The organism is Streptomyces sp. NPDC000594 (genome assembly GCF_040299965.1).
In the GTDB taxonomy this organism is placed as follows: Bacteria; Actinomycetota; Actinomycetes; order Streptomycetales; family Streptomycetaceae; genus Streptomyces.
In genome coordinates, this window is sequence record NZ_JBEPCY010000006.1 from 230687 (window position 1) to 285184 (window position 54498).

At 73.2% G+C, this 54498-nt stretch carries 55 protein-coding genes and 2 pseudogenes (1 of these 57 running past the window's edge); 19 read left to right on the forward strand and 38 right to left on the reverse strand.

Going from position 1 to position 54498, the window contains the following annotated elements; genetic code table 11:
• The 3 genes and pseudogenes from ABT354_RS12245 to ABT354_RS12255 form a co-directional block, all read right to left on the reverse strand.
• Positions 1-475: pseudogene (locus ABT354_RS12245) on the reverse strand (acetyl/propionyl/methylcrotonyl-CoA carboxylase subunit alpha) (its annotated part extends 1412 nt beyond the left edge of the window); the annotation flags it as partial.
• Between the two features lie 92 nt (positions 476-567).
• A complete protein-coding gene (locus ABT354_RS12250) occupies positions 568-2190 on the reverse strand; it encodes an acyl-CoA carboxylase subunit beta (protein WP_502983396.1) in 1623 nt (540 codons plus the stop codon).
• Positions 2191-2238: 48 nt separating this feature from the next.
• Positions 2239-3891 (reverse strand): acyclic terpene utilization AtuA family protein, encoded by a 1653-nt coding sequence (locus tag ABT354_RS12255; protein ID WP_502983400.1) that lies wholly within the window; start codon positions 3889-3891, stop codon positions 2239-2241.
• Between the two features lie 910 nt (positions 3892-4801).
• Between ABT354_RS12255 and ABT354_RS12260 the strand changes: the two genes are divergently transcribed.
• A complete protein-coding gene (locus tag ABT354_RS12260) occupies positions 4802-5212 on the forward strand; it encodes a hypothetical protein (RefSeq protein ID WP_351492386.1) in 411 nt (136 codons plus the stop codon).
• Positions 5213-5800: 588 nt separating this feature from the next.
• Here ABT354_RS12260 and ABT354_RS12265 read toward each other — a convergent pair.
• Both ABT354_RS12265 and ABT354_RS12270 read right to left on the reverse strand, forming a co-directional pair.
• A complete protein-coding gene (locus ABT354_RS12265) occupies positions 5801-6652 on the reverse strand; it encodes an ABC transporter permease (RefSeq protein ID WP_351492388.1) in 852 nt (283 codons plus the stop codon).
• Positions 6649-7614: an ATP-binding cassette domain-containing protein gene (locus tag ABT354_RS12270; protein ID WP_351492390.1), complete on the reverse strand. Its 966-nt coding sequence runs from the start codon at positions 7612-7614 to the stop codon at positions 6649-6651. Before ABT354_RS12270 ends, ABT354_RS12265 begins: the two co-directional genes overlap by 4 nt.
• A gap of 220 nt (positions 7615-7834) precedes the next feature.
• On the opposite strand from ABT354_RS12270, the gene ABT354_RS12275 reads away from it, so the two are divergent.
• Positions 7835-8584: a GbsR/MarR family transcriptional regulator gene (locus ABT354_RS12275; RefSeq protein WP_351492392.1), complete on the forward strand. Its 750-nt coding sequence runs from the start codon at positions 7835-7837 to the stop codon at positions 8582-8584.
• Between the two features lie 70 nt (positions 8585-8654).
• On the opposite strand, the gene ABT354_RS12280 is transcribed toward ABT354_RS12275, so the two are convergent.
• From ABT354_RS12280 to ABT354_RS12290, 3 genes are read right to left on the reverse strand one after another with little or no spacing between them, the layout of a single operon-like run.
• Positions 8655-8837: a DUF397 domain-containing protein gene (locus ABT354_RS12280; RefSeq protein WP_351492394.1), complete on the reverse strand. Its 183-nt coding sequence runs from the start codon at positions 8835-8837 to the stop codon at positions 8655-8657.
• A gap of 12 nt (positions 8838-8849) precedes the next feature.
• Positions 8850-9047 carry a DUF397 domain-containing protein gene (locus ABT354_RS12285; protein WP_351492396.1) on the reverse strand — a complete coding sequence of 66 codons (198 nt, stop codon included), beginning with the start codon at positions 9045-9047 and terminating at the stop codon, positions 8850-8852.
• On the reverse strand, positions 9037-9864 hold the full coding sequence (locus ABT354_RS12290) for a helix-turn-helix domain-containing protein (RefSeq protein WP_351492630.1): 828 nt from the start codon (positions 9862-9864) through the stop codon (positions 9037-9039). The genes ABT354_RS12285 and ABT354_RS12290 overlap by 11 nt, the downstream gene beginning before the upstream one ends.
• 195 nt (positions 9865-10059) lie before the next feature.
• On the opposite strand from ABT354_RS12290, the gene ABT354_RS12295 reads away from it, so the two are divergent.
• Positions 10060-10335, forward strand: coding sequence for a hypothetical protein (locus ABT354_RS12295; protein ID WP_351492398.1), 276 nt, complete (start codon positions 10060-10062; stop codon positions 10333-10335).
• Positions 10336-10684: 349 nt separating this feature from the next.
• On the opposite strand, the gene ABT354_RS12300 is transcribed toward ABT354_RS12295, so the two are convergent.
• The 3 genes from ABT354_RS12300 to ABT354_RS12310 all read right to left on the reverse strand — a co-directional run bounded on the left by ABT354_RS12300 (position 10685) and on the right by ABT354_RS12310 (position 13802).
• Positions 10685-11110, reverse strand: a complete 426-nt coding sequence (locus ABT354_RS12300) for a hypothetical protein (RefSeq protein ID WP_351492400.1) — start codon at positions 11108-11110, stop codon at positions 10685-10687.
• A gap of 619 nt (positions 11111-11729) precedes the next feature.
• Positions 11730-11987, reverse strand: a complete 258-nt coding sequence (locus tag ABT354_RS12305; RefSeq protein WP_351492402.1) for a hypothetical protein — start codon at positions 11985-11987, stop codon at positions 11730-11732.
• Between the two features lie 783 nt (positions 11988-12770).
• A complete protein-coding gene (locus tag ABT354_RS12310; RefSeq protein WP_351492404.1) occupies positions 12771-13802 on the reverse strand; it encodes an ArsR/SmtB family transcription factor in 1032 nt (343 codons plus the stop codon).
• A gap of 131 nt (positions 13803-13933) precedes the next feature.
• Here ABT354_RS12310 and ABT354_RS12315 point away from each other — a divergent pair, with 131 nt between their 5' ends.
• Both ABT354_RS12315 and ABT354_RS12320 read left to right on the forward strand, forming a co-directional pair.
• Positions 13934-15172 (forward strand): alpha/beta hydrolase, encoded by a 1239-nt coding sequence (locus ABT354_RS12315; protein ID WP_351492406.1) that lies wholly within the window; start codon positions 13934-13936, stop codon positions 15170-15172.
• A gap of 460 nt (positions 15173-15632) precedes the next feature.
• On the forward strand, positions 15633-16487 hold the full coding sequence (locus ABT354_RS12320) for a hypothetical protein (protein ID WP_351492408.1): 855 nt from the start codon (positions 15633-15635) through the stop codon (positions 16485-16487).
• A 308-nt stretch (positions 16488-16795) separates the two neighbouring features.
• Here the strand turns inward: ABT354_RS12320 and ABT354_RS12325 are convergent, their stop codons facing one another.
• Complete coding sequence (locus ABT354_RS12325; RefSeq protein WP_351492410.1) at positions 16796-17332, reverse strand: VOC family protein; 537 nt, start codon at positions 17330-17332, stop codon at positions 16796-16798.
• A gap of 77 nt (positions 17333-17409) precedes the next feature.
• Positions 17410-18324, reverse strand: coding sequence for an NAD(P)-dependent oxidoreductase (locus ABT354_RS12330; protein ID WP_351492412.1), 915 nt, complete (start codon positions 18322-18324; stop codon positions 17410-17412).
• A 186-nt stretch (positions 18325-18510) separates the two neighbouring features.
• Here ABT354_RS12330 and ABT354_RS12335 point away from each other — a divergent pair, with 186 nt between their 5' ends.
• The 4 genes from ABT354_RS12335 to ABT354_RS12350 all read left to right on the forward strand — a co-directional run bounded on the left by ABT354_RS12335 (position 18511) and on the right by ABT354_RS12350 (position 25488).
• Entirely contained in the window at positions 18511-21837 is a 3327-nt protein-coding gene (locus ABT354_RS12335; protein WP_351492414.1) for an AfsR/SARP family transcriptional regulator, read from the forward strand.
• Positions 21838-21930: 93 nt separating this feature from the next.
• The gene (locus tag ABT354_RS12340; protein ID WP_351492416.1) at positions 21931-22617 is read left to right on the forward strand and encodes an ALF repeat-containing protein; all 687 of its coding nucleotides are present in this window, start codon (positions 21931-21933) and stop codon (positions 22615-22617) included.
• A gap of 305 nt (positions 22618-22922) precedes the next feature.
• Entirely contained in the window at positions 22923-23930 is a 1008-nt protein-coding gene (locus tag ABT354_RS12345) for a glycosyltransferase family 2 protein (RefSeq protein ID WP_351492418.1), read from the forward strand.
• Positions 23931-23934: 4 nt separating this feature from the next.
• Entirely contained in the window at positions 23935-25488 is a 1554-nt protein-coding gene (locus ABT354_RS12350; protein ID WP_351492420.1) for a DUF6056 family protein, read from the forward strand.
• Between the two features lie 54 nt (positions 25489-25542).
• Here ABT354_RS12350 and ABT354_RS12355 read toward each other — a convergent pair whose 3' ends face one another.
• Together ABT354_RS12355 and ABT354_RS12360 are read right to left on the reverse strand one after the other, a co-directional pair.
• Positions 25543-26592: an alpha/beta fold hydrolase gene (locus tag ABT354_RS12355; RefSeq protein WP_351492422.1), complete on the reverse strand. Its 1050-nt coding sequence runs from the start codon at positions 26590-26592 to the stop codon at positions 25543-25545.
• 92 nt (positions 26593-26684) lie between these two features.
• Positions 26685-27392 (reverse strand): GDSL-type esterase/lipase family protein, encoded by a 708-nt coding sequence (locus ABT354_RS12360; RefSeq protein WP_351492424.1) that lies wholly within the window; start codon positions 27390-27392, stop codon positions 26685-26687.
• Between the two features lie 10 nt (positions 27393-27402).
• Here ABT354_RS12360 and ABT354_RS12365 point away from each other — a divergent pair.
• From ABT354_RS12365 to ABT354_RS12375, 3 genes and pseudogenes are all read left to right on the forward strand, one after another.
• A pseudogene (locus tag ABT354_RS12365) lies at positions 27403-27652 on the forward strand (hypothetical protein); the annotation flags it as partial.
• A 268-nt stretch (positions 27653-27920) separates the two neighbouring features.
• Positions 27921-28130: a hypothetical protein gene (locus ABT354_RS12370; protein WP_351492426.1), complete on the forward strand. Its 210-nt coding sequence runs from the start codon at positions 27921-27923 to the stop codon at positions 28128-28130.
• 323 nt (positions 28131-28453) lie between these two features.
• The gene (locus tag ABT354_RS12375) at positions 28454-29434 is read left to right on the forward strand and encodes a WD40 repeat domain-containing protein (RefSeq protein ID WP_351492428.1); all 981 of its coding nucleotides are present in this window, start codon (positions 28454-28456) and stop codon (positions 29432-29434) included.
• 343 nt (positions 29435-29777) lie between these two features.
• Here the strand turns inward: ABT354_RS12375 and ABT354_RS12380 are convergent, their stop codons facing one another.
• The gene (locus ABT354_RS12380; RefSeq protein ID WP_351492430.1) at positions 29778-30569 is read right to left on the reverse strand and encodes a TetR/AcrR family transcriptional regulator; all 792 of its coding nucleotides are present in this window, start codon (positions 30567-30569) and stop codon (positions 29778-29780) included.
• 156 nt (positions 30570-30725) lie between these two features.
• Between ABT354_RS12380 and ABT354_RS12385 the strand changes: the two genes are divergently transcribed.
• Both ABT354_RS12385 and ABT354_RS12390 read left to right on the forward strand, forming a co-directional pair.
• Positions 30726-31688 (forward strand): ATP-binding cassette domain-containing protein, encoded by a 963-nt coding sequence (locus ABT354_RS12385; protein ID WP_351492432.1) that lies wholly within the window; start codon positions 30726-30728, stop codon positions 31686-31688.
• Entirely contained in the window at positions 31685-32563 is an 879-nt protein-coding gene (locus ABT354_RS12390) for an ABC transporter permease (protein ID WP_351492434.1), read from the forward strand. Before ABT354_RS12385 ends, ABT354_RS12390 begins: the two co-directional genes overlap by 4 nt.
• 75 nt (positions 32564-32638) lie before the next feature.
• Here ABT354_RS12390 and serC read toward each other — a convergent pair whose 3' ends face one another.
• Positions 32639-33757 carry a phosphoserine transaminase gene (gene serC, locus ABT354_RS12395; protein WP_351492436.1) on the reverse strand — a complete coding sequence of 373 codons (1119 nt, stop codon included), beginning with the start codon at positions 33755-33757 and terminating at the stop codon, positions 32639-32641.
• 176 nt (positions 33758-33933) lie between these two features.
• Positions 33934-34545: a GTP-binding protein gene (locus ABT354_RS12400; RefSeq protein WP_351492438.1), complete on the reverse strand. Its 612-nt coding sequence runs from the start codon at positions 34543-34545 to the stop codon at positions 33934-33936.
• Between the two features lie 207 nt (positions 34546-34752).
• On the opposite strand from ABT354_RS12400, the gene ABT354_RS12405 reads away from it, so the two are divergent.
• Positions 34753-37635: an FAD-binding and (Fe-S)-binding domain-containing protein gene (locus ABT354_RS12405; RefSeq protein WP_502983397.1), complete on the forward strand. Its 2883-nt coding sequence runs from the start codon at positions 34753-34755 to the stop codon at positions 37633-37635.
• 8 nt (positions 37636-37643) lie between these two features.
• On the opposite strand, the gene ABT354_RS12410 is transcribed toward ABT354_RS12405, so the two are convergent.
• On the reverse strand, positions 37644-38492 hold the full coding sequence (locus ABT354_RS12410) for an NAD(P)-dependent oxidoreductase (RefSeq protein ID WP_351492442.1): 849 nt from the start codon (positions 38490-38492) through the stop codon (positions 37644-37646).
• Positions 38489-39886, reverse strand: coding sequence for an NsdA family TPR-like regulatory protein (locus tag ABT354_RS12415; protein ID WP_351492444.1), 1398 nt, complete (start codon positions 39884-39886; stop codon positions 38489-38491). The genes ABT354_RS12410 and ABT354_RS12415 overlap by 4 nt, the downstream gene beginning before the upstream one ends.
• A 627-nt stretch (positions 39887-40513) precedes the next feature.
• Between ABT354_RS12415 and ABT354_RS12420 the strand changes: the two genes are divergently transcribed.
• Together ABT354_RS12420 and ABT354_RS12425 are read left to right on the forward strand one after the other, a co-directional pair.
• Positions 40514-41200, forward strand: a complete 687-nt coding sequence (locus ABT354_RS12420) for a hypothetical protein (RefSeq protein WP_351492446.1) — start codon at positions 40514-40516, stop codon at positions 41198-41200.
• On the forward strand, positions 41185-41700 hold the full coding sequence (locus ABT354_RS12425; protein ID WP_351492448.1) for a hypothetical protein: 516 nt from the start codon (positions 41185-41187) through the stop codon (positions 41698-41700). The genes ABT354_RS12420 and ABT354_RS12425 overlap by 16 nt, the downstream gene beginning before the upstream one ends.
• Before the next feature lie 37 nt (positions 41701-41737).
• On the opposite strand, the gene ABT354_RS12430 is transcribed toward ABT354_RS12425, so the two are convergent.
• Positions 41738-42598: a LysR family transcriptional regulator gene (locus ABT354_RS12430; protein WP_351492450.1), complete on the reverse strand. Its 861-nt coding sequence runs from the start codon at positions 42596-42598 to the stop codon at positions 41738-41740.
• Positions 42599-42732: 134 nt separating this feature from the next.
• On the opposite strand from ABT354_RS12430, the gene ABT354_RS12435 reads away from it, so the two are divergent.
• Positions 42733-43725, forward strand: a complete 993-nt coding sequence (locus ABT354_RS12435; RefSeq protein ID WP_502983398.1) for an EamA family transporter — start codon at positions 42733-42735, stop codon at positions 43723-43725.
• A gap of 126 nt (positions 43726-43851) precedes the next feature.
• Here the strand turns inward: ABT354_RS12435 and ABT354_RS12440 are convergent, their stop codons facing one another.
• The 10 genes from ABT354_RS12440 to ABT354_RS12485 form a co-directional block, all read right to left on the reverse strand.
• Positions 43852-44334, reverse strand: coding sequence for a hypothetical protein (locus tag ABT354_RS12440; protein ID WP_351492453.1), 483 nt, complete (start codon positions 44332-44334; stop codon positions 43852-43854).
• Between the two features lie 39 nt (positions 44335-44373).
• The gene (locus ABT354_RS12445) at positions 44374-45204 is read right to left on the reverse strand and encodes a helix-turn-helix domain-containing protein (protein ID WP_351492455.1); all 831 of its coding nucleotides are present in this window, start codon (positions 45202-45204) and stop codon (positions 44374-44376) included.
• 176 nt (positions 45205-45380) lie between these two features.
• Positions 45381-46262: a S8 family serine peptidase gene (locus tag ABT354_RS12450; protein ID WP_351492457.1), complete on the reverse strand. Its 882-nt coding sequence runs from the start codon at positions 46260-46262 to the stop codon at positions 45381-45383.
• A 13-nt stretch (positions 46263-46275) separates the two neighbouring features.
• The gene (locus ABT354_RS12455; protein ID WP_351492459.1) at positions 46276-46500 is read right to left on the reverse strand and encodes a hypothetical protein; all 225 of its coding nucleotides are present in this window, start codon (positions 46498-46500) and stop codon (positions 46276-46278) included.
• Entirely contained in the window at positions 46497-46742 is a 246-nt protein-coding gene (locus ABT354_RS12460) for a hypothetical protein (protein WP_351492461.1), read from the reverse strand. The genes ABT354_RS12455 and ABT354_RS12460 overlap by 4 nt, the downstream gene beginning before the upstream one ends.
• A 246-nt stretch (positions 46743-46988) precedes the next feature.
• On the reverse strand, positions 46989-47177 hold the full coding sequence (locus ABT354_RS12465; RefSeq protein ID WP_351492463.1) for a hypothetical protein: 189 nt from the start codon (positions 47175-47177) through the stop codon (positions 46989-46991).
• A gap of 54 nt (positions 47178-47231) precedes the next feature.
• On the reverse strand, positions 47232-47426 hold the full coding sequence (locus ABT354_RS12470; RefSeq protein WP_351492464.1) for a hypothetical protein: 195 nt from the start codon (positions 47424-47426) through the stop codon (positions 47232-47234).
• A 4-nt stretch (positions 47427-47430) separates the two neighbouring features.
• Positions 47431-47619, reverse strand: coding sequence for a hypothetical protein (locus tag ABT354_RS12475; protein ID WP_351492466.1), 189 nt, complete (start codon positions 47617-47619; stop codon positions 47431-47433).
• 68 nt (positions 47620-47687) lie between these two features.
• A complete protein-coding gene (locus tag ABT354_RS12480) occupies positions 47688-48686 on the reverse strand; it encodes a cyanobactin maturation protease PatG family protein (protein ID WP_351492468.1) in 999 nt (332 codons plus the stop codon).
• A 142-nt stretch (positions 48687-48828) separates the two neighbouring features.
• A complete protein-coding gene (locus tag ABT354_RS12485) occupies positions 48829-48993 on the reverse strand; it encodes a hypothetical protein (RefSeq protein WP_351492470.1) in 165 nt (54 codons plus the stop codon).
• 274 nt (positions 48994-49267) lie between these two features.
• Here ABT354_RS12485 and ABT354_RS12490 point away from each other — a divergent pair, with 274 nt between their 5' ends.
• Positions 49268-50257 carry an aldo/keto reductase gene (locus tag ABT354_RS12490; RefSeq protein WP_351492472.1) on the forward strand — a complete coding sequence of 330 codons (990 nt, stop codon included), beginning with the start codon at positions 49268-49270 and terminating at the stop codon, positions 50255-50257.
• A 111-nt stretch (positions 50258-50368) separates the two neighbouring features.
• Here the strand turns inward: ABT354_RS12490 and ABT354_RS12495 are convergent, their stop codons facing one another.
• The 7 genes from ABT354_RS12495 to ABT354_RS12525 form a co-directional block, all read right to left on the reverse strand.
• On the reverse strand, positions 50369-50815 hold the full coding sequence (locus ABT354_RS12495; RefSeq protein WP_351492474.1) for a hypothetical protein: 447 nt from the start codon (positions 50813-50815) through the stop codon (positions 50369-50371).
• Positions 50816-50876: 61 nt separating this feature from the next.
• Positions 50877-51236 carry a beta/gamma crystallin family protein gene (locus tag ABT354_RS12500; protein WP_351492476.1) on the reverse strand — a complete coding sequence of 120 codons (360 nt, stop codon included), beginning with the start codon at positions 51234-51236 and terminating at the stop codon, positions 50877-50879.
• A 204-nt stretch (positions 51237-51440) separates the two neighbouring features.
• On the reverse strand, positions 51441-51875 hold the full coding sequence (locus ABT354_RS12505) for a hypothetical protein (protein WP_351492478.1): 435 nt from the start codon (positions 51873-51875) through the stop codon (positions 51441-51443).
• A gap of 119 nt (positions 51876-51994) precedes the next feature.
• Positions 51995-52414 carry a beta/gamma crystallin family protein gene (locus ABT354_RS12510; protein WP_351492480.1) on the reverse strand — a complete coding sequence of 140 codons (420 nt, stop codon included), beginning with the start codon at positions 52412-52414 and terminating at the stop codon, positions 51995-51997.
• Between the two features lie 167 nt (positions 52415-52581).
• Positions 52582-52971 carry a beta/gamma crystallin family protein gene (locus ABT354_RS12515; RefSeq protein WP_351492482.1) on the reverse strand — a complete coding sequence of 130 codons (390 nt, stop codon included), beginning with the start codon at positions 52969-52971 and terminating at the stop codon, positions 52582-52584.
• A gap of 342 nt (positions 52972-53313) precedes the next feature.
• Positions 53314-53913, reverse strand: coding sequence for an RNA 2',3'-cyclic phosphodiesterase (gene thpR / locus ABT354_RS12520; RefSeq protein WP_351492484.1), 600 nt, complete (start codon positions 53911-53913; stop codon positions 53314-53316).
• A gap of 129 nt (positions 53914-54042) precedes the next feature.
• Positions 54043-54333 carry a hypothetical protein gene (locus tag ABT354_RS12525; RefSeq protein ID WP_351492486.1) on the reverse strand — a complete coding sequence of 97 codons (291 nt, stop codon included), beginning with the start codon at positions 54331-54333 and terminating at the stop codon, positions 54043-54045.
• Positions 54334-54498: the final 165 nt, after the last annotated feature.

The following is a 54498-nucleotide window of genomic DNA, read 5'->3' on the forward strand; positions in this document are numbered from 1 at the left end:
GTTCGCGGACGATCCGCAGCCCGCGCCCGCCGCCGCCGGCCGCCGCCTTGACCAGGAGCGGCAGATCGGCCCCGGTGACCCGGTCCGGGTCGGGCGGCTCGGGGGCGCCCATGAGCCGCCGGGCCCGGGTCTTGGAGGCCATGGCCTCGACGGCGGCCGGGGGCGGGCCGACCCAGATCAGCCCGGCGGCGAGCACGGCACGGGCGAACTCCGCGTTCTCGGAGAGGAAGCCGTAGCCGGGGTGGACGGCGTCGGCCCCGGCGGCGAGGGCGGCGTCGATCAGCGCCCCGGCGCGGAGATAGGTGTCGGCGGGGGCGGCGCCCGGGAGCCGTACGGCGAGGTCGGCCGAGCGGACGTGGAGGGCGTCGGCGTCGGGGTCGGAGTGGACGGCGACGGTGGTGATGCCCAGCTCGCGGCAGGTGCGCAGGATGCGGCAGGCGATTTCGCCCCGGTTGGCGACGAGGAGGGTGCGGATGACCCGTACGGACGCCTCCCCGCCCCCGGTCCTTCCGGCCCCGGTCCTTCCGCCCCCGTCCCTGCCCAGGTGATCCATCGTGGTCATGGCCCTCACATCCGGAAGACGCCGAAGCCGCCGCGCGCGCCTTCGACGGGGGCGGTGTGGATCGCGGAGAGACAGATCCCGAGGACCGTACGGGTGTCCCGGGGGTCGATCACCCCGTCGTCGTACAGCAGCCCGGAGAGGAACACGGGCAGGGACTCGGCCTCCACCCGCCCCTCGACCACGGCCCGCAGCGCACCGTCCGCCTCCTCGTCGTACGGCTCGCCCCTGCCCTGCGCCGACGCCCGCGCGACCAGCGAGAGCACCCCCGCGAGCTGGCGCGGCCCCATGACGGCGGAGCGGGCGCTGGGCCAGGCGAAGAGGAAACGGGGGTCGAAGGCGCGCCCGCACATGCCGTAGTGGCCGGCCCCGTAGGAGGCGCCCAGCAGGACCGAGAGATGCGGGACGGTGGAGTTGGCCACCGCGTTGATCATCAGGGCGCCCTGTTTGATGATCCCGCCCTGTTCGTACTCCTTGCCGACCATGTACCCGGTGGTGTTGTGGAGGAAGAGGAGGGGGATGTCCCGCTGGTTGGCGAGCTGGATGAAGTGGGCCGCCTTCTCGGACTCGGTCCCGGTCAGCACCCCCTGGGCGTTGGCCAGCACCCCGAGGGGATAGCCGTGGAGCCGGGCCCAGGCGGTGACCAGGCTGGGCCCGTACAACGGCTTGAACTCGTCGTACGCCGAACCGTCCACGATCCGCGTGATCACCTCGCGGGGGTCGAACGGGGTCCGCAGATCCTCCGGGACGATGTCGAGGAGCCCGTCGGCGGGGTGCAGCGGCGGCGGCGCGGGCGGCGGATCGGGGTGCGCCTTGCGGTGGTTGAGCCGGGCGACGATCCGGCGGGCCCGGCGCAGCGCGTCCGGCTCGTCGTCGGCGAAGTGGTCGGCGAGGCCGGAGACCCGGGCGTGCATCGCGGCGCCGCCGAGGGACTCGTCGTCGCTCTCCTCGCCGGTGGCCATGCGGACCAGCGGCGGTCCGCCGAGGAAGACCTTGGACCGTCCGTCGATCATGACGGTGTGGTCGGACATCCCGGGGACATAGGCGCCGCCCGCCGTGGCGGTGCCGAAGACGACGGCGACGGTGGGGATCCGGGCGGCGGAGAGCCGGGTGAGGTCGCGGAAGACGGCGCCGCCGGGGATGAAGATCTCCTTCTGGGAGTCGAGATCGGCGCCGCCGGACTCCACCAGGGAGATCAGCGGGAGACGGTTGGCGTACGCGATCCCGTGCGCCCGCAGGATCTTCCTGAGGGTCCAGGGGTTGGTGGCACCGCCCCGTACGGTCGGATCGTGGGCGACGATCACGCACTCCACGCCCTCGACCACCCCGAGCCCGGTGACGACGGAGGCGCCGACGGGGTGCGGGCTGCCCCAGGCGGCGAGCGGGGACAGCTCCAGGAAGGGCGCGTCGGGGTCGATCAGCAGCTCCACGCGTTCCCGGGCGAGGAGCTTGCCCCGGGCGCGGTGGCGGGCGGTGTACGTGGGGCCGCCGCCCGCGAGCGCCTTGGCGTGCTCGGCGTCGAGCGCGGCGAGCCGGTCGAGCATGGCGGTACGGCGCCCCGCGCGCGTGTCGTCGTCGTGCGGGACCCGCTGCGGTACGGGGTGCTGCTCGGGCGGTACGGGGTCGCTCATGGTGGACCTCCGGGGTGGGCGCCGGGCACGGGGAAGGCGGCGGTGCGGTCAGGGGCCTCCCGAGGGGGCCAGCAGGGCCTCCGGGATCTCCAGGTGCCGGGAGCGCAGCCACTCCCCCAGCGCCTTGCCCTGCGGGTCGAACCGACAGCGGGCCGCGACACCCTCGCCGAGGATGCCGACCACGGTGAAGTTGAGGGCGCGCAGCCGGGGCAGCGCGTGGCGGACCACGGTCAGCCGGGCGGTCTCCGGCAGCAGCTCCCGGAGGCGGTCGACGGTCAGCTCCCGGTGGAGCCAGTGCCAGGCGGGGTCGGAGCGGACCCAGACGCCGATATTGGCGTCCCCGCCCTTGTCGCCGCTGCGGGCCCCGGCGACCAGGCCGAGCGGGGCGCGCCGGACGGGCCCGTACGCGCCCGGCGGGGCGGCCCCGGGGCCCGGTTCCGGGGTGTGTGGGCAGACGGGCGTGGTGTGCTCCGGGTGCGGGATCACCGTGCGGGTGCCGTCGGGGAGGACGGCGGTGTGGGTGATCCGTGCGGCGTCGACGGTCTCGGCGGTGAAGACCCCGTAGGGGGAGGGGTCCCCCGGGGGCGCGGTGAGATGGAAGCCGGGGTAGCCGGCGAGGGCGAGTTCGACGGCGGCCCGGCCGATCGCCCGGCCCGCGCGGTCGGGTTCCGGGTCCCGGACGACCAGCCGCAGATACGCGCTGGCGCGCTCCTCGGTGGGGGCGTCCGGCTGGTCGGTGCGGGCGAGTTCCCACCGGGCCTCGGCGGGCGGTACGGCTTCCAGGGCCGCGCCCATCTGGGCCCGGACCAGGGCGGCCTTGGCCTCGATGTCGAGGCCGGTGAGCACGAAGACGACCTCGTTGCGCCAGCCGCCGATCCGGGTGCACCCGACCTTGAGGGTGGGCGGCGGCGGCTCGCCCCGGACGCCGGAGATCCTGACCCGGTCGGGTCCCTCCTGGGTCAGCCGTACGGTGTCCAGGCGGGCGGTGACATCGGGGCCGGGGTAGCGGGCGCCCCCGGTCTCGTACAGCAGCTGCGCCGTGACGCCGTCGATGTCCACGAACCCGCCGGTGCCGGGGTGCTTGGTGATGACGCTGGAGCCGTCGGCGTGGATCTCGGCGAGCGGGAAGCCGGGGCGGACGAGGGTACGGGGGTCGTGCTCGGCGAAGAAGGCGTGGTTGCCGCCGGTGGCCTGGGTGCCGCACTCCAGGACATGGCCCGCGACCACGGCCCCGGCGAGGGCGTCCAGCTCGTCCGGGCCCCAGCCGAAGTGGGCGGCGGCGGGCCCGGTGACCAGGGCGGCGTCCGTGACCCGGCCGGTGACGACGATGTCCGCGCCCGCGCGCAGACAGGCGGCGATGCCGGCGCCGCCGAGGTAGACGTTGGCGGTGAGCGCCCCGGGCGGTCGGAGGCCCTCGGGGAGCGCGTCCCCCTCCACATGCGCGACCCGCACCGGGACCCCGAGCCGGGCGGCCATCGCACGGATCACGTCCGCGAGGCCCGCCGGGTTGAGACCGCCCGCGTTGGTGACGATCCGGACACCCCGGTCCCGGGCGAGCCCCAGGCACTCCTCCAGCTGGCGGGGGAAGGTCCGGGCATAGCCCAGCGAGGGGTCCTTGCGGTGTTCCCGGCCGAGGATCAGAAGGGTCAGCTCGGCGAGGTAGTCGCCCGTGAGGACGTCGAGCGGTCCGTCGCCGAGCATCTCGCGGAGCGCGTCGAAGCGGTCGCCGTAGAAGCCCGAGGCGTTCCCGATCCGCAAGGGCGGATCGCCTGGTGCGGCGGGCTTGAGGTCGGGCACGGGTCGCTCCCCTGACGGGCCTGCGGTGCGTTGGCGCCGACAATGCCAGCGCCCTGGACCCCCGACAAGGCTGCCTCCCGCGCCTACGACCCCTCCCGCCCCGGGTGCCTCAAAATCTAGCCTCTCCGGCATTTGAGGAGCGGGGTTCGGGGCTGGCCCCGACGTCTGCCCGAGGCTGCTCGGGGCTCGGGTCCGTCCTCAATCGCCGGACGGGCTGAAAATTGGCACCCTGGCCCCCGACAGGTGCCTCAATCCCAGCCCCATGGGGGTCCCCCCGGACGGAGTCTGGGGGAGTTTGAGGAGCAGGGGTTCGGGGGCTGGCCCCCGACGTCCGCCCGAGGCAGTCAAAGTTCAGCCCCTCCGGCGATTGAGGAGCGGGGTTCGGGGCTGGCCCCGACGTCCGGCCGAGGTCACTCGTGCCTGAGGTCCGTCCTCAAACGCCGGACGGGCTGGTTTTGTGCGGGCAGCCCGTACCCAGGGGATTGGACGCGAGGTGACTCGCAAGCGCGGGGGCGGGGGCCTCCGGGCTCACCTCCTCGGGGCCGGCGAACCGGGGCCCACGTTCAGTGCAAGGGGGTCGTACGCCGGTCCCCTGCGGGGGCGACCCTGCACCCCCCGACCTCGTGCCACGAGGCCAAGCGCGCCCGGGGTGCGGGCGGACCACGACGGGGGACGGAACAAGGCCGCCTGAGCGTGCGACAGCTCGAACACCCATACGCCACAAGGCCCCTGACACAGACACCGCAAGCGCACCGGACCCATCTGGGTCGCTTCTAAACTGACGAGCCGCTCCGGCACGAGAGGGAGAACACCAATGCGCCCACAGAGGTTCCAGGAATTCGTCATCGACCTGGCCAAGAACGATCCCACCACGGTTCAGGTGATGACCCTGGCCGACGACGGCGACACCAAGGTCCCCTGCGGGGTTGCCATCACCACCGCCGGGGGCGTATCACGGTGGGGAATTGTCGGCCAGCTGCCGGACGGCGCCAAGCACGAAGGCTTCACGGACACTCCGGTGCACGGGGAACCCATGAACCCCGGCGACGGTCCGCAGCCCAAGGATGCTCCCGAGGCGTGGATGGCGGCCCTGCTCGGGCAGTCACGGTCTCCGGAGATCGAGCGCGTCGAACGGTGGTCCGTACGTCCGGATGTACGTCCGGGCTACGCGGGCGTGACGGTTCTGTTCCACAACGCGGCAAAGATCTTTATGCGCGTTCTCTGACTCTCCCGGACGCACCGAACCGGGGAGTGCACCACCAGACACCATTCACCCAGCACGGGAGATTCTGGTATGCACTGTTTATCCACTCGTCCTGGTGCCCGGTTCGATCCGGCCCTCTGCCCCGGTTGCTGTCCGGCCTGTGGTGCGATCGTCGGTTCCGGCAGCGGTGAACCGACCACCATTCATCAAGGGCCGGATGGTTCCACCTGCTCGGGGTCGGGCCAGCCCGCCACATGAGCAAGAGGCCCCGGGCGCAGGTGCGCCCGGGGCTCCTCGGGTGGTGCGCCACACGCGCCTGCGACCCCTTGTGCCCCGGGGGCCTCAGCATTCAGCCCCATGGGCCCCGGACGGAGTCCGGAGGAGTTTGAGAAGCAGGGGTTCGAGGGCTGGCCCCCGACGTCTGCCCGAGCCGACTCGGGCCTCGGGTCCGGCGGGGCCGACGAACCGGGGCCAAAGGTTCCGGACGCCCCCGAGGCATGGATGGCCGCCCTGCTCGGCCGGTCCCGCTCCCCGGAGATCGAGCGCGTCGAACGGTGGCCCGTACACCCGGACGTACGTCACATTCACGCGCGGCCACGCCAAGGACACTCACCCGGCGGGCTCACGGTCGTAGAGCCTCTTCGCCCACAGATAGCCGCCCAGCGCGATCACGACGCACCACCCGACCGCCAGGCCCCCACTGTCGCCGATCGGGGTACCCATCAACAGCCCCCGCAGGGTCTCGATGAACGGCGTGAACGGCTGGTAGTCGGCGAACCACCGCAGCCCCGACGGCATCGAGTCGGTGGGAACGAACCCGCTCCCCATCATCGGCAGGATCATCAGCGGCGTCAGCATATTGCTCGCGCCGGCGACGCTCTTGGCGACCATCGCCAGGGCGACCGCCAGCCAGGTGAGCGCGAGGATGATCATGACGAGCACGCCGACCACGCCGAGCCATTCGGCGAAGCCCGCGGTCGGCCCGAAGCCCGACAGCAGCGCGACCCCGATGACGGCGGTGATGCTCAGCAGCGTCTGGATCAGGCTGCCCAGGACATGCCCGGTGAGCACCGAGACCCGGGCGATGGCCATGGTGCGGAACCGGGCGACGATGCCCTCGTTCATGTCGATGGCGACCGAGATCGCCGTGCCCTGGGCCGCGGTCGCCACGGTCATCAGGATGACGCCGGGGACCACGTAGTCCACATAGGCGTCGCGCCCGCCCGACGCCCCGCCGGGGCCGGTGCCCAGGCCGGCCCCGAGGATGCCGCCGAGGACGTGGACGAAGAGCAGCAGGAGGACCACCGGAACCCCGGTGGCCGTCAGGATGAGCGTCGGGTAGCGCAGCATGTGCCGCAACTGGCGCCGCAGCATGGTCGCCGAGTCGGCAAAGGCGTGGGAAGCGGCGCGGGAAGAGGCGTGGGAAGAGACGCGGGAAGCGGTACGGGGGACAGCGCTCATCGGACGGGCTCCCGCTCCGTGACCGGGTTGCCCGTCAGGGCGAAGAAGACATCATCGAGGTCGGGGGTGTGGAGCCGGAGTTCGTCCACGGTGAGCGAGGCCCGGTCGAGCCGGTCCAGCAGGGCGCGCAGCGACCGGACATCGCCCCGGCCGGGGATCTGGAGGGTGTACGCCTCGTCGTCGCGGGACACCACGTCGGCCAGCGTCCGGGCCGCGTGCTCGTAACCGCGCGGGTCGGCGAACCGCAGGGTGACATGGCCGCCACCGACCTGCCGCTTGAGCTGCTCCGGCGAGCCCTCCGCCACCAGCTTCCCCCGGTGCAGCACCGCGATCCGGTCGGCGAGCCGGTCCGCCTCCTCCAGGTACTGGGTGGTGAGGAAGATCGTGACGCCCTCGTCGTCCACCAGTGCGCGGATGATCTCCCACATGGTCCGCCTGCTGCGCGGGTCCAGCCCGGTGGTGGGCTCGTCGAGGAAGATCACCCGAGGTCGGCCGACCAGCGTCATCGCGAGGTCCAGCCGGCGGCGCATCCCGCCGGAGTACGTCGCCGCAGGCTTCCGGGCCGCGTCCACCAGGTCGAACCGCGCCAGCAGCTCCGCCGCGGACCGCCGCCGCTCCCTGCGGGGCAGGTGGTTCAGGCAGGCCATCAACAGCAGGTTCTCCTCGCCGGTGAGGAAAGGGTCCACCGCGGAGAACTGGCCGGTGACGCCGATCGCGGCACGCACCGCGTCCGGGTCCCGGACCACATCGTGGCCGACGACCCGCAGCTCCCCCGCGTCGGCACGGATCAGCGTCGACAGGATCTGCACCACGGTGGTCTTGCCCGCACCGTTCGGGCCGAGCAGCGCGAAGACGGACCCGGCGGGGATGTCGAGGTCGATGCCGTCGAGCACCACATGGTCCCCGTACGCCTTGCGCAGCGCGGTCGCCGCGACTGCGGCTCGACCGGGATCGGTAGTCATGGGTGTCGCTCCCGTTGGTGAGGTCCCGCGCCGCACAAGCACTTTCACAACGCCGCGAAAATTACGTTGCATACACCGGACCGTCAATCACATCGACGTGAAGCAACAGCCATAGCCGCAGGTCAACTTGGTTAAATCGTTGCGTGACCCATGCCGACTAATGCAACAGCGTTGCGTTGCATTAAGCTGCCCGCGACGCCGACAGCGGAGGACAAGCCCGATGCCTGGTGACCGACTCACCCTCCAGGACCGACAGCGGATCGCCGCAGGCCTGCGCGAGGAACTGACCTACGCCGCCATCGGCCGCCGCATCGGGCGGCCGACCTCCACCGTCACCCGCGAGGTGATGCGCAACGGCGGACCGCGCGGCTATCACGCCGAGGCCGCCCACCGGGCCGGCACCCGACCCAGGCACCGACCCGGGCACCGGCGCGGGACCACCGGGACGGCACCATCGGCGGGAAGGACCGGCCCCGGCGGGCGCGATCCACGGCTGGTGGACGAGGTGGACGCGCAGAGCATGGAGCTGATGGTTCAGGCCGGGCTCCCGCCGATGATGGCCAGGGTGCTCGCCGCGCTGTTCACCACCGACAGCGGCAGCCTCACCGCCGCCCAGCTGGTGCGACGCCTGCGCGTCAGCCCCGCCTCCGTCTCCAAGGCCGTCGGCTACCTGGACGGCCAGGCACTCATCCGACGCGAACGCGACCCCCACAGCCGTGCCGAACGGTATGTCATCGACGACGACGTGGTGTTCCAGTCCATCGTGGCCGGCGCGCGCAACCAGACCCGGATCGCCGAGGCCTGCGGGATCGCGGCGCGGAAACTCGGCACCACCACCCCCGCCGGTGCCCGGCTGGAGAACACCAGCCGGTTCCTCCTCCATGTCCTCGACGACCTGGTCCGCTCGGCCCGCCACTGGCACACGGTCTACCCCACCCACCCTCGGGAGCCGTCCGGGACCGACGACTGACCGGATCGCGCTCACCACGTACGCGAAAGGCCCCGGACGCGGCTGCGCCCGGGGCCCCTCGGGTGGTGCGTTACGCGGTCAGCTCACGGACGAACGCGGTCCAGGCACCCGCACGGAAGACGAGCACGGGCCCCTCGGGCACCTTGCTGTCCCGTACGGGGACGGCGCCGGAGAGGTCGTCGCTCACCTCCAGGCAGTCGCCGCCGCTCCCGCCGCTGTGGCTGGACTTGCGCCAGGTCAGATCACTGATCATGCGAGAACTCCCTCACGCGGTCAGATCGGTGAGGAAAGCGTTCCACGCGGAGGTACGGAAGACGAGGGCCGGACCGGCCACGACCTTGCTGTCGCGGACGGGGACGAGGCCGGGGAAGTCGGCACTGACCTCCACGCAGCTCCCGCCACTCGCGCCGCTGTAGCTGGACTTCTCCCACCGCGCCTGGTGAAGCTCCTGCTCACTTATCACGCTCGAACTCCTTTGCCACTTGCTCCAGCAGGGCCAGCGACGCCGTCATGGACAGAGCGTCGCCCAACGCCAGATCGTAGGCGGCATTGCAGTCGTCCACGGTGGCCGGGTTGTCGATGATCCGGCCGGTCTTCAGGCCCTCAACGTAGGCCACCGGAGGTGCGTCCTCGAACTGCTTGAGCACGATCATGCTCTCCAACAGCGCATGTGCACCGACGCTGAAGGGCAGCACATGGAGCCGGATGCGTCCGCGCCGGGCGAGGGCGATGATATGCCGTAACTGCTCGGCCATCACCGCTGATCCGCCGACCGGCCGCCGGATCGCGGACTCGTCCAGCAGCGCCCAGACCTCGGCCCCGGGGTTCTTGAGGACTGCCGCCCGTTCCATCCGGTTGGCGACACTGCGCTCTATCTCCTCGGGCTCGTAGTTAGCGGCGCCTGCGACGAAGACCGCCCGAGCGTAGGCGGGCGTCTGGAGGATCCCCGGGATCAGCGACGCGCTGTAGAGGCGCAGCACCTGCGCCAACGCTTCCAGCTCCGCCGCCGCAGCGAAATGGTCCGGATACCGCCCCTCGTCCATTGACTTCCTCCACCGGTGGAAGAATCCGTCCGTCCCGAGGATCTGGTCGAGCCGCTTCGCGTCATCCGGCCGGGGCCGCCGCCGCCCCGCCTCGAAGTGGGCGATCATCTGCGGCGAGATCACACACTGCTCACCCAGCTGCGCCTGGGTCATGCCCGCCTTGTTCCTGCGTCGTGCCAGCTCATCGCCGTAGAACTCCTGAGGCGACCGGTAGCGGCTGTCGTCTTTGTCAGCCATGAAGATCAACACCCTTCTCTCCACTGGAGCTTGGAGGGGTCCTGTGTCTTCCGCAGGCTAGCGCTCAGGGGTGACGATGTAGGCACCTTCCGCAACATCACCCCCCGAAAGAGGTGAAGTTTCGTGTTTCCCCCGAAAAACCCCGTGCACGGGACCGAGCCGTCACAGCCGCACCCGTACCCGTATCCGCAGCCGATGCGGCACGAGGCCGAGGCTGCCTGGACGGTCACCCGCACGCTGGGCGGACGGGTCGATCTGGTCGACTTCCACGACGGCGACACCGCGCAGGTCTACGTACCCCTGACCGTCTCCGACGGCAGCATGGGCCGCCCCACCGGCCTCTACCTCGCCCCCTACGAAGCCGGGGTCCTCGCATCCGAGCTGATCGCCGCACTCCGGGCCGCGAACGAGAGCCGCCGGCCCCAGCCCTTCCGCCGCAACCAGGCCCACCGGGCGGGAGACGGCGGATGAACCACCGCCGCGCCCTGCTCCTGCTCATATACCTCGGCTCGGTCGCCCTCCTCCTGACCGGCGTCCTCCACCCCAGGCTCCCCGGCCCACCCCACTAGACCCCCGGCCCGTACCCCCGGGGCCGAGTCCTCCCCCACCCCCGCGAGGACCGGCCACCGGCCACCCGGACCGGGCACCGCCCCGGGGTGCCGCAATCCCTGCCCGGCACCCCGGGGCACCCCCACACGTCGCGACCGCACGGAGTCGGTGCCGCGCGGAACGCGACACAACCCCCGGAGGAGAGCGGGTTCTTCACAGGTGTCCCGCACTCCTCCGGGGACCCGTCACCCGGCGCACGGGCGCGCTGATGCTACGTGAACCCCATGGACTTGGAGCCGTTGTCCATAATGGAGTTGATAACGAACGCGTCAGCGGTGAAGAACTGGCGTGCGCCCCCGAAGTAGGGCTCCGAGAACAGCTCGACATAGCAGTTGCTCGCGGTCTTCAGAGAACTGATCCGGTTGTTCCAGTCGGTGAGGTCCTCCAACTGGGAGTTCCACTTACCGTCGTTCTTGCACGCCGCCCATCCCCAGACGGTCAGGGTCGGGCCACCGTAGTTCTGGCCATCGAAGAAGATGCCCAGCACAAAGTCCATGTCGGCATTGGTGGTGGCGCGCGAGGTGGGTTTGCCGGCGGGCGCGTTCAGCCCGTCCAGGAAGTTCCGCTCCTTGGCAGCCTGCCCCTGCGAGGCGTCGGTGACACGGCCACCGGTCGCTGCGACGATGCTCTCGCGCATGCGGACCCAAGGCCTTGGTCTCAGGGGCCGCGACGGCCTGCGACGGCCTGGGACGGCGTCATGAGGACGCCCGCGCACGCGGCGGCCACGAGCCCGGCCATGCCTGTTGTCACTCTCATGCAGTTCCTGTCTCCATGCGGCGGGGAGGCGGGCCGTCCGAAGTCGGCCCGACAGTCCACTCGTTGATCTCGACAGCGAAGGAGAGGGCCTTCCGGCAGCGAAGGTTGCCTGCACCCAGCACGTATCTCGCCTGCTGGGATCCTGGCACTGTCACATCGGGCCACCGGGCCGCCTGGGCACCCGGGCCGCTCTCCGCCATCGGGCCGTCGAAGCGGAACTCACCGATACGGAAAGAGCCCGCCGGCTGGCTGGCGGACCCTCATGCGCGATCGAGGCCCGGGGTGCGGGCCTCGTCGGGTGCGGCGTTGGCCGGTGGCGACGGCGGTGTGTTCGTCCAGAAGGTATCGGGAGCCCACCATTGGCTCGTCTCCGATTAATAGGAGACGAGCCAATGGTGGGGCTGCATACGATCCTGATCTGCGAGGGACGCGGCGCCCCGCTCAAGAAAGCTTGCTCATGGGCTGTGCAAAGGAGCTGCGATGAACCGGATGCGCAATCCCTACTCCGTGAAGATCCCCGAAGCCACGCAGGGACTTGTCCCGTAGTTTCCCCAACACAGCTGCATCTGGTACATGCCGTTCGTTACGATCGGCACCTCGATGATGTCACATCCACCGTCACCGCCATCACTCACGAATGCTATGGGATGCATTCCGTCGATGGTTCTCAGCTGGGTGAGAACGCCATAGACGCCCTTCCCGTCCGCATTGGTGTCACAGACGCGAATCCTGTCCGGATCCGAGTCGAGATGGGTCATGGTGCCCCTCCCGCTCAGGGTAATCGTCAGGTCGGCCGCGTGGGCGAATCCCGCTGCACCGAAAACCAGTGCCAGCGAAGCACCAAAGGCAACAACGGTGCGCGGTATCCAACGCCGAACCATGATGTTCTCCTCTCATCGACCAAACATTGGACGTTCAAAGCCAAACGGAATGCATACCGCGACGGCAGCGTCCCTGACCAGCGAATTGACACTCCCTCTAGCCATCACGCCGCTAGATGTCAAGAGGGCAGTTGCTCAACGGGACCGGATGGCTCGAAACGGCCTTCAGCGGGCACCATGCAATACTCATCTAAGTTTTATGTCAACGAAGTTGGCGACCCCCGAGCTGGACATCGGGAGATGACGGGAAGACCCCAGCGCTTGTCCTGGGCGACTTCCCCGGAGGCGACTTCCTCCAGCCACTCCCGGTACCGCACGCATTCGCGGTGCTGAGCCATCAGCCGCTCCAGCCGCCCGGCGTCGGAAACGGGCGAGCGCCGCTCGGTCAGGATGCTCCGGCTGGACCTGGTGATCACGTGGTGATCACCAGGTTCAACGTATCGAGGGCGGCCGTGGCATCGGCATCGCTGAGTCACGTGCGGATCGCCTTCGGGCTGTAGCCCTTGTCGCCCAGGACGTGATTCGGGTCGGACGCGGGCCCGTCCCGGCCCGGAACTTCCACGCGATCCCGTTCAGGACCCTGCGGTCATCCAGCCGCTTCCGCCTCCGCGACGATGCGGGCGGCAACGGCCGAACGAAATCCTTTCCGCGTCGGACCGTTCATGGCGATGTATCACGACACCATGAACCACCAATAGTGATCATTTGAAGACACTGCCCGGCGCCGCCCTGGTCTCCCGGGGTCAGCAGCAGACCGCCGAGGGCGGTACGGCGGTGGAGGACCGCTTTGCCGGTACGGGTCGTGGTGATCAGACCGGCGCCGCGCAGGGCCGCCGTGTGCGCGGAGACCGTCGCCGCGCTGACCCGGAGACGCCGGGCGAGCCCGGTCGTGGTGTGCGGCTCGTCCAGGAGACGGAGCAGTTCGGCGCGGGTCGGGCCGATCACCCTGGCCAGGCGCTCGGGCCCGGTCGAGCCGTCGGGCTGCGGCGGGAGGCCGGGGCCGGCCGGATAGGTGAGCGCGACCGGGCGGCCCGGGAGGTCGGAGAGGAGCGGGCCGCCGGACCGGTGGAAGGTCGGCACGAGCAGCAGCCCGCGCCCACCGGGACGGACCTCCCGGGGCGGGCCCGGCAGCTCCCAGACCCCACCGTCCAGCCGGGCCCCGGGCAGCAGCCCGGCCAGCACCGCGCCGATACCGTCCTCGGCGACCCGTACCGCCCGGTGCGTGAACTCGGCGCGGTGGAGATCCCGCACCTGGTCCCAGACCGGGGCGAGCAGCGTCTCGAACGCCAGGCGCTGCGCCTGCCGGACCAGCCGCCAGGACGCGGCGTCGCCCCGGCGCAGACCGTGGATCCATGGGGGTACGGGGAGCCGCGCGGGCGCGTAGACGCGCTCCAGTTCCGTGGTGACCACCTCGGGCGGGGTCGAGCGGACCTGTTCCAGCGCCTCGGGGAGGGAGTCCGCGAAGACATCCAGGAAGCCGGGCGCCCGCCCGGCCGGGACGAGGTCCGCGAGGGGGCCGACGCCTGGGGGCAGAGCGCGCAGGACGCGGTGGCGCCAGTGGTCGTGGAGGAGGCCACCGCCGGGACCGCACATCGTCGTGAGGGCGACGTTGAGTTCCTGGAGGGGCGCGGGGCGGGGCGCGAAGGTGATCCGGGCGAGGTCGTCGGGGGTGAGATGGATCCGCAGCACCATGCCCCCGTGTGTCCCCGGCCCCTGTGTGTCCCGGCCCTCGGCCGTCGGCCCGTCGGCTTCCGGACCGCCATCCTTCAGCCCTCGGGCTCAAGGATCCCGCACGTCCGGCCGGGCGGAACAGCATGGCCCGTATGACCCATGAACTCCCGATCGGCCGCCGCGCCGTCATCCGTTCCGCGCTGCTGGGCTCGTCCGCCGCGCTGCTCCTCTTCGGCACGGAGGGGCGGGCGTACGCGGGCTCCCGGTCCGCGACCTCGGTTCCGGCCCCGGGCGGTGCCGTGCTCACCCTGCCCGCGCCGACCGGCCGGCATCCCGTGGGGCGCCGCTCGGTGCACCTCGTCGACGGGTCCCGGCCCGACCCATGGGAGCCCGGGATCCCCGAGCGGGAGCTGATGCTGACGGTCTTCTACCCCGCGCGGGATACCGGCGCCGGCGCCCCGGCTCCCCAACTTCCGCCGCTGGCCGCGCGCGTCTTCGCGGAGATCGCCCCGCTGACCCCGTTGCGGCTGCCGCGTACCGGGGTGGACTGGGGTGCCACCCTCTCCCACTCCTTCCCGGACGCGCCGGTCCTGCCGGGCCGCCGCCCGCTGCTGGTGCACAGCCCCGGCGGCGGCGACCCGCGCGGGCTGGGGACCTCCCTGGCGGAGGAGTTGGCGAGCCATGGGGCGGTCGTCGTCTCGGTGGACCACCCCGGGGACGCCGTCGCGGTGGAGTTCCCGGGGAGTACGCCGTACCGGGACGGCCCCGTCCGGACGACGGTCCTGCGCGGCGACCCCCGGGACCAACCGCCGGTCGCCCGCGCGCTGATCGACGCCCGCGTCGCCGACCTGCACTTCGTCCTCGACCGGCTCCGGCACGCACCCGATGCGCTGCTGCCGTGCGGGCTCGCCGGGGTGGTGGACCCTCGCCGTGTCGGGGTGTACGGGCACTCCGCCGGGGGGAGCGCCGTCACCGAGGTGCTGCACGGGGACCGGGCCATCCGCGCCGGAATCAACCTGGAGGGCCACCTGGACCACCCACCCCTCGCACCGGGCGACCCGGCGGAGCCCTTCCCCGTGGTGACGGAGGGCCTGGACCGGCCGCTGCTCCTGCTGGGGACGGACGGGTTCGCCCGGCGGGAGGAGCTGGACCGCTCCTGGTCGGCGCTGGTGAGCCGGTCGGGCCGCTGGGTCCGGCGCGGGCGGCTCGCGGACGCCGACCACTGGGTCCTCACCGACTGTGCGGCGATGGTGCCGCAGCTTGAGGCGGCGGGCCTGATGTCGGCGGCGGAACGGAACCGGCTGATCGGGACGGTGTCCCCGACGGTCTCCGTCCCGGGGGTCCGGGGCACGGTCCGCCGGTTCTTCGCGCGGCACTTGGCGATGCGCTGACCCTTTCGCTCCGTCGCGGGCTGCCCGCGCCCCGGGGTCCCTGGCCTCGTGGCACGAGGGCGGGGGGTGCAGGGTCGCCCCCGCAGGGGACCGGCGGACGGCCCCTTGGGCTTGACCTTCTCCTCGGTCTGCCGGCCCCGAGGAGGTGAGCCCGGAGGCCACCGCCCCCGCACTTGCGAGTCACCTCGCCGCCGCCCCTTGCGGCAAGGGCTGCCCGCACAAACTCAGCCCGTCCGGCACTTGAGGACGGACCCCAGCCCCGGGCCACCTCGGGGCGAACGGTCGCGCAAATTCAGCCGGTCCGGCGTTTGAGGACGGACCTCAGGCACGAGTGACCTCGGGCGGACGTCGGGGCCAGCCCCGAACCCCGCTCCTCAAACGCCGGAGGGGCTGAGATTGGGGGACCCCGCCAGGGGATGGGTTCGGCTCGGGTGCCGAAACGCATTGGTACCGTCCCCGCATGGCCGAAACAGAACGCAGAGCGGGCTCGTTGGACCACACCGTCACCGCGACGGACGTCGAGTACGCCGTCCGCCTGGCGGTCACCGCCCTGCGCGCGGGTGAGGCGCTGGACTGGAGCGTCAAGGCCGGGTCCCTGGAGTGGGACTGCTGGGAGACGGCCGAGCATCTCGCCGACGATCTGTTCGCGTACGCGGTCCAACTGAGCCCCGACCGGCCGCCCTTGGAGACCCATGTCCCGTTCGCCTTCGCCCGGCAGCGACCGGAAGGGCCGGCCAACGCGGTCGCCGCCGACCGCTCCGCCGGTGTGGCGGGGCTGCTCCAGGTCATCGAGTCGGCCGGGTCCCTGCTGGCGGCGACCGTGCGTACCAAACCGTCCACGGTCCGGGCCCATCATGTCTTCGGCAACGCCGACCCCGAGGGCTTCGCGGCCATGGGGGTACTGGAGACCCTGGTCCACACCCATGACATAGCCGAGGGGCTTGGCCTGCCCTGGAATCCGGACCCCGCGCTGTGCGACCGCGTACTGCGTCGCCTGCTCCCGGACGCCCCGGCGGACACCGACCGCTGGACCACGCTGCTGTGGTGCACCGGCCGTGCGGAACTCCCGGGGCGCGCCCGTCTCACCGAGTGGCGCTGGTACGGGGAGCCCCGCGCCACCGTGCGGCAGAGGCTCGCCCGCTCGGGCCACTATCTGAAGCTCAGCGGCGAGATCGCGGCGGCGGGGGCGATCGGCACGCTGGCGGTTTCCCTCGTGACGACCGGCGACCATCTGTACGCGGCGCTTGTGACGCTGGGGGCTGGCACGTTTGTGCGGGACGCCGTTCGCCGGGTGCGTGCCCGGGCCGCGCTCTGAATGGCCGTCCCGTCGCGGACCGCCCCCGCCCCCGCACTCGCGAGACACCTCGCCGCCGCCCCTTGCGGCAAGGGCCACACGCACCAATCCAGCCCGATGGGGGTCCCCCCGGACGAAGTCTGGGGGAGATTGAGGACGGACCCGAGCCACGAGCCAGCTCGGGCACACGTCGGGGGCCAGCCCCGAACCCCGCTCCTCAATCGCCGGAGGGGCTGAACTTTGACTGCCTCGGGCCCTGGTCGGGGGCCGGCCCCCGAGACCCCCGCGCCTCAAACGCCGGCGAGGCTGAGTTTTGAGGCCCCCGCTCCTCAAGCGCCGGAGGGGCTGGGTGTTGAGGGGCTCGGCGGGGTGATGCCGATCGCCGCGAGGTTGCGGGCCTCCTCGCTGGCCGGGTCGAACGGCTTCGCCGCCGTGAGGACGATCCGCGCCTGCTCGGGGGTGATCACGACCACGTCGCGGGTGTTCCAGGGGGTGTCCCTCGGGCCGTCCACCACCGAGTCCGGGCGGAGCGCACCGCACGCCTCGACGAGGGAGTCGATCTGGCTGAGGACACACGCGAAGCTGAGGCTCATCGCCGGGGGCCGGGCCGGTAGGTTCTCCGCCGGGACGAGGAGGACGTCCTGGAAGGCCCAGCGGCGGAGGTGGACCAACTGGCCGGGGATGGCGAACAGTTCGAAGAAGCCGAGCCCACGGACCCAGAAGTCCACCGACTCCGCCAGGTCACCCGTGGGGATCGTCGCGAACGCGGGCATTCCGTAGATGCCCCGGAACGGCTCCGGCGGAACCGCGTCCGGGCCGGGGGTGGGCACGGGGCTCGTCTCAAACGCGTTGTAGTAGTCGCTCACACGCCCAAGCTCGGGCCTGACCCAACGGGAGGGTCAAGCCCGAGCGAACCTGCACCGGTACAGGAACCCACCCGCGGCTAGCGCGCCGCCGGCACCGGCACCGGCAGGGACTCCACCGCGCGGGCCAGGCTCAGCCCCCCGTACCCCTGCTCGATCTGCGTGGCGAGCAGGGCACGGACCGGTGCGATGAGGTCGGTGGGCAGCCCCTGCGCCTCCGTCGCCGCGAGGATGCTGTCCAGGCCCGCCGCGTTCATCTCCAGGCTGGAGGTGTCGGTGGAGTAGTCACCCGAGTCGATCTCCCGCGCGAAGCCGGGCAGCGCGTCGGCGGCGGCCTTCAACCAGGTCACCAGGTGCTCCGTGAGATCCGCCGCCAGGATCGACGCGGACCGGGCCAGCGCGACGGCCTGGAAGAAGCCGGCGAACATGCCGTACATCCCGCTGAGCACCGCCACATCGTGGACGGCCGCGAGGCTGGGGTCCGTACCGACGAAGACACCCCGGCCGAGGAGTCCGAGCGGCTCGCGGTGGCGCTCGTGGGCCGTGGCCGAGCCGCTGTAGAGGACGAAGGCGTCGTCGGTGCCGAGGGTCTGCGGTACGGCGTACACCGCGCCCGCCAGATAGTCGGCGCCCGCCTCCGCCGCCCAGGCGGCGAGCGCGCCGGACGGGCCGGGGGTGCTGCTGGTGAGGTTCACCAGGGTCCGTCCCTCGACCGCGCCGGCCGCCAGGGTCAGGACGGCCCGCGCGGTGTCGGTGTCCAGGACGGCGACGACGACCAGCTCGCTCGCGGCGATGGCGGTGGCGGGGTCCTCGGCCCACCGCGCGCCCCGGGCGACCAGTCCGTCGGCCCGTGACGGGGTGCGGTTCCAGACCGTGGTGGGGTGGCCCGCGTCGAGGAAGGCGGCCGCGATGGCCTGGCCCAGATTGCCGAGTCCGAGCACGGTGACGGACGGGCGGGAAGCGGTGCCGGACGTGGGGGTGGGCGTGGTGCTCATGAGGGCCTCCTGGGTGATCCGCCGTGATGCGGTGCGGTGCGGTGGGAACAGGACCAGCGTGTACGGGGGCGCTGCCGGTCCGCTGTCGGTCCGCTGCCGGTCCGCTGTCACCGACGGGGCCGACCGCAGCCGACCGCGGCCGTCACCGCGAACCGGGCGCGAGCAGGCGCGGGTTAAGGTGATCGAATGCGTTTCGGGGTGCTCGGTCCGCTGACGGTCCGGACGGCGGACGGCGGGCCGGTGACCGTGCCCGGTACGAAGGCGCGCGCCCTGCTGGCCCGCCTCCTCGTCGCCCCCGGGCACCCCGTCTCCACGGACCGGCTCGTGGACGACCTCTGGGGCGACGCCGTACCCGACCATCCGCGCAACGCCCTCCAGGGCCAGGTCTCCCGGCTGCGCGCGGCGCTGGAGCGGGCCGAGCCGGGGGCCCGGGGTCTTGTCGTCCAGGACACCGCCGGTTACCGGCTGCGGCCGGAGCCCGGGGCGCTGGACGCCGACCGGTTCGCGGAGCTGCTGCGGCGGGCCCGGGCGGGCGCGGACGCCCGGGAGCGGGTGGCCCTGCTGACCGGAGCGCTGGAGCTGTGGCGCGGTGACGCCTTCGCCGGGTACGCGGACCTGCCCTTCGCACGGGCGGCGGCCCAGCGTCTGGAGGAGGACCGGCTGACCGCCCTGGAGGACCGGCTCGCGCTCCGGGCCGGCCTCGGCGAGTACGCGGAGATCGCCGGGGAGGCGGAGGAGCTGGTCGCCGCGCACCCCCTGCGGGAGCGGCTGCGGGCCGTCCAGTTGCGGGCGCTGTACCGGGCGGGGCGCCAGGCGGACGCGCTCGCCGGGTACGAGAGCCTGCGGCGGACCCTCGACGACGAGCTGGGGCTCGCCCCGGGGGCGGAACTGGTCGCCCTGCACGGCGCGATCCTCCGGCAGGACGCTTCCCTGGACGAAAAACACCGGCGCGACGGGAGCAGCGGCCAGGCGGAGGCGGTCCCCGTGGCGGCGACCGGCCCGGAGGAGGTCCCCGTACCCCCATGGTCCGCCGGTGTCCGGCTCCCCGCGCCCGTCACCGAACTCGTCGGACGCGAGGACGCCGTGGCCGGAGCGGCCCGGCACCTCGCGGGATCCCGGCTGGTGACGCTGACCGGCCCCGGCGGGGTGGGCAAGACCCGGCTGGCCGTCGAGGTGGCGCGGCGGCAGGCGGACGGCTTCCCGGACGGGGTGGTGCTCGCGGAGTTCACCGGGCTCCCCGCCGCCCCCGGGACCGGCCCGGACGAGGTCGCCGAGGCCCTGCTGACGGTGCTGGGCGTCCGGGCGGGCGGTGACGGCGGGGCCCGGCTGTCCCCGCGTGACCGTCTGGAGCGGACCCTGCGCGAACGGCGGCTGCTGCTCGTCCTCGACAACTGCGAGCATCTGGTGGAGCCCGTCGCCGAGGTGGTGGGCGGACTGCTGCCGGGCGCGTCCGGTCTCCGCGTCCTGGCGACCAGCCAGGAGCCGCTGGGTGTCGCCGGGGAGTCGGTGCTGCCCGTACCGCCGCTGCGGCCCGCCGACGCGGTGGCGCTGTTCACCGCCCGGGCCGCCCTGCCGCCCGGTTTCACCGGCGACCCGGAGAACGCGGCAGCGCTCGCCGCCCTCTGCGCGCGCCTCGACGGTGTGCCGCTGGCGCTGGAGCTGGCGGCGGCCCGTGCGCGGAGTCTGGGCGTACACGGACTGCTGCACCGGCTCGACGACCGGTTCGCGCTGCTCTCCGGCGGCCCCCGGAACGGGCCCGCGCGCCAGCGCACCCTGCGCGCGGTGCTCGACTGGAGCTGGGAGCTGCTGGACGGGGCCGAACGGACCGTCCTGCGCAGGCTCTCCGTACAGGCGGAGGGGTGCGCGCTGGAGGCGGCGGAGGCGGTCTGCGCGGACGAGGACGGCGGGCAGGGGGACGGGGGTATCGCCGGGGGCGATGTCCTCGATCTGCTGGCCCGGCTGGTCGACCGGTCCCTCGTGGTGGTCGCGGACCGCGCCGGCGGGCCGGTGTACCGGCTGCTGGAGTCGGTGAAGGCGTACGGCGCGGAACGCCTCGAAGCGGCGGGCGAGACCGGTGCCGTACGCGACCGGCACAGCCGCCACTACGGCGGGCTCGCGCTGCGGGCCGCGCCCGGACTGCGCGGCCCGGACCAGCGGCACTGGCTGGAGCTGCTGGACGGGGCCTGTTCGGAGCTGCGCCAGGCGGTCGCCCACGCGGTACGGGAGGGCGACACGGAACGGGCGCTGCGGACGGTCGACTCGCTGGTCTGGTACTGGGTGCTCCGGGGCAGACTGGACGAGATCCGCCGGACGCTGGACCTGGTACTCGCCCTGCCGCCGACCGCGGGGGGCGGCTGTGCGCGGGTCCGGGCCCGGGTGGTGGTGTGGCGGACCGGTGTCGCCCTGCTGGCCGGGGACGCGCCGGACGCGGCCGGTGCCATCGCCGCCGCGCTGGCGCCGTACCGGGCGGACGGAGGCACGGACGATCCGGCCGGGTACGCCCGCGCGCTGTGGTTCCTGGGCGCGGCCCAGCTGGGCTCGGGTGATGTGGGTACGGGCGAGGAGCTGGCCGACGGTGCGCTGGAGCGGTTCGCGGCACTGGGCGACGACTGGGGGACGGCGGCGGCGCTGAGTCTGCGGGCGCGGCACGCGATGGCGCGCGGCGATCTGGCGGCGGTGCGGCGGGACGGGGAGCGCGGGGCGCGGCTGTTCACCGGGATCGGCGACGCCTGGGGGCGGCTCCAGACGGTCTTCCCGCTGGCGGTGCTCGCCGAGGTCGGGGGCGAGTACGAGCGGGCGGCGCGGCTGCACCGGGACGGTCTGGTGATCGCCGAGCGCCTGGGGCTCGCGGCGGAGGCGGCGAAGCGGCACACCGGTCTCGGCCGCCTCGCGCTGCTGACGGGTGACCACACACAGGCGCGCGACCACCATGAGCGGGCGCTGCGGCTCGCCCGGGAGCAGGGGCTGCGCTCGGGTGAGGCGGACGCCCGGCTGGGGCTCGCGCTGGGAGCGCGGCGGTCGGGCGATTATCCGGAGGCGGAGGGTCATCTGCGGGAGCTGCTGGTGTGGTTCCGGGAGGTGGACTACGCGCCCGGTACCGCGCTGGTCCTGGCGGAGCTGGGCTTCGTCGCGGAGCTGCGGGGCGATCCGGCCCTCGCGGCGGCCCGTCATCGCGAGGGCCTGGCGGTCGCCCGCGTCCTCGGGGACGCGCGGGCGGTGGCGCTCGCCCTGGAGGGCCTGGCGGCGGCGGACGCGGCGGCGGGCGTGTACGAGCGTTCCGCGATGCTGCTGGGGGCGGCGGGCGCGGCCCGGGATTCGGTGGGCGCGCCGCTGCCGGTGGCGGAGCGGGCGGATGTGGACCGCGCGGCGGACCGGGCGCGGGAGGCGCTGGGCGGGGCGGGGTACGCGGCGGCGGTGGCCCGGGGGAGGTCCCTCGGCGTGGACGCCGTCCTCGGCGAGGGCGGCCGTCCGGCGGGCGCCCTGGGTCATCACGGGATATCACCGCTCAAGTGAGCTGGTACGGAAGAAAACTGAGGGGCCGAAGTGTTTTCCCAGACGTAGTGTTGCCTTCGGTAACAGCCGCTCTGACCAGCAAGGATTCTTGTTTTGACGAAACTCGTTCGCGTCTCCGCCGTGGTCGCTTCCGCCGTGATCGCACCGGCGCTGGTCCTCTCCGCGCTGGCCGCCCCGGCCTCCGCCGTGGCCCCGCCGACCGGTGCGGTCTCCGCCCCGGCGGCCCCCGCCGTGAAGTCCGAGGAGGAGGACCGCATCGCGATCCTCAGGATCCTCGCGGACCCGGCGACCGGCCGAGGGCTCGCCGCCGCCGCGCAGCAGGCGCTCGACGGGACCGCCGCGGACATGCGTCACTTCCTGGAGGTCGGCCAGCACACCGCCCGCCTGGACGACGACCGGGTCCGCGTGGTCCAGATCATCAGCGCAGGCGGCAAGGGCGTGCAGCGGGAGGGCCGCGCCGCACTCGAAGCCAACACCGCCGAGGCCATCCGCCACTTCCTGGAGGTCGGCCAGCACACCGCCCGCCTGGAGGACGACCGCGTCCGCGCGGCCCAGATCATCAGCGCGGGTGGCCCTCATGTGCAGAAGGCCGGGCGGGACGCCTTCACCGCCGACACCGCCGAGGCCATCCGCCACTTCCTGAACGTCGGCCAGCACGCCGCCCGCGCCCAGGACAAGGCCGCCGAGGCCAAGGCGAAGCTCCAGGCCAAGGCCCCGGGCAAGGCGAAGGCCCAGGGCAAGGCCAAGGCGCCCCGACCCGTCTCGTCCGGGCGGCGCTGAACCGGCACCGTTCCCCCGCAGAACACCTCAGAGCACCTCAGAGCACCTCAGGGCATCGACCCCGCGTCCGGCGGGGGGGCGGTGCCCTGAGCCGTATCCGGGTGCGCGGCCGCCCGTACCCCGACAGCGGGAGTCGTGGACCGGGAGGGTCAACGACCATGACCCCGGGGGATGAGCCGTCGCCGTCGCGGCGCGGTGTCCCCGGTCCACGGCCCCTCGCCCGCACAGTATGGAGCTCTCACGTCATACGGGGGGCGGTGACCCGAGCCGTCGGGGCACCGCGACCCAGAGCGAGGAAAGCACCGATGTCACAGATTTCGATTGTCGTTCCGTGCTTCAACGAGAGTGAGGTGATCGAGAGCTTCCACACCGCGCTGACCGGTGTCCTCGAACCGACCGGCAGGGATTACGAGATCTGCTACGTGGACGACGGCAGCAGCGACCACACCCGCGCCCACCTCCAGGAGCTGGCCTCCGGCGACCCGAGGACCCGCTACACCTCCTTCAGCCGCAACTTCGGCAAGGAGTCCGCGATGCTGGCGGGGCTGCGGATGTCCCGGGGGGACGCGGTCGTCCTGATGGACGCCGACCTCCAGCACCCGCCCGCGCTGATCCCCCGGATACTGGAACTCCACGGCCACGGCTACGACCAGGTCGTCGCCCAGCGGGACCGCTCCGGCGACGGCCTGCTGCGCACCCGGCTGAGCCAGGCGTACTACCGGCTGGTCCGCCGCTTCATGGAGGTCGAGGTGGTGGACGGCGCCGGGGACTTCCGGCTGCTGTCCCGGCGCGCCGTCGACGCGCTGCTCTCCCTCCCGGAGAACAATCGCTTCTCCAAGGGGCTCTTCTCCTGGATCGGCTTCGACACCGTCACCTTCCCCTACGAGAACGTCCAGCGGGCCGCCGGACACTCCAAGTGGGGCGGCCGGCGGCTGCTCAACTACGGCATCGACGGGCTGCTCTCCTTCAACAGCCGCCCGCTGCGGGTGGCGATCCATGTCGGGCTGTGGCTCTTTGTCTCCGCCCTGCTCTACGCCCTGTGGATCGTCGGCAATGTGCTGGTGGACGGGGTGGAGACCCCCGGTTACGCCACCCTGGTCACCGTCATCGTCGGCATGAGCGGGGTCCAGATCGCCACCCTCGGGATCATCGGCGAGTATGTCGGCCGGATCTACCACGAGACCAAGAGACGGCCCCTGTATGTGATCCGGGAGACCAGCGAGTCCGGTGGCGCGGGCGGCAGGGCGCGCACCCGTTCGGGGAGCGCCCTGGCCGCGCGGACCGGCCGCCGCACCGGTGAAGGCCGGTGGTGAGCCCATGGCCATAGGAACGACCGAGCCCGAGCCCGGGACCACCGCGCACGCCCCCGAGCCCGGGACCGCCGCCACCCCCGGGACCACCGCTCCCGGGCCGGAGGGGGCCGGCCGGCTCCGGGACGGCCGGCCGCTCGCCCTGGCGGCGCTGCCCCTGGCCCTACTGGCCCTCGCCTCCTGGTACGGGCGGCACACCCGGCCCAGCGCCGACGAGTGGTGCTTCCTGCCCCATGTCCGCGACGAGGGCGGGGTGCTCGGCCTGATCGACAAGTTCTGGTCGACCGACAACGGGCGGGTCGGCAACGGCCTGCTCGTCGGTCTCTACGCCGAGTTCCCCGTCGCCGGACACCAGTGGTACCCGGTGCTCAGCGGGGCGCTGATGCTCCTGCTGCTGTGGTGGACCACCGCCGCACTGCTGCGCCGCGCCGCCGTGGCGGTCCCGCGCGGGATCCCGCTGCTGGTCGCCGGGATGGTCGCGGCGGTCTTCCTCTTCGCGACGCCCAATACGTACAAGACGTTCTACTGGCCCGCCGCCTCCGTCTCGCACACCCTGGCACCGGTGCTCTGTGTCGCCGCCGCCCTCCCGCTGCTGCGCGGACGCGGGCGCCGGGGCCGGATCGCCGCGCTGGCCGTGGCCGCCGGGGCGGGGGTCTTCATGGGGACCCTCTCCGAGGAGGCGTCGGTGGTCTCCCTGGTGGTGCTGGGCGGGGTGGTCCTCTTCGCCCCGCTGCTGGTCGCCGAGCGGGTCCGGCGGTACGTGCGGATCTGGGCGGTGACCGCCGGGGCCGGGATCGCGGTGGGCACCCTGGTCCTGCTGACCTCGCCCGGCTCGCGCCACCGCAGGGAGCGGTACGACGCCGAACGGATGTCGATGTTCTCGCCGGAGGCGCTGGGCGGGGCGTTCGAGGGGTTCCTGGAGATCCTCGGGATCGTGGTCACCACCTGGGAGTACGCGGGGGCCTTGGCCGCCGGGGTACTGCTCGGGCTGGTGGCCCGGCGCACAGCTCCGCCCGGGGCCTCTTCGGACGACGTACTGGTCCGCCCGGTGCGGGCGCGGGTGGTGCTGCCGCTGATCGCGGGGGCGTTCCTGGTCTCCGGCTATCTGTGCACGGTGATCACGTACCCGGTCTTCCAGGAGCGGGTGGTGACCACCGAGCGCACCTGGAACGACTATCTGCTCGTCTGGGTGGTCCTGCTGGTGGCGGCGGGGGCGTTCCTCGGCCACCGGCTGCGGACCCCTGTGCGGGGGGTACGGGTACGGGCCGGCACGGGGTTCGCGGCGGCGGGCCTGTGCGTCGCGGCGCTGATCGGGCTGACCCTGCCGGTGGTCGACCTCGGCGGGCGGATGGCGACCCGGGCGGAGCGCTGGGACCGCCAGGACGCCTATCTCCGGGCGGGCGCGGCCCGGGGCGAGACCGTCATGCCGTACACCCCGACCCGGGTGGGGCGGATGCTGGAACCGTTCGCGCTGCGGGGGAAGCGGAAGTGGCCCGCGCGGTGCGTGGCGGAGTACTACCGGCTGGAGCGGGTGACGTACGCGCCGGTCCGCCACTGGTGAATGACTGGCCGGGGCCGCCGCACGGCCCCGGCACCTCGGCTGATCGACCTTCGGTCAGTCGCGGAGAAAGGCCAGTACCTCGCGTTCGAACCGGTCGCCCGCCTCCAGATGGGGCAGATGGCCCACGCCGTCCAGCTCCACCAGCCGGGCGCCGGGGATCGCGGCGGCGGCACGGCGGCCCAGCACCGGGAAGTTCCCGAGCTTCGCCCGGTTCTCGGGTGTCGCGTACGACTTGCCGACCGCCGCCCGGTCCTCCTGGCCGATGACCAGCAGCACCGGCAGCCGCAGCCGGGGCAGATCGGCGACCACCGGCTGGTGGTAGGCCATCTGATAGGTCCGGGCGGAGGCCAGCGCCCAGCGCGGGTACTCGGCGCCGAGGGTGACGCGGTACCGCAGCTCGACATTCCGCTCGTACGCCCGCCGCCAATGGACCACGTACGACCGGTAGAAGGCGCGGATCCCGGCGAGGTCGGTATTGGCCAGCTCGTCGGCGAACAGCCGCTCGGTGGTGTGGGCGGGCACCAGCTCGCGGTAGTCCTCCAGGCCCACCGGGTTCGCCAGCACCAGCCGCCGGACGCGGTCCGGGTGGACCAGCGCGAAGCGCACCGCGAGCATGCCGCCCATCGAATGGCCGATCACATCGGCACGGTCGACGCCGAGATGGTCCAGCAGGGTCACGGTGTGACCGGCGAGCAGCTCGAAGGTGTAGTCCAGCGCGGGCTTGGAGGAGCGGCCGAAGCCGATCTGATCGGGGACGACGACCCGGTGCCCGGCGTCGGCGAGGGCGCGGGCGGTGGGCTCCCACGACCCGCCGTCGAAGTTCTTGCCGTGCAGAAGCAGCACGGTCCGCCCGGTGGCCGGGCCGGTGGGGGCGATATCGAGATGGGCCAGGGTCACCGTCTCGCCCTGGACGACCAGCCGGAGATGGCGCACCGGGAAGGGGGACGGGAAGCCCTCCATCGCGATGCCCAGCGGTGTGTCGTAGGAGGGGTTACGGGGGCGCGCGGGCGCGGTGGCGGTCGTCTGCCCGGTGGCGTGCCCGGCGGCGCCGAGCGCCAGGGCGGCGCCCGTGCCCGTGGTCAGAAAGGTGCGGCGGGTGTTCATGGGGATCCCTCCAGCGGTCCAAGGTCCGGCCGGTAAGGGAGAGTTGATCCGGGCGCGGCCGGTTCCGTTCCCGGGGGCCGGTCCGCCGTGGTTCAGTCCGCCGGGAGCCGGTCCTCCGGTACGGGGTAGGGGCCGCCGATCCCCCACGCCTGGTGCATCGCCGCCGCGAACGCGCCCGCGAGCCGGTGTTCGCCCGAGGGGCCGGGGTGGGTGCCGTCATAGGTGTCCCGGTCCAGCCGGTACCCCTCCGGCGCCGACGCGAGCAGCAGCGGTGACGCGGGGGTGTCCAGATCCGCCACCGTCTTCGCCAGCAGCTCGTTGAAGCGGTCGCACTCGACGGCGAAGGGCTCGTCGTCACGGGCCCGGACATTGGGGATCACCGGCAGCAGCACCATCCGCACGGCGGGGGCGGCGGCGCGCGCCCCGGCGATGAAGCGGCGGACATTGGCGGCGGTCTGGTCGCTGTTGGTGTAGAAGCCGAGGTCGATCAGGCCGAGCGAGACCAGCAGCACATCGACCCGGTGCTCGGCCACGGTCTCCCCGATCACCGGGGCCATGTGGAACCACCCCTCGCCCCACCCCGCGAGATGGCGCCGGGCCTCGGCGGGAAAGGCGGGATCGGCGTACTCCTCGGAGACGGGGGCACCCGCCGAGGTGTCGTAGAGCGCGGTCCTCGGGCCGACGACACTGAAACGGTCCGCGCCGAGGGTGGCGTCCAGATGCCGCCACATGCGATAGCGCCAGGTGTGGTCGCCGGCACAGCCGATGGTCATGCTGTCACCGACGAAGAGGAATCGCATGAGGGAAATGATGACGGATCACCCCCCGCCCCCGCGATGTGAACCCGCCCACGGCCCCTCCGGTGTCGTACGGCTGGACCTGGGGTACTTCATCCGCCCCGCACCGGAGACGGGCGGCGACCACCCCCGCGCGGAGCCCGCCTTCGCGTATCTGGTGCGGCGGCGCGAGGGGCTGCTGCTGTTCGACACGGGGATCGGTACGGGGGATCCGGGGGCGGAGGCGCGTTACCGGCCCCGGCGGCGGGATCTGCGGGCGGCACGAGTGCGGGCGGAGATCGAGGACGGCCCCGAGCCCCGAGCCGGCTCGGGCGGACGGTCTCGTAATTCCAGCCCGTCCGGCGATTGAGGACGGACCTCGGCCCCGAATCGGCTCGGGCACACGTCGGGGCCAGCCCCGAACCCCGCTCCTCAATCGCCGGAGGGGCTGATTTTTGAGGCTCCCGCTCCTCACAATCCCCCAGACTCCGTCCGGGGGTATCCCCATGAGGCTGGGTCTTCTCTGGATCGGGCGCACGGCCAGAGCGCGGGGTGACGGTGCTCGCGGGGCAGGCGTACGACTTCGCCTCCGAGTACGCGGCGGCCGAACTCGCGCGCAGGGCTGCGGTGGAGGGGCTGGAGCCGCCGCGTCCGCCGTACCGGTCCTGGCTGGACCGGCTGGCGGAGTACGACCCCCACGGCGTGTGGTTCGCCCACGACACGGCGACCTGGGCGTCGAAATTCAGCCCGTCCGGCGTTTGAGGACAGACCTCGGCCGGACGGTCGCGTAATTCCAGCCGGTCCGGCGATTGAGGACGGACCCGAGGCCCGAGTCGGCTCGGGCACACGTCGGGGCCAGCCCCGAACCCCGCTCCTCAATCGCCGGAGGGGCTTGATTTTGAGGCCCCCGCTCCTCAATCGCCGGAGGGGCTGATTTTTGAGGCTCCCGCTCCTCAAAATCTCCCAGACTCCGTCCGGGGGGGGACCCCATGAGGCTGGGTTTTGAGGCGCCCGTGCCTCAGACCCGGAAAGGGCCCCTCGGGCGCACCGCGCAGGCCGTGCCGAGGCCATGGCAGGCTAAAGCCATGCGTTCGTACTCGTACGTCACCGGTGCCGCCGCCGCGCTCATGATGCTGGCCTCGGCCGCCGCCCCGCCCGCCGTCGCCGATGATGACGGTGGCAAGGGGTTCACCATCCAGGACGAGCGGATCCGCGAGTCCAGCGGGCTCGCCGCCAGCCGTGCGCATCCCGGCGTTTACTGGACGCACAACGACCAGGACAAGGCGCGGATCTTCGCGGTCGACGGGAAGACGGGGAAGACCGTCGCGACGATCACGTTCACCGGTGTCGGGGTGCCCCGGGACATGGAGGCGATCTCCGTCGGCTCCGACGGGCGGATCTACATCGGCGACATCGGCGACAACTTCAAGGGCCGCTGGGACCATGTGTGGATCTACTCGCTGCCCGAGCCGGAGACCCTGCGGAACGCGACCGTACGCGCCACCCAGTACACCGTGAAGTACGCGGACGGCCCGCGCGACGCCGAGGCGTTGATGATCCACCCGAAGACGGGCCGCGCCTATATCGCCTCCAAGGTGGAGAACGGCGGCAAGCTGTACGAGGGCCCGGCGAAGCTCTCCCCCACCGGGACCAATGTGTTCAAGCCGGTCGGCAAGGTCCCCTGGGTGACGGACGGCGCCTTCTCCCCCGACGGCGAGCAGCTGGTGCTGCGCTCGTACTTCAGTGCCCGGGGGTACGCCTGGAAGGACGGCCGGCTCGGCAAGGACTACCGGGTCAGGGTGCCGATCCAGGGTCAGTCGGAGTCCGTGACCTATACCGCCGACGGATCCGCGCTGCTCTTCGGCTCCGAGGGCGGGCAGAGCGACGTCGAGCGGGTCGCGGTCGAGGGCGGTGACGGCAAGGGCTCCGGCAAGGGCGGGGCCTCGGCCGACGGCGACTCCGACGGGGACGGCATCGTCGACCGCAATGGCTTCACCAACGCGATCCTGGCGCTGGGCGCGCTGGCGCTGCTCTTCCTGGGGGTGCGCAAGCTGCTGCGCAAGTGACGACGACGGGGGCCGCCCGGTTCCGAAGGGCCGGTTCCGGGCGGCCTGCCGCGGACCCGCGGGGGGCGGGGTGCGCGAACGGGAAGTCCTCCGGCCGTACGGGGTCGCACGGATGGGAGGCCCGCCGTACCGGCGGAGCGGTCCGGGGACAGACGCCTCCGCTCGGTGAGGGGAAGCTAGCAGCGGATTCCGCTCGCCACGACCGGGGCACTGCGGAGAATCCCGGTGGAACGGGGCCATTCCGCCCCGGGTTCACAGGTGTTTCCTCAGCGGGACACAGCGCACGCACAGCCACAGGGCGGTTTCTGTGCGTATTCGGGTACGGGCCCCAGGCCCCCCGGGGTCAGCGCTCCCCGTCCGCCTCCACCGCCGCGCGCCGCCTGCCGATCAGCGCCTCCAGCCCGTCCAGTACCCGCTGGAGCCCGAAGTCGAAGTGGTCGACATCCCGGCTGAAGGTGTCATCGGAGAGCGTCGCCGACACCGGGTACTCCCCGGAGAGCATCGCCCGCTCCAGATAGGGCGACTGCTGCCGCCAGAACTCCTCCTCGCTCTGGCCCGTCTCCTCCTGCGCCTGGGCCGCGTCCGCCTCGGCGAGCGCCATGCCCGTGACATAGCTCTGGACCAGCAGCATCACGGAGAGCAGTTCGGGGTCGTCGAGCCCCGACGGCCGCAGCCCACTCAGCGCCATCTCCATCGCCCGCAGTGAGCTGGGGCCGAGCAGGGTGCGGGCCCGGTTGACCCTGAGCAGCCAGGGGTGGGCCCGGTAGAGGTCGCGGTAACCGTGGGCCATGGCGCGCACGGTGGTCCGCCAGACCTCGTCCCGGTCGGCGCACTCCGCGGGGGCGGCGTCGGCCGGGGGGCCGGGGTCGGTGACCCGGTCCAGCATCAGATCGAGGAGTTCGTCCTTGCCGGGCACATAGCGGTAGAGGGTCATCGTGCCGGTGCCCAGCTCGGCGGCGATCCGGCGCATGGAGACCGCGGCGAGCCCCTCCGCGTCGGCGACCGCGATGGCGGTGGCCACGATCCGGTCGAGGGTCAGCCCCGGCCGCGGACCCCGGGTGGGGCGTTCCCCCGTGCCCCACAGCAGGTCAAGCGTGCGGCTGAGGTCACCGCTGCCGCTCGTCTCGGTCGTCATGGCCTCACTTTAAACCTCGTCCGGGAATGCCGGGGAAAGCCGGTGGACAGAAACTGGGTACGGTGTACCCTCTACCGAGTACGCCGTACCCAGTTTTTATTTCCGGGGCGGTGCGCGGGCGCTGTTCGACGCCCTCAGCGACAACGGGGAGGACCCATGACCGAGTACGCCGTGCACGCGGAGGCACTGGAGAAGAGGTACGGGGAGAAGCGCGCCCTCGACGGCTTCGACCTGGCGGTCCGCCCCGGGACCGTGCACGGGCTGCTCGGGCCCAATGGCGCGGGCAAGACCACCGCCGTCCGGGTGCTGGCGACGCTGCTCCGGTTCGACGGGGGGCGGGCCCGGGTCGCCGGGATCGATGTGGCCCGCCGGCCCCGTGAGGTCCGCGGCCGGATCGGGCTCACCGGCCAGTACGCCGCCGTGGACGAGCTGCTGACCGGGCGGCAGAACCTGGAGATGTTCGCCCGGCTCTTCCACCTCGGCGGCCGGCGGGCCGCGCTGCGCGCCGCCGAGCTGCTGGAGCGGTTCGATCTGACGGACGCCGCCGACCAGGGCGCGGGCGGCTACAGCGGCGGTATGCGCCGCAGGCTGGACCTGGCCGCGTCGATGATCCTCGCCCCGGAGGTGCTCTTCCTGGACGAGCCGACGACCGGGCTCGACCCGCGCGGCCGGGGCGAGGTGTGGGAGGCCGTCAGGGCGCTGGTCGCGGGCGGCACCACGGTCCTGCTGACCACGCAGTATCTGGAGGAGGCGGACCGGCTGGCCTCCCGGATCACCGTGATCGACCAGGGCCGGGCCATCGCCGACGACACCCCCGACCGGCTGAAGGGCAGGGTCGGCGGGGACCGGATCGAGGTCGTGGTCACCGATCCCGCCGATCTGGAGACCGCGGTGGCGGCGGTCGCCCGGGTCGCCGACCACATCCCCGAGACGGATCCGCTGGAGCGCCGGGTGCACGCCCCGGTCACCGACCGGGTCGCCGCCCTGACCGATGTGGCCCGCACCCTTCAGGACCGGGGGATCGCCGTGGAGGACATCGGGCTGCGCAGGCCCAGCCTGGACGATGTCTTCATGCGGCTGACCGGGCACCGTACCGAGCGCGAGGAGGCCGCCGTATGACCGGAACCCTGGAGAAGACCGCCCCCACGGGCGGGCCCGCCACCGCCCCAGCGGTCGATCTGACCGTCCCGGGCCCCGGTGAGCGCCGGCTCTACTGGACCCTCATGGACTGCTGGAACGTGATCCGCCGGGGGCTCACCCACTACCGCCGCCAGCCCGTGCTGCTGGTCTGGCAGCTCGGCTTCCCGATCATGTCGGTGCTGCTGTACGCGTATGTCTTCGGCGGGGCGATGAAGCCGCCGGGCGACGGCGGGGACTACAAGGACTTCCTGATGCCCGGGATGTTCGTGATGACGATGGCCTTCGGCTTCATGTCCACCGCGACCGCCGTGGTCAACGACGCCGTCAAGGGGGTGATCGACCGCTTCCGCTCGATGCCGATGGCCCCCTCGGCGGTGGTCGCCGGGCGCGGCGGGAACGATCTCCTGGTCGCCACCGCCGAACTGACCATCCTGGCCGCCACCGCGCTGGCCACCGGCTGGCGCTCGGACGCCGGACTCCTCGGCACGGCCGCCGCCTTCGGACTGCTGCTGTGGCTGCGCCTCTGTCTGATCTGGGTCGGCATCTGGCTGGGCCTGCTCGTCCCCAACCCGGAGGCGGCGGGCGGTCTCTACGCGGCGGTCTTCCCGCTCACGATGATCTCCAGCATCTTCGCCCCGCCGTCCTCCATGCCCGACTGGCTGGGCGCCGTCGCCGCCTGGAACCCCATCTCCTCCACCGCCTCCGCCACCCGCGAACTCTTCGGCAACCCGGTCGCGAGCGACGGCTCCTGGATCCAGGAGAACGCCCTGCTGATGTCCGTCCTCTGGCCCCTGGCGATCACGGCCGTCTTCCTCCCCCTGGCCGTCCGCCGCTTCCAGCACCTGAGCCGCTGACCCCTGCGGCCGTACGGACGAGGGCCCCCGCGGAAGTCTCCGCGGGGGCCCTCGCCGGCGTACCGGATCAGCCGGTCACAGATGCTCGATGACATAGTCCACGCAGGCCGTCAGGGCCTGGACGTCGGACGGGTCGATCGCCGGGAACATGGCGACGCGGAGCTGGTTGCGGCCGAGCTTGCGGTAGGGCTCGGTGTCCACGATGCCGTTGGCGCGCAGCGCCTTGGCGACGGCGGTGGCGTCGATGTCGTTCTCGAAGTCGATCGTGCCGATGACCTGGGAGCGCTTGGCCGGGTCGGTGACGAACGGGGTGGCGTACTTGGACTCCTCGGCCCAGCCGTACAGCGCCCGCGCCGAGGCGGCGGTGCGCTCGACGGCCCAGTCCAGGCCGCCCTGGCCGTTGAGCCACTTCAGCTGCTCGTTCAGCAGGAAGAGGGTGGCCAGCGCCGGGGTGTTGTACGTCTGGTTCTTCAGCGAGTTGTCGATCGCGGTCGGCAGGCTGAAGAACTCCGGGATGTGCCGCCCGGAGGCGTGGATCCGGGCCGCGCGCTCCAGCGCCGCCGGGGAGAAGGCGGCGATCCAGAGGCCGCCGTCGGCGGCGAAGGACTTCTGCGGGGCGAAGTAGTAGACATCGCTCTCGGTGATGTCCACGGGCAGCCCGCCCGCGCCGGAGGTCGCGTCCACCAGCACCAGCGCGCCCTCGTCGGCGCCCGCGACCCGCTGGATCGGGGCGGCGACACCGGTGGAGGTCTCGTTGTGGGTCAGCGCGTAGACGTCGACGCCCGCCTCGGCGACCGGCACCGGGTGGGTGCCGGGCTCGGAGGCGACCACGGTCGGGTCGGCCAGCCAGGGGGCGAGCTTCGCCGCCTTGGCGAACTTGGAGGAGAACTCCCCGAAGGTCAGATGCTGGGAGTGGTTGTCGATCAGGCCATGGGTCGCGATGTCCCAGAAGGCGGTGGAGCCGCCGTTGCCGAGGATCACCTCGTATCCCTCGGGGAGCGAGAAGAGGTCCCGCACCCCCTGGCGTACCTCGCCGACCAGGTTCTTGACCGGGGCCTGGCGGTGGGAGGTGCCGAGGAGGGAGGAGCCGGTGGCGGCGAGGGCGTCCAGCGCCTCCGTGCGCACCTTGGAGGGGCCCGCGCCGAAACGGCCGTCGGCGGGCTTGATGTCAGCGGGAATCTGGATATCAGCCACGCACGGAGCGTATCCGGTCCCCGCCCGGACGGGACGCGCGGTCCGTCGGCTGAGACGGCCCGTCCACGGCGCCGGAGCCCGTCACACCCCGGGCCACCGGAGCCCGGACCCGTACACCCCGCGCGGCACAGCCGGAAAGGCGGCCGGAAGAACGACCGGAAAAGCGGCCGGAAAGATCACCCCTTCTGGTGCAGCGACAGCGCGTGCAGATGCTCCACCAGGGCGATCAGGACGAACTTGCTGGACGAGTGGTCCCGCGCGTCGAACTCCACCAGCGGCACGTCCCCCGTCAGCGCCAGCGCCTGCCGGATGTGCTCATCGCTGTGGAGCGGCCCGCCGAAGTCGTTCACCGCCACGATGTACGGCATCCCGTGGTGCTCCAGCCGGTCCAGCGCGTACCAGGCGTCGGTCAGCCGGCGGGTGTCCACCAGCACCACCGCGCCGATCGTCCCCGCGAGCAGCCGCTCCCACAGGAACCAGAAACGCTCCTGCCCCGGCGCGCCGAAGAGATAGAGGATGCTGCGGTCGTCGATGGTGATCCGGCCGAAGTCGAAGGCGACCGTGGTGGCGTTCTTGGTGGCGACCCGGCTGGTGTCCTCCATCGTCCGGCCCGCTCTGCTCATCACCTCCTCCGTGTGCAGCGGCCGTATCTCACTGACGGAGCGCACCATGGTCGTCTTGCCGACCCCGAACCCGCCGACCACGGCGATCTTCAGGGCGTTCTCCGCCTGCCCGGGCGGTACCGGGCGGCGCTCGGGCGCGGTGGCCGCTCGCGTGTCGCGGGTCATCGCCGGTGGACGGTGCCGGTCATCGAGTGTTGCCTTCCGAGGGGTGGCGGGGGCATAACTGGAGCCGTGAGTTCCTGATCAAGTGTTCGTCACTATAGGAGAGTTGGCGATCACTTTGGGCGCCACCCCCGCGCTTTGCCAAGAGCCGTACCGGTACAAGGATCGCGCCCGGCCCGTTTCATCGCCGTAAAGCGGTCCGAGCCGGGCATGCTGAGCCCCATGGCCGATCATCCGCCGGCGGCCGAACTGGCGTCCGCGCTCCGGCGCGCGCTCCGGGGAGCCGTCGACTTCTCCGTCACCGCCCGCGCTCTGACCACCATGGACGCCTCGAACTACCGTCGGGTGCCGCTCGGGGTCGTCTCCCCGTACGACACCGACGACCTCGCGGCGGCCCTGGAGGTCTGCCGTCGGTACGGCGTCCCCGTCGTCCCGCGTGGCGGCGGTACGTCGATCGCGGGCCAGGCCACTGGTACCGGGGTCGTGCTCGACTTCACTCGCCACATGAACGCCGTGGTTGACGTGGACCCCGGGCTCCGTACCGCCGTCGTCCAGCCCGGCGCCGTCCTGGACCGGCTCCGCGACGCCGCCCGCCCCCACGGCCTGACCTTCGGGCCCGACCCCTCCACCCACTCCCGCTGCACCCTCGGCGGAATGATCGGCAACAACGCCTGCGGCGCCCACTCGGTCGCCTGGGGCACCACCGCCGACAATGTCCGCGCCCTCTCCGTCCTCACCTACCGGGGGAGCGCACTACGGCTGGAAAAGAACGGTCCGCCCGGCCCGCCCGGCACCGCCGAACTCATCCGGGAGCGGCTCGCCCTGCTCCGTACCGGCTATCCGCCCGGACTCCCCCGCCGGATCTCCGGCTACGCCCTGGACGCGCTGCTCCCCGAGAACGGCCCCGACCCCGCCCGCGCCCTCTGCGGCAGCGAGGGCACCCTCGCCGTGGTCACCGAGGCCACCCTCCGGCTGGTGCCGCTGCCCGCCGCCCGCGCCCTCGCCGTCCTCGGCTACGCCGACGAGGGGGACGCCGCCGACGCCGCCGCCGGGCTGCTGGCGTACGGGCCGCTCACCGTCGAGGGCATGGCGGACGACCTCGTACCCGCCGAATCCGCCGGACACACCGGACACAGCAGAGACACCGGACGCACCGGACTGCCGCGCGGGCGCGCCTGGCTCTTCGTGGAGACCGGCGGCGCCACGGCGGCCGAGGCCCGCGCCCGCGCCGGGGAGATCGCCCGCGCGGGCGGCGCCCTGGACACCGCCGTGGTCGACGACCCCGCCACGGTCCGCGCCCTCTGGCGGATCCGCGAGGACGCGGCGGGCACCGCCACCCGGCTGCCCGACGGCACCGAGGCCTGGCCCGGCTGGGAGGACTGCGCGGTACCGCCCGCCCGCCTCGGCGCCTATCTGCGGGAGTTCCGCGCGCTGCTGGCCGCGTACGGGCTGCGCGGCGCCCCCTTCGGCCACTTCGGCGAGGGCTGTGTCCATGTCCGGATCGACCTCGATCTGCTCACCACACCCGGGATCCGCCGCTTCCGCGCCTTCTCCGAGGAGGTCGCCGCACTGGTCGTCGCCCACGGCGGCTCGCTCTCCGGCGAGCACGGCGACGGACAGGCCCGCGCCGAACTGCTGCCCAGGATGTACGGGGACGAACTCGTCCGGGTCTTCGGCGCGTTCAAGGACCTCTGGGACCCGGACGGCGGCCTCAACCCGGGCATCCTCGCCCGCCCCGCACCCCTCGACACCAACCTCCGCTTCGATGTCCTGCCCCGGACCCCCGTCGACGTGGTCTTCGGCTACCCCGGCGACGGCGGCGACTTCGCGGGCGCCGTCCGCCGCTGTGTCGGCGTCGCCAAGTGCCGTACGGAGGAGCCCGCGACGGGGTCGGTGATGTGCCCCTCGTACCGGGTCACCGGCGAGGAGGCCCACTCCACCCGGGGACGGGCCCGGCTGCTCCACGAGATGCTCGCCGGGGAGATCGTCACCGGCGGCTGGCGCTCACCGGAGGTCCGGGACGCGCTCGACCTCTGCCTGGGCTGCAAGGGGTGCCGCAGCGACTGCCCGGTCGGCGTCGACATGGCCACCTACAAGGCTGAGTTCCTCCACCACCATTACGCGGGCCGGCTCCGCCCCCGCGCCCACCACGCGCTGGGGCGGCTGCCGTCCTGGCTGCGGCTGGCGGCCCCCCTCGCCCCCGTGCTCAACCCCCTCGGGCGCCTCCGCCCGCTCGCCGCCCTCGCCCTGCGCGCGGCCGGACTCACCCCCGAACGACCGCTGCCCCCGCTCGCCCGTACCCCCTTCCGGCCCGCCGCGACCCCTGGGGACGGGCCCCGGGTGGTGCTCTGGCCCGACACCTTCACCCGGTATCTGAGCCCCGAGGTCGGCCATGCGGCGGTACGGGTCCTGGGCGCGGCCGGTATCGGTGTCGACCCGCCGCCGGGGCGGGTCTGCTGCGGGCTCACCTATCTCTCCACCGGACAGCTCGACCGGGCCCGGCGGGTGCTGCGCCGCACCCTCGACACCCTGGAGCCACGGCTGGCGGCGGGGGCCACCGTGACCGTGCTGGAGCCGAGCTGCGCGGCGGCGCTCCGCGCCGACCTCCCGGAGCTGCTGGGCGCCGACCCGCGCGCCCGCCGCCTCGCGGACGCGGTGCGCACCTTCGCCGAGACCCTGGCGGAGCACGCCCCGGAGTGGACCCCGCCCCGCCTGGACCGCCCCGTCGCCGGCCAGCTCCACTGCCACCAGCACGCCGTCCTCGGCTCCGGCCCCGACCGGCGGCTGCGCGAGAGCGCCGGGCTGACCGGCGACCTCAGCGGCGGCTGCTGCGGCCTCGCGGGCAACTTCGGTTACGAGAAGGGCCACTTCGGGATCTCCGCCGCCTGCGCCGGGGAACAGCTCCTCCCCGCCGTCCGCGCGGCACCGCCCGGCGCGGTCCTCCTCGCGGACGGCTACTCCTGCCGCACCCAGCTCGCCCAGCTCGGCGGGGTCCGCGCCCGCCACCTCGCGGAGGTCCTGGCGGACGCCCTCCCGCCGGAGACCCTCCCATCGGACACCCGCCGGCCGGACACCCGCCAACCGGACGGCTGAGGCGTTCCTCAGGGGGCGTCCCCGGGGTCGGGGGTGTCGTGGAGGCCGGTGAGGACCGTGTCCAGGGGGAGGTCCTGGTCCTTGGCGGTGGACCAGCGGTCGAGGACCCGGCCTATCGCCTCGGCGGGCTCCGCGGGGAGGCGGGCCGCGCGGAGGGTGTCGGCTATCTCGTCCATCTCGGGGCCCCAGCGCCAGGCGCGGGCGGCCACGCTGGGGAGATAGCCCGGGTCGGCGAGGATCGGCGGGCTGTGGGTACGGGCCTCCTCGGTCAGCAGCTCCGCGACCCCGTGGTGGGCGGCGAGCGCGTGCGCTATCCCCGCGAGGGCCCGCGCCGACTTCTGGTACCCGGCGAACGCCATCTTCAGCGCCGACGCCGAACCCACCTCGTCCCCGGCGGACCGCACCCGTACCCCCGTACCCGCGAACAGCGACGCCACCGACGCCACCAGCGGCGCCGCGCCCGCCAGATAGAGCCGGGCCGTGCGCCCGCCGGCCGGGGGCGGGCCGATGATCGCACCGTCCACGACCGAGCACCCCGCGAGCACCTCCGCGATCCGCCGCACCCGCTGCGGGCTGACCGCGTTGGCCTCCACGTACACCCCCCGCCAGCCCAGCGCGGCCACCCGCCCCGCGACCTCCTCCGCCGCGTGCGGAGGGCAGACCGAGAGCACCGTGGAGCCCCGCTCCAGGGCCTCGCCGAGGGTGTCGCACGGCTCCAGACCGGCGCTCCCGGCCCGCTGCCGGGTCCGCGGGGAGCGCCCCTCGGCCACCCACAGGACCCGGTGGCCGCGCGCCACCACGTGCCCGGCGAGCGGGGCGCCCATCGCCCCGGGGTGCAGCAGGACGACGGTGGTCACGTGGCGTCCCCCGGCGGCAGATCCGGGACGAACCGCTCCTGGTGCGCCGCCAGCGCCTCCTGGAGGCCCACGGCCATCGGCGAGCGGGCGCCCGGATGTCCCGCGAGCCGGCGCGCGAACTGCGCCAGCCGTTTTCGTACGCTCTCCGTGCCCCGGCGTGCATCGATCACCATCACATCGTGCACCTGCACCGCGGCGCCTTCCAGATCGCCCCGGCCCATCCGGGCCGTCGCCAGGTCCAGCCGGGCCAGCGACATCTCCCCCAGGCGGCGCTGGGCCGGGACGGCCGCCTCGAAACGGCGCACCGCGTCCGCGGCGGCGACCTCCGCGTCCGCCAACTGCTGGCGCCCGCCCAGCCAGAGCTGGGTACTGCTCAGATAGAAGAGCTGCTTCTCCAGCGGGAACGCCATCATCCCGCCCAGGGGGTCGTCCTCCGCGCCGACCCGCTCCCGCAGCCGGTCGGCGTGGAGCAGCGCCGTCAGCGCCTCCGCGCCCTGCCGCAACTGACCGTGCGCGCGGGCCCTGATCGCGGCCAGCCGGATCGCCGCGGTGCCCCGCTCGGGGACGAAGTGGGCGCCCGCGTCGGCGAGCCGTACGGCGTCCTGGGGGCGGCCGTCCCAGTAGGCGATCAGCGCCTGGAGCCCCCGGACCCAGGCCCGCAGCCCGTTGTGTCCGGCCGCCTCGCCGCAGAGGAAGGCGGTCCGCGCCTGGGTGTCGGCGGCCTCGTAACGGCCCAGGTCGAAGCTGGCGTTGGCGAGCACCCCGCAGAGGATGCCCGCGGCGAGATAGAGGTCGAGGGTGTGATGGGGCGGCTGGCGGCCCTCGATGAGTTCGAAGGCGCGGTTGCGCAGCCGCCGCACCTCGGTGAAGAGCGGGCCGACGGGCCGGTGTGGATAGGTGAGCATCATCCGCCGGATATCGGCCTCCAGTTGCTCCAGGGTCGCCGGGCCGACATTGCTGCCGTCGACCTTGACGGCGAAGTCGGCCGACTCATTGGCCGCCGCCATCACCACGTCCTCCGCCTCCTCCGCCGGGCCGCCGGGGCCGCCCCGGCCGCCGAGCACACCGGCGTACCAGGGGTCGGCGGCGCGGCGCCGGTCCACCGCCGCGCCGCCGCCGGGCGCGGGGGGTACGAAGAGCCGGTCCACGCCGACGGGCCGGAAGAGATGGGCGAGGATGCGCCGGGCCTCCTTGCGGGGCTGACCCTTGATCTCGCCCCGGGCCCAGCGGATGAACTGGCGCCGCTCGATCGTCGCCGTGGCGAGGTTCCGCGGCCCCTCCAGGGCCGCCAGCTCCCGCGCCGCCTCCTGGTAGCGGCGGCGGAACACCTCCGGGTCCCGCCATCCTCGCTGGGTGATCAGCTGCTGAAAGAGAGTCGAGCTGGGAGGCTCCATCGTGCCCACTGCCCCTTCCGGTCCGGGTTGCACGAGCCAACGCTAGACATCAACTCCCTCCGGACAAACGGGTATCCGGCGGTATCACCTGTCCGGCGACGACACGGCACAGAGCTGACGCAACACGACGTGACACGTCTCCTTCCCGACACTCGTGACGACCGGCGCGACGGGTGCAGGATCTACCTCCCCCGGTACGGCCGTGCCGGGGCCGAACAGCCGGATCGTTCATGCCGCACCGCCCACAGGCCGGATACCCCCCCTCAGGTCGTCCCTTGACGACCTGGCCCCGGCCGGAAGGAGGCCGCTGTGAGCCGCCCGGTCCCGAGCAGCGCGGGGCCGGGACGGATTCCCCCGACTCACCGCCTCGACCGAATGAGGAGTCATGAGCCCGTCGACCGTTCCGCCCCCGCCGACCTCCCGGGCCGCGACCGACCGCACCGTCGCGCCCGCGTCGCCCGTACTCGTACCCGTAGCCGCGCCTGTGTCCGTGCCTGTGCCTGTGCCTGTGCTCGTGTCCGGGCCCGTGTCCGCCGGCACCGGGCCGGCCGGCCGGCCGCCGCGCATAGGGCGGGGCCGGCCCCGCCGGTGGACCGCCGGGAGGCGGGCGCGGAACGGAGGGGTGCGATGACCTCCGAGGAGGACCGGGTGGGCCGGGTGGGCCGGGTCGTACGGGACAGGGCGACCGGGGCGGTGGGCCGGGTGATGGGCCATGTCGGCGGGCGGGTGCAGCTCCGTCCACTGCGCGGGGGGTGCGAGTGGGACGCCCTGCCGGAGGATCTGACCGCCCTGGATGTGTCGGAGACTGCCGGGACGCTCGGACTGCCCGACACGCTCGACTCCCTGGAGCCCCTGGAGCCCCTGGAGCCCCTGGAGCCTTGGGGGCCCTTGGAGCCCTTGGGTGAGATGCCGCCGGAGTGGCCGCCGCACGGCGGGATCCCCCGGCAGCCGGACGGCCGGGGCGCGGACCGCCCGTACGGCGACGGCGAGCGCGGCGGGGGCGCGGACGACGGCGGGGACGGCGCGCGGGGTCATCCGCCCCGGCCGGGCCGCCCCGGATCCGGCGGGCGGTGGCGCCCGGAGCGGGCCGCGGGGCCACTGCGCGAGATCCTGGGCGCGGCGCTCGCCCGGACCGGCGGGGCGGCCCCGGATCCCGGGGCGCTCACCCGGACCGGCGCGGTGACCGCGGACCCCGGGGTGTTCGCACAGGCCGGCGCGGCGGTCGTGGATCCCGGGGTGTTCGCCCGGGCCGGCGCGGCGGTCGGGTCGGGGCCGGTGGACCCGGGGGCGGGTGAGCCATGTCCCACCCCCTGACCCCGGAGGGGCCCGGGGAGCCCGTCCCGGACGGCGAGGGCGGTACGCGCTACCTCTGCGGCGCCACCGTCACCCTCCCGCTGCGGCTGGTCTCCCTCGCCCTGGAGATCACCCCGCACCTCCAGGGCCACCCCCTGGAGGTGGCCACCGGGCTGAGCTGTCTGCTGGAGCGGCACCGCACCGGCGCCCATGTCGACCTCGTACGGGAGCTGGACCGGCCCGGCGGTGGCGCGGTGTGGACCCCGTGGGAGGAAGGGGCCCGGCCGGAGTACGTCTGCCTGCTCCCCGACTGCCCGGCCGACAACGGCGAGCCCGGCGGCGCCAACGAGGCGTGCGCCCTCTACGAGGGGCATCCCGGCGTCCACACCTTCCACTGCGCCGACCCGGACCCGGACTCCGACCCCGGCACCGGACCCCGTCCGGACCACGACCTGGGGCCGCCGCCGCACGCGGCGCAGGGGGCCGCCGCCGGTGGCCCCGGGGTGCCGGTCTCCCCCTGAACCCCCCGACCCCCGTACCAGTGGGGTGGTACGGGGCTCACCGGGTCCCGCGTGTCAGCTCCCTGGTCAGTGCCAGGAGCCGGGGTAGCGCGGGATGGGCCGCGGTGGCCCGGTGGGCGAAGAGCACCGGCACCCGGGGGGCGTCCGGCAGCGGCCGGTAGACGACCCCCGGGTGCGGGTGTGTCTCGGCGGTGGAGACCACCGAGACCCCCGCGCCCCGCCCCGCGGCGATGGCCGCCAGCCAGTCGTCGGTGGTGCTCACCGCGACCGTGGCGGCGGGCCGGGCGCCCTCCGGCCAGAGATCGGGCGTGGTCACCCCCGACACCTCGTTGAGCACCACCGGGCCCCGGGCGAGATCCACCAGGGTGAGCCGGTCCCGGGCGGCGAGCGGACCGTCCGCCGTCACCGCCGCGACCCGCTCCTCCAGGAACAGCACCTCCGTGAGGAGCCCGGGGGCCGTGACCCGGCCGCGCAGCACCGCCGCGTCGACCTCGCCGCGCGCCAGGCCCGCCGTACGGTCGTCGATCCGCAGCAGCTCCAGAGGGGTGTCCGGCTGCTCCAGCGCCCACCGCCGGAGCAGCGGTGTGGTGGCGGCGCCCAGCGCCGACCAGGCGTGTCCCAGCCGCAGCGGGCGGCGGCGCAGCCGGTCGGGGGCGAGGGCCTCGTCGAAGGCGGCGACGGCCGCGGCGGCCTTCTCCCGGAAGATCCGGCCCTCCTCGGTGAGGGTGAGGTGATGGGTGGAGCGGTCCACCAGCCGGGCGCCGACATCCCGCTCCAGCGCGGCCAGGGTGCGGGAGACGGTCGGCTGGCTGAGGCGCAGCCGGTCGGCGGCCCTGGTCACGCTCGACTCCTCCGCGACCGCGAGAAAGCAGCGGAGATGGCGCAACTCGATGCTCATGGCCGGAGCATAGCCCCGCGCTCATACGCCGAGGACATAACCGCAGGCGCGGACGGCATTTCACAGCGGGTGGGGGTGGCCCTTAGCGTGAGGAGACGGTACGACCATCACAGCGGCCGGGCCCACCGGTCGGCATGGGTGGGGTCGGCCGGACAACGCAGGGAGACGGTGTGGACAAGGCCAGCGGCACGGTCGTGGGAGCCCCCGCCGCCACCCCGGCGGCGCCATCGGAGCCGTCGGCGGCGGACCCGGGCGCGGGGCGCGGAGCCCGGCTCGGGCCGGTGGGGCTGGTGGTCGCCGGGGCGTTCTCGGTGCAGTTCGGGGCGGCCATCGCGGTACTGCTGATGCCCCGGGCCGGGGCGTTCGGGGTGGTCACGCTGCGGCTGGTGCTGGCGGCGCTGGTGCTGCTCGTCGTCTGCCGGCCCCGGCTGCGGGGCCACTCGCGGGCGGACTGGGGCACGGTGCTGGCCTTCGGCGCGGCCATGGGCGCCATGAACATCCTCTTCTACCAGGCGGCCGACCGGATCCCGCTGGGCGCGGCGGTGACCCTGGAGGTGCTGGGCCCGCTGGCGCTCTCGGTGATCGTCACCCGCCGGCTGGTGAACCTCCTCTGGGCGGGGCTCGCCCTCGGCGGGGTCGTCCTCCTCAGCGGCGGCGGCTTCGACCGGCTCGACCCGGTCGGCGCGGTGTGCGCGCTGGCGGCGGGCGGGATGTGGGCCGCGTACATCGTCTTCAGCGCCCGCACCGGCCGGAGGTTCCCGCAGGCGGACGGGCTGGCGCTGGCGATGGCCGTCGCGGCGCTGATCAGCCTGCCGATGGGGGTGCTGGAGGCGGGCGACATCCTCCTCGACCCGGAGGTGCTGGCGCTGGGCCTCGGGGTGGCGCTGCTGTCGTCGGTCCTCCCCTACACCCTGGAGCTGCTGGCGCTGCGGAGGCTGCCGGCGTCGACCTTCGCGGTGATGATGAGCCTGGAGCCGGCGGTGGCGGCGATGGCGGGGTTCCTGGTGCTGAGCCAGGCGCTGGCGGTGACGGACGCGGTGGCTATCGCGCTGGTCATAGCGGCGAGCGTGGGCGCGGTCCGCGCGCGTAAGGTGCCCCCGGGTAAACCCAGCCGGTCCGGCGCTTGAGGACGGACCTCGGCCCCGAGTGACCTCGGGCAGACGTCGGGGCCAGCCCCGAACCCCGCTCCTCAATCTCCCCCAGACTTCGTCCGGGGGGACCCCCAAGGGGCTGGTTTTTGAGGCCCCCGCTCCTCAATCGCCGGAGAGGCTGAATCCGCCAGGGCAGCCCAGCTCGGGGGCCGAGGGGTTCGGGGAGCACGTCACCAGGGCCACCGAGTGGAAGACCGTACCGTGGAGGTAGTGGCCGAAGGAGACGTCGACCCCGTCCACCAACCGCTCCACCGCCGACGCCGCCAGCGCGTCCAAGCGGTCCGGGCGGCGCTCGTGGTCCATGGCGAAGCGGGGGACCACACCCGCCAGGTGGGAGGTGAACCAGGCGCCCGCCTCGCGGGGATCGTGCCAGGTGCCCCGGATCAGGGACGGCGGCTTGAGGAGCCAGTGGGCCGTACGGATCGGGGGGAGGTCGATGACGGGGAACTCCGCGAGGGCCCGGCGGTGGCGGTCGGCGACCTCCGGCGGGGTGGCCGTGGAGGGCACACCGACCGGCGGGCGGCGGAACATCTCACGGTCGAAGGCGGACTTCTCACCGAGCCAGGCGTATCCATGGACATGCACGGGTCATCGGCTCCTTCCGGGACGGCGGCGGCAGAGGGCTCAGCGGACGGCGCGGGCGCAGGTCGCGAGGAAGGACCTGGCGTCGGCGCCGAAGAGGGCACGGGCCGCCAGGAGGTCGAACTCCTCGCGGTGGGCCGCGACATCGCGGGGGTCGCGGAAGACCATGACCCCCGCCGACAGCTCGACCGTGGCGAGCCGGTCGTCGTACACCGTGAAGGTGTTGAGCGGCGCGGGCCCCCGCCCCGCGCGGATCGGCAGGAAGCCGAGGCGCACGTTCGGCAGCAGGGTCAGCGAGGCCAGGTGGTCGATCTGCCGGGCCATGACATCGGGGGAGGCCAGCGGCCAGCGCACCGCCTGTTCGGTGAGGAGGAAGGTGAAGCGCTTGGCCGGGTCCCCGAGGACCCGCTGGCGGTCCAGTTTCCGCCGGACGACCAGGGTGTGGTCCCCGGGGCGGTCCGCGAGGCCGCCCCGGATGTACTCGGGAACCGACAGCAGGCCCGCGATCACGGAGATCGTCAGCGAGCGGACCTCCGTGGACGCCGCCTCCAGACCGGCGAGTTCGCGCTGCTTGCGGTCCAGACCCCGGCGGCGCAGGCCCCGCGCGCTCTGCCACTCGGTGTCCGCCCGGCGGGCGAGGACCATGACCTCGGCGAGCCGTTCGGAGTCCGCGCCGCACGCCCGCATGATCTGTTCCACATCCACCAGCGAGGGCCGCACCCGGCCGTTCTCGATGCGGCTGATCTTGGACTGGGACATGGCGCAGCGGACGGCGACGCGGGCGCCGGAGAGCCCGGACTCCCGGCGGATCCCCTTGAGCAGAGCGGCCAGTTCCGCGCCGGAGCGGCCCAGCTCCCCGTGGGCGACGCTCAACCCTCGACATACCCGGGGAAACCCACGGCGACCTGCGAAAATAGATACGGCGACAGCAACATCGGCAGCCTCCCCAGGGCACGCTCGGAGCCGGACGGGAGGACGATACGGAGCCGGAAAGGGCGGTGTCCACGAGCCAGGGCCGCTATGCGCGTTGTCGCATAAACCCAGGTGGATCAGGAGGTGGGCGGGGGCGTGCGCGGGCGCGCCGGGCGCAGTGCCGCATACGCCGACCAGGCGTCCAGCAGCGGCGGAAGGACGCCGGAGCGGCGGCCGGGGGTGTGGGTGAGGGCATGGCGGACGGCCACCGGGCCCGCCGCCGGGAGGGCGGCGAGCAGCAGGGCCGCCGCGCCGGTGACGAAGGGGGCGGCGGCGCTCGTCCCGCTGAGGGGGAAGGGGCGGCCGTCGAAGCCGGTGCCGGAGACCCGGTCGCCGGGGGCGCCGAGGCCGTTGCGGCCGATCGACGCGCCGAGGTTGGAGCCGGGCAGGGGACGGCCGGCCGGATCGTAGGCGACCACGGGTATCACCCAGGGATGGGTGGTGAGGACGCCGCCGCCCACCCGGCCCTGGTTCCCGGCGGCGACCACCACGATCACTCCATGGTTCGCGGCGTGGTCGAGGGCGGCCTCCAGGGCGTGGTCACGGATGCCCGAGGGGGCGGGCTGGGCCAGGCTGAGGTTGAGGACCCGGGCGCCCGCGTCGACGGTCTCGGTGATCGCGTCGGCGAGTTCGCCCGTACGGACCCCGGTCAGACAGGTCGCGGGGCCGCCGCCGGGCGGGCGGTCGGCGAAGAGGGGCCGGGAGAGCAGGGTGCAGCCGGGGCAGATACCCGGGGTGCCGACAAGGAGCCCGGCGACGGCGGTGCCATGGGCGCAGCAGACGTCGCCGTGGCGGCAGGGGCCCGTACCGGCGGCGGGGCGCACCTCCCGGATCCGGCGGCCGGTGAAGGCGGGGTGGTCCGGGGCGAGGGGGCCGTCGATCAGGCCGACGACGACCGAGGGGCGGCCGGCCGTCCGTGCCCGCAGCGGGGTGAGGCGTACCAGGTCCAGGGGGTCCACGGCCGGTCGCCCGCTACTCCAGCAGATAGGTGGGCGGTTCGCAGTCGCGCAGGCACCGGTCCTGGCAGCCGCCGAGGCAGTCGCCCGCCTCCCAGGGGGGTCGGTCCTCGCAGAGATCGGCGCACTCCTGGGAACAGAGGGTGGCGCAGTGGGTGTCCAGCTGGGGGCGCACCCGGTCGCCGGGGGACGGTGGCGCGCCCGGGGCCGGTGGCGCGGGGGCGAATCCGGGGAGTGTCATGGGGTGCCTCCCGAAGGCCACCAGGCCGGGTCCCGGCAGCGGTCGGCCAGGCAGGTGGAGTAGCAGCTGTCGTAGGAGCCGTCGGAGCGGTCGAGGCCGTCGCAGCGGGAGCGGCAGTTCTCGCCCTCGACGCTCTCGCAGGTGATCTCCTGGGGAAGGAGGAGAGCACCGGGGGTGATCGGAGCACCCGGGGTGTCCTGAACACCCGGGGTGGTCGGGGCGAATCCGGGCAGGCGTCTCATCGTGGTTCTCCCGGATAGGGGTTGTCTCCGCCGCACCAGCTCTCGACGCAGTCCGCGTAGCAGTTCGCCTCGGTGGAATGCCGGCACTGGGCCCAGCACGGGCCGCTCGCGCCTTCCTCGCAGGCGGACCACTGGGCGGTGATCCGGTCACCCGGAGCCGGGCCGGTCCCGGGGGACGGGCGGCTCCGGAGGGCCGGGCCCGTGGTGAATCCAGGGATGCGCACGCGTCCTCGCCTCCGTACGCGATCAGAAGCAGTCCTTCATGCAGTCGGCGTAGCACCGCTGCCACTTGGGCTTGCTGTGGTCATGGCCATGGGCGAAGGTGCACTCGGCACGGCATTCCATGGCGCAGAACGACTCCAGCTGGGGGACCAACCGGTCGCCCGTGCTCGACGGCGGGCCGGGGCGGCGACGTTCGTAACCGGGGATGGCCATGGTTCCTCACCTCCTCTCACCACGGCACGGGCGCCACGGTCACAGGCGCCACGGTCACAGGCAGGTGTCCGCACAGCCGCCGGTACAGGCGGTGTAGCACCGCGCGTGGTCCGGTCGCCATCCGCAGACGATGAGGCATCGCCGCCGGCAGTTCTCGTAGCAGACCAGCCGTACCGCGATCTCCTTCTTCTTCGGGGACAGCCGCTCCGGCTCCAGAAGGTGTTCGTAGCCGGGCAGCAGGCGGCTCATGGGATCACCGGGCCTCGGCGCAGAGCCGCTTCAGACATCTGCGGACACAGGCGGCGGGGTCGTAGGTGTTCCGGCATCGGTGGCGGCAGACCGGGCCCAGTTCCTCCTCGCAGGTGAACTGCTGGGGCACGAGCCGGTCGCCGGCGCCCGCTCGGCGGTCCGCCGCCGTGACGGCGAATCCGGGGATACGCATGTCCGTTCGCCTCCTCGGGCTATCGGTCGTAGTGACTGTCGGTTGTGGGGGGCTGTTGGTCGTGGGGGCTATCGGTCGTAGTAGGGCTGGGGCGGGGTCACGGTGAACGGGTACAGCCCGCTGACATCGACGCGGGCGGCGAACTTGTCCGTGACATTGGTCTGGCGGTGGGTGAAGGAGAAGACCACGGTGACGACCGTCTGAGCACCGGAGCTGAGCCGGGAGGGCCCGGCCTCGACCTGGGTCAGGATGTAGCCGTCGTCCCGTTTCCGGTTGGCCTCCAGGTACATCTGCTCACTCCGTACCGCCAGGTAGTTGATGGCCCGGTCGGCGGGGTCGGCGCCCGCGTTGTCGTTGAGCTGGATCAGGCGCTGGAAGAGGTCCTTGGCGCCGCTCTCGAACTCCTTGCGGGCGGCTCCGCCGGGGCGCTTGATCGCCCGGAACAGATGCTTCCGGTCGAAGGACCAGATCTTCTCGACACCGACGACGGGGACGGAGAGCCCCTGGCAGAGGCCGGGGGGCGCGACCGGGCCCCGGTGGCCGACGACGACGGCCATACCCCGGTCGTTCTTGACCGGGTGGAGGGCTTCGAGCAGGTCGATCAGTTCGGTGGGGTCGGCGGGGACCAGGATGTAGGTGTCGACGCCCTGGACGGCGAGGACGTAGCACATCTGGCGGGCGATGTAGCGGTTCTCCGGGTCGGAGAGCACGCGGTGCATCGCCTCGGCCTCGCTCGCGTCACGGATGTCGCCGACGCCCGCCGCCTGGAAGAACTCGTGCTGGACGGAGGCGTCCGGGAAGACCGGGTTGACCTGGCCCAGGACATAGACGAAGCCGGGCTCGGCGGACGCGTCCCCGGAGTCGTCCCCCGGGGTCCCGCAGCCGCAGCCGCACGCCTGGGTGACGCCGGACGTCAGGCCGTCCGGGGCGGCCTCGGGGGTGGAGAGGGAGCCGGGGACGGGCTGCGGTGGCGCCGGAGGCGGCGGGAGTGCCCCGTCCTCCGCCGGGCTCGGAGGGTGCGGCGGGCGCAGCGGGCTTGTCGGGGTGTCGTTCGGATCGCTCTGCATCGGTCACTCCTCGCGCACGTCCTGGCGCCGGAACGGTCCGCCCCGGCCCTTCCCACGGTCGTGTCGCGATCGGTGTACATCCGCCCGGCCGGTCCCCAGGGCATCCAGGGCTCCGGTGACGGTGACGGTATGGGTGGCGGCGTCAGCGGTCGGTGCGACGACCGCCGATCGCCATCCAGCCGTTCAGGGCCCGGGCCCGGCGTCCACAACCGCCACAGGGCCGGACGCCCACCGCCGAGGTGACCCGGGCGACGGCGTCGCCTAGGCCGATCCCGGCGCCCTCCTGGGCGAAACCGGGGATGTTCACACGGTGCCGGGGCTTCGCGGTGGACCCGCTCCCCCGAGCGGCCCGCTTGCTTGTTGCTCCGTCAACCACTCTGCTCACATCCGGTCTTGGAGCCGACCCGGACGGTGTCCGTCCGGTGGTTCTGTTCCACTTTCGGTCGTATCCTCCCTTCTCCATCCTCCCCTGGCCGGGGAGCTGCCGCACCTCGGCCACCGGGGCCGGGGGTATCGCCGCCGCAGGACGCGGAACAAATGGGCTTGCCTGGAGTGAACTCCAGCGAGTTGGCTGGCCGTTCATGGAGTACACACAGCTCGGACGCACAGGACTCAAGGTCGGCCGGCTCGTCCTCGGCACGATGAACTTCGGCCCGTTCACCGACGAGGCGGACAGCCACGCGATCATGGACTCCGCACTCGGTGCGGGCATCAACCTCTTCGACACCGCGAATGTCTACGGGTGGGGCGAGAACAAGGGCCGCACCGAGGAGATCATCGGCAGCTGGTTCGCCCAGGGCGGCGGCCGGCGCGAGAAGGTGGTGCTGGCGACCAAGGGGTACGGGGACATGACCCCCGGCGGCACCCCCTGGCCCAACTTCGACCGGCTCTCCGCGCTGAACATCCGGCGGGCGGTGGAGGCCAGCCTCAAGCGGCTGAACACCGACTACGTGGACCTCTACCAGTTCCACCACATCGACCGGCTGACCCCGGTGGACGAGGTCTGGCAGGCGGTCGACACCCTCGTACAGCAGGGCAAGATCCTGTACGCCGGGTCGTCCAACTTCCCGGGCTGGCGGATCGCGCAGATGAACGAAGAGGCGCGGCGCCGGGGCTCGTTCGGGCTGGTCAGCGAGCAGTGCCTGTACAACCTGGTGGAGCGGCGGGCGGAGATGGAGGTGATCCCGGCGGCCGAGGAGTACGGCCTCGGGATCATCCCGTGGTCGCCGCTGCACGGCGGGATGCTCGGCGGCATGCTGCGGAAGCAGTCGGAGGGCGGACGCCGGGCCGGCGGACGCGCGGCGGAGCGGATCGACGACCCGGGGATGCGGGAGCGGATCCAGGCGTACGAGGACCTGATCGCCGAGCACGGTCTGGAGCCGGGCGAGGTGGCGCTGGCCTGGCTGCTGACCCGGCCCGGGGTCACCGGACCGATCGTGGGGCCGAGGACGGCGGACCAGCTGGACAGCGCGGTACGGGCGGTCGCGCTGAAGCTGGGCGACGATCTGCTGACCGGCCTTGACGCGCTCTTCCCGGGCCCGGGGCCGACCCCGGAGGCGTTCGCCTGGTAGACGGACGCCCCCGGGGCCGTATCAGCGGCCCCGGACCGGTCCGGGCCCCCGGTCAGGGGGTCCGGACCGGCCGTGGGGACCGGCCGTGGGGACCGGCCGTGGGGACCGGTCTCAGCGGACGTGGGCCATGGCGGAGCTGATCCGGTCGTTCCACCCGGGGAGCATCCTCGCCGCCTGAGTACCCGCCTCGATCAGCGAGGCGTGTTGCAGGTCGAAGTCCTCGTAGAAGCGGAACGTGCACTTGTAGTAGATCTTGTACGAGCTGGTCCGGTCGTTGAAGTCGGCCCTCGGGAGCCGGTACCAGTACTGGTTGTAGAGCTGGTCGCACGGCGCCCCGCGCAGTTCCACGGAGTCGCCCTGGAAGTACTCGTGCTCCCAGAGCTGCGCCACCACCACAGGGCCCCGGCCGATCCGGTGGACCGTACGGTCGGCCCCGGCGTACGCGCTGCCCGCGCCGCCGACGACCAGCGCCAGCGCCGCCGCCGAAGCGGCCAGGACCACCCGGCGCAGCGCACCCGGTGCTCGCCGTGTTCTCTCCGATGGTTCTCGTTCGGACATCGTCGTCCTCCAGAGGAGTTCCCGGGACGGGAACAGAAAGGGAAACGGGGACGGGGACGGGTCAGCGGACGAACATGACGGAGCTGAGCCGGTCGTTCCAGCCCGGCAGCATCCGTGCGGCGGCCGTGCCGACGAAGGTGGCACCCCTCTGATAGGTGTGCTCGTAGCCGTACATCGTGCAGCGGTTGTGCGTACGGAACGAACTGACCCGGTCGTTCCAGCCCGCAGGGAGCTGGCCGTGGAGCTGGGGATACTCGGTCTGGTCGCAGGGGAAGCCCAGGAGCTGCACGAACTGGCCCTGGAAGCCCTCGTCCTCGTAGAAGGTGACCAGCGGTACGCCCGCGCCGATACGGATGACGTCGTCCCCGTCGGGGGTCATCGCATGGGCGGAGCCCGTAACGGCGAGGAGGAGCACCGTCATCGGGACCGCGAGCGCCCTTGACCGGAGCGTTCTTCGCGCTCTCCGGGATAGTGATCGGACAACCATCGTTGCTCTCCAAAGGGTGGGGAGAGGGACAGTCGGGGCGTGACGAACGGGGAGCGGCCGACGCATGGGTGACGTGGCACCGCTCCATCCCGGTACCGGCCCCGCCCCGAAGGCCGGTACCGGGAGTCCGGGGTCCGGTCAGCCGACCGGAATGAGCATCAGGGAGCTGGTCCGGTTGTTCCAGCCCGCCGGCATCCGCACCGTCCGGGCGCTCGGGAGGGTGATCTGCGCGCCCCGCAGATCCCCGTGCTCCGCGACCCGGGCCCGGCAGTTGTGGAAGGTCCGGACGGAGCTGATGGCGTCGTTGAAGGCGGCGGGAACACGCCAGATGACGCGGATGTCGCCGCCCTGGCGGCAGGGGTCGCCGTACACGGGCCAGGCCCCGCCGCCGAAGTTCTCCTCCAGATGGAAGGTGGCGAGCAGGACCGCCGGGGCGCGGCCCAAGCGGTCGGCGGGCGGCGGCGCGGCCGGGGCGGCGGTTCCGGCGGGGTCGGGGGCCGGGCCCACCAGGGCGAGGGCCACCCCCGCCGTGAACACGGTGAACAGCCGGGTGAGACGGGCGGAGCGGGACATCGGCGCCTCCCAGGAACGGGATGGAAGGGGGATCCGGCGCCGGGGAGGCCGGTGAGTTCGGTGAGGCCAGTGGGATCGATGAGATCGGCGAAGTCGGTGAAGTCGCGTCGGGCGGGCCGCTAGCGGCCGGGCCGGAGCAGGCCCAGGGAGCTGATCTGGTCGTTCCAGGCGGGGGGCAGGGTCGCGAAGTGCCCGGCCAGCATGATGTTCCCGCCGCGACGGTGGGTGTGCTCGTAGACGATCATGTAGCAGTCGCGGGCCAGCCGGATCGAGCTGATGGCGTCGTTGAAACCGGCCGGAAGCTCGTTGACGGGCAGCATCGAGCCGCCCGACGGGCAACTGGCGCCCCAGATCTCGAAGGCGCCGCCCTGATAGCGCTCATGCTGGTACACCGTGGCCAGCAGGACATTCGTGGCGGCGGAACGCACGGGGGGCGCGGTGGTACCGGCGGTGGCCGTGTCCGCCGGGAGCAGCGCGAGCGCCAGGCCCGCCGCCGTCACCGCCGCCATCGGTGTCGCGGAACGGGCACGCTGGATCATTCCTGTCCTCCAGGGGCGAGGGGCCGGGGGAAAAGGGGTGGGCCCACGGGGGGATATGTGGACCCACCCCTCAGACCCGGCGGCGGGAGCGCCCCGGATACCGCCGCCGGGAGTCGAAGGGCACGCTCGGGAGGGCGTGCTGGGGAGGGGTGCGGGAGAGGGCGTGCTCAGTTGGGCAGGATCCGGAGCGAGCTGATGCGGTCGTTGAAGCCGCCCAGTGTGGGCATGTCCCAGCGGAGCCTGAGGCTCCGCCCCGTCTGGTTCTCGTGCTCGTACGAGAAGAGATCGCACCGGACCTCGACATCGATGGAGCTGACCCGGTCGTTCCAGCCGTCGGGCATCCGGTCCACCTCCACCGGGGTGTCGCCGTCCGGGGTGCAGGAGAAGCCCCGGATCGGCATGGCCTCGCCCCGGTAGTGGTCATGCTCGTACAGGGTGGCGAGCAGCGGCATCCGGGGCGCCCCGGACCCGGCCCCGGCGGCGGACGCCGTACCGGTCGCGGCGAGGGCGAGTGCGAGGCCCGCCGCCGCGAGCGTCGCTGGTCTGGATCGGGGCATCGGTGTCTCCTCCGGCGGAGCGGGCGCGGTGTCCGGATGGGCCCGGAGCGGGGTGCGCGGTCACCTGGGGAACGCGGGGCGTCCCGTCACGGGTTCACCGGCTGCGGAGAAGAAGGACGGCGGAGAGGGGCGGAGAGGGAAGGGGGGAACGGCACCGCGCCCCGGGGGACGCGGCACCGGCCCGGGTGCATGGAGAGTGCCCGGGCGTACGGAAGGCGCCCGGGTGTACGGAGGAGGGATCGGCTACAGGCCGAGCGCGGAGGCGATGGCGACGACCGCGAACATCAGCACAAGCACGCCCGCCATGATCTGGTTTCTGGTCCTGGAGTTCACCGAACGAGGTTAACCCGAGGCCAGGGGGGTGCCCGCGCCCAGGGCAGGTCCCAGGGGCCAGGTGGCGACGGTCTCGTAGCGGGGGCGCTCGCCGGGGACCCCGCCGCCGGGGAGGTGGCTGCGGACCAGGGCCAGCTCGGTCACCTCCCAGGGGGTGCCCTCGAAGGGGTGCAGCTCCGCCAGGAAGGGGGCCAGGTCGACGGCGGGGTCCGGGACCCGGGCGAGGGTGAGGTGGGCGCGGTAGGCGCGGTGCGCCTCCATGGCGACACCGGCGCGGGCCGCCGCCGCGTACGAGCGCTCCGCGAGCATCCGCAGCTCGTCGATGCCGCCCGCCGCGCCCGCCCACAGGGTCCGGCCGCCGAAGTGGCCGCCGCCGTGGAGGCGCAGCGGGAAGGGGGCGGTGCGCCGGGCCGCCCGGCCGAACCGTTCGCGCAGCTCGGGCAGGAGGGCGGGGTCGGTCTCGCCGAGGAAGGCGAGGGTGAAGTGCCATCCCGGCCGCCCGGTCCAGCGCAGCCCGTCCGCGCCCGGGAGGGCCCGCAGCCGCCCGGCGACGACGGCCAGCTCGGCGGCGGCGCCGGGCGGGGGCAGAACGGCGGCGAAGAGTCTCATGCCCCGAGTCTGTCCCACGGGGCGGGGACCGTCACCGGGCCCGGACGCGCCACCGGACCCCGCCCGGGCCCGCCCGCACCGGGCCCGGAGCGGGGCCGGTGCGGGCGAGGGCCGGGCCCGGGGCCGGGGTTACGGAAGGTAGACGCTGCGGCCGAACTCGAAGACACCGCGCTGGCCCGGCGGAAGCACCGCCGCGACCTGGCCCTCGCACTTGTCGTCATCGAAGATCAGCGCGGATTCGTCGGTGCCGTTCCGCACCGACAGCGGCCAGCGATCACTGGTGTAACAGCCGCTCGGGTTGTCGTAGTGCTGGCGGTTGATCGTGAGTTCGCCCGTGGCGGCGAAGGCCGAGGCGGGCAGGGTCACGGCCAGCGTTCCGGCGACGACGAGGGCGGCGAGGGTGGAGGCGAGACGGCGCATGGGTCGGACTCCCGACAGAGGGTGCGGAGGGGCGGCAGCCCCTCCCGTCGGCCACCCAACGTAGCCCTGTAAGTACCCTTGGTGACAATTCGTGAGGGCATCGCAGGAGTGGAATCCCTGGCCCGGAGGTGACGCCCCGCCCCGGCGACCCGGGAAGCCGGGGCT

Excerpts from the sequence above, each read along its gene's own strand:
- ABT354_RS12250 (WP_502983396.1), bottom strand. The coding sequence starts at position 2,190 with ATGAGCGACCCCGTACCGCCCGAGCAGCACCCCGTACCGCAGCGGGTC.
- ABT354_RS12255 (WP_502983400.1), bottom strand. The coding sequence starts at position 3,891 with ATGCTCGGCGACGGACCGCTCGACGTCCTCACGGGCGACTACCTCGCC.
- ABT354_RS12260 (WP_351492386.1), top strand. The coding sequence starts at position 4,802 with ATGCGCCCACAGAGGTTCCAGGAATTCGTCATCGACCTGGCCAAGAAC.
- ABT354_RS12265 (WP_351492388.1), bottom strand. The coding sequence starts at position 6,652 with ATGAGCGCTGTCCCCCGTACCGCTTCCCGCGTCTCTTCCCACGCCTCT.
- ABT354_RS12270 (WP_351492390.1), bottom strand. The coding sequence starts at position 7,614 with ATGACTACCGATCCCGGTCGAGCCGCAGTCGCGGCGACCGCGCTGCGC.
- ABT354_RS12275 (WP_351492392.1), top strand. The coding sequence starts at position 7,835 with ATGCCTGGTGACCGACTCACCCTCCAGGACCGACAGCGGATCGCCGCA.
- ABT354_RS12280 (WP_351492394.1), bottom strand. The coding sequence starts at position 8,837 with ATGATCAGTGATCTGACCTGGCGCAAGTCCAGCCACAGCGGCGGGAGC.
- ABT354_RS12290 (WP_351492630.1), bottom strand. The coding sequence starts at position 9,864 with ATGGCTGACAAAGACGACAGCCGCTACCGGTCGCCTCAGGAGTTCTAC.
- ABT354_RS12295 (WP_351492398.1), top strand. The coding sequence starts at position 10,060 with ATGCGGCACGAGGCCGAGGCTGCCTGGACGGTCACCCGCACGCTGGGC.
- ABT354_RS12300 (WP_351492400.1), bottom strand. The coding sequence starts at position 11,110 with ATGCGCGAGAGCATCGTCGCAGCGACCGGTGGCCGTGTCACCGACGCC.
- ABT354_RS12305 (WP_351492402.1), bottom strand. The coding sequence starts at position 11,987 with ATGACCCATCTCGACTCGGATCCGGACAGGATTCGCGTCTGTGACACC.
- ABT354_RS12310 (WP_351492404.1), bottom strand. The coding sequence starts at position 13,802 with ATGGTGCTGCGGATCCATCTCACCCCCGACGACCTCGCCCGGATCACC.
- ABT354_RS12315 (WP_351492406.1), top strand. The coding sequence starts at position 13,934 with ATGACCCATGAACTCCCGATCGGCCGCCGCGCCGTCATCCGTTCCGCG.
- ABT354_RS12320 (WP_351492408.1), top strand. The coding sequence starts at position 15,633 with ATGGCCGAAACAGAACGCAGAGCGGGCTCGTTGGACCACACCGTCACC.
- ABT354_RS12330 (WP_351492412.1), bottom strand. The coding sequence starts at position 18,324 with ATGAGCACCACGCCCACCCCCACGTCCGGCACCGCTTCCCGCCCGTCC.
- ABT354_RS12335 (WP_351492414.1), top strand. The coding sequence starts at position 18,511 with ATGCGTTTCGGGGTGCTCGGTCCGCTGACGGTCCGGACGGCGGACGGC.
- ABT354_RS12345 (WP_351492418.1), top strand. The coding sequence starts at position 22,923 with ATGTCACAGATTTCGATTGTCGTTCCGTGCTTCAACGAGAGTGAGGTG.
- ABT354_RS12350 (WP_351492420.1), top strand. The coding sequence starts at position 23,935 with ATGGCCATAGGAACGACCGAGCCCGAGCCCGGGACCACCGCGCACGCC.
- ABT354_RS12355 (WP_351492422.1), bottom strand. The coding sequence starts at position 26,592 with ATGAACACCCGCCGCACCTTTCTGACCACGGGCACGGGCGCCGCCCTG.
- ABT354_RS12360 (WP_351492424.1), bottom strand. The coding sequence starts at position 27,392 with ATGCGATTCCTCTTCGTCGGTGACAGCATGACCATCGGCTGTGCCGGC.
- ABT354_RS12375 (WP_351492428.1), top strand. The coding sequence starts at position 28,454 with ATGCGTTCGTACTCGTACGTCACCGGTGCCGCCGCCGCGCTCATGATG.
- ABT354_RS12380 (WP_351492430.1), bottom strand. The coding sequence starts at position 30,569 with ATGACGACCGAGACGAGCGGCAGCGGTGACCTCAGCCGCACGCTTGAC.
- ABT354_RS12385 (WP_351492432.1), top strand. The coding sequence starts at position 30,726 with ATGACCGAGTACGCCGTGCACGCGGAGGCACTGGAGAAGAGGTACGGG.
- ABT354_RS12390 (WP_351492434.1), top strand. The coding sequence starts at position 31,685 with ATGACCGGAACCCTGGAGAAGACCGCCCCCACGGGCGGGCCCGCCACC.
- ABT354_RS12400 (WP_351492438.1), bottom strand. The coding sequence starts at position 34,545 with ATGACCCGCGACACGCGAGCGGCCACCGCGCCCGAGCGCCGCCCGGTA.
- ABT354_RS12405 (WP_502983397.1), top strand. The coding sequence starts at position 34,753 with ATGCTGAGCCCCATGGCCGATCATCCGCCGGCGGCCGAACTGGCGTCC.
- ABT354_RS12415 (WP_351492444.1), bottom strand. The coding sequence starts at position 39,886 with ATGGAGCCTCCCAGCTCGACTCTCTTTCAGCAGCTGATCACCCAGCGA.
- ABT354_RS12420 (WP_351492446.1), top strand. The coding sequence starts at position 40,514 with ATGACCTCCGAGGAGGACCGGGTGGGCCGGGTGGGCCGGGTCGTACGG.
- ABT354_RS12425 (WP_351492448.1), top strand. The coding sequence starts at position 41,185 with ATGTCCCACCCCCTGACCCCGGAGGGGCCCGGGGAGCCCGTCCCGGAC.
- ABT354_RS12430 (WP_351492450.1), bottom strand. The coding sequence starts at position 42,598 with ATGAGCATCGAGTTGCGCCATCTCCGCTGCTTTCTCGCGGTCGCGGAG.
- ABT354_RS12435 (WP_502983398.1), top strand. The coding sequence starts at position 42,733 with ATGGGTGGGGTCGGCCGGACAACGCAGGGAGACGGTGTGGACAAGGCC.
- ABT354_RS12455 (WP_351492459.1), bottom strand. The coding sequence starts at position 46,500 with ATGACACTCCCCGGATTCGCCCCCGCGCCACCGGCCCCGGGCGCGCCA.
- ABT354_RS12460 (WP_351492461.1), bottom strand. The coding sequence starts at position 46,742 with ATGAGACGCCTGCCCGGATTCGCCCCGACCACCCCGGGTGTTCAGGAC.
- ABT354_RS12465 (WP_351492463.1), bottom strand. The coding sequence starts at position 47,177 with ATGGCCATCCCCGGTTACGAACGTCGCCGCCCCGGCCCGCCGTCGAGC.
- ABT354_RS12470 (WP_351492464.1), bottom strand. The coding sequence starts at position 47,426 with ATGAGCCGCCTGCTGCCCGGCTACGAACACCTTCTGGAGCCGGAGCGG.
- ABT354_RS12475 (WP_351492466.1), bottom strand. The coding sequence starts at position 47,619 with ATGCGTATCCCCGGATTCGCCGTCACGGCGGCGGACCGCCGAGCGGGC.
- ABT354_RS12480 (WP_351492468.1), bottom strand. The coding sequence starts at position 48,686 with ATGCAGAGCGATCCGAACGACACCCCGACAAGCCCGCTGCGCCCGCCG.
- ABT354_RS12490 (WP_351492472.1), top strand. The coding sequence starts at position 49,268 with ATGGAGTACACACAGCTCGGACGCACAGGACTCAAGGTCGGCCGGCTC.
- ABT354_RS12495 (WP_351492474.1), bottom strand. The coding sequence starts at position 50,815 with ATGTCCGAACGAGAACCATCGGAGAGAACACGGCGAGCACCGGGTGCG.
- ABT354_RS12500 (WP_351492476.1), bottom strand. The coding sequence starts at position 51,236 with ATGACGGTGCTCCTCCTCGCCGTTACGGGCTCCGCCCATGCGATGACC.
- ABT354_RS12505 (WP_351492478.1), bottom strand. The coding sequence starts at position 51,875 with ATGTCCCGCTCCGCCCGTCTCACCCGGCTGTTCACCGTGTTCACGGCG.
- ABT354_RS12510 (WP_351492480.1), bottom strand. The coding sequence starts at position 52,414 with ATGATCCAGCGTGCCCGTTCCGCGACACCGATGGCGGCGGTGACGGCG.
- ABT354_RS12515 (WP_351492482.1), bottom strand. The coding sequence starts at position 52,971 with ATGCCCCGATCCAGACCAGCGACGCTCGCGGCGGCGGGCCTCGCACTC.
- thpR (WP_351492484.1), bottom strand. The coding sequence starts at position 53,913 with ATGAGACTCTTCGCCGCCGTTCTGCCCCCGCCCGGCGCCGCCGCCGAG.
- ABT354_RS12525 (WP_351492486.1), bottom strand. The coding sequence starts at position 54,333 with ATGCGCCGTCTCGCCTCCACCCTCGCCGCCCTCGTCGTCGCCGGAACG.